This window comes from Klebsiella indica (genome assembly GCF_005860775.1).
GTDB lineage: Bacteria > Pseudomonadota > Gammaproteobacteria > Enterobacterales > Enterobacteriaceae > Klebsiella > Klebsiella indica.
Genome location: NZ_VCHQ01000011.1, coordinates 173,014 through 230,684 on the forward strand (window position 1 = coordinate 173,014; position 57,671 = coordinate 230,684).

51 protein-coding genes, 7 tRNA genes and 1 pseudogene (1 of these 59 running past the window's edge) are annotated in these 57,671 nt (G+C 52.7%); 47 read left to right on the top strand and 12 right to left on the bottom strand.

All coding sequences use genetic code 11. The annotated features are described in order from the left end of the window. The 3 genes in view from tcuA to tcuC are tightly spaced (at most 55 nt apart) and all read left to right on the top strand, a layout consistent with a single transcriptional unit that may run on beyond the window. Positions 1-1,307: the 3' portion of an FAD-dependent tricarballylate dehydrogenase TcuA gene (tcuA, locus tag FE839_RS10005; protein WP_138360680.1), read on the top strand. The gene continues 97 nt to the left of window position 1, outside the view; the window shows 1,307 of its 1,404 coding nt (coding positions 98-1,404); the start codon falls outside the window, past its left edge; it ends in the stop codon at positions 1,305-1,307. Beyond that, positions 1,294-2,433 (top strand): tricarballylate utilization 4Fe-4S protein TcuB, encoded by a 1,140-nt coding sequence (gene tcuB / locus FE839_RS10010; RefSeq protein WP_138360681.1) that lies wholly within the window; start codon positions 1,294-1,296, stop codon positions 2,431-2,433. Before tcuA ends, tcuB begins: the two co-directional genes overlap by 14 nt. Positions 2,434-2,488: 55 nt before the next feature. Continuing rightward, a complete protein-coding gene (gene tcuC, locus FE839_RS10015) occupies positions 2,489-3,784 on the top strand; it encodes an MFS transporter (protein WP_138360682.1) in 1,296 nt (431 codons plus the stop codon). Between the two features lie 167 nt (positions 3,785-3,951). Here the strand turns inward: tcuC and chiP are convergent, their stop codons facing one another. The 3 genes from chiP to nagE form a co-directional block, all read right to left on the bottom strand. Further along, positions 3,952-5,355, bottom strand: coding sequence for a chitoporin ChiP (gene chiP, locus FE839_RS10020; RefSeq protein WP_138360683.1), 1,404 nt, complete (start codon positions 5,353-5,355; stop codon positions 3,952-3,954). Between the two features lie 435 nt (positions 5,356-5,790). Continuing rightward, complete coding sequence (glnS, locus tag FE839_RS10025; RefSeq protein WP_138360684.1) at positions 5,791-7,458, bottom strand: glutamine--tRNA ligase; 1,668 nt, start codon at positions 7,456-7,458, stop codon at positions 5,791-5,793. 175 nt (positions 7,459-7,633) lie between these two features. Beyond that, positions 7,634-9,586, bottom strand: coding sequence for a PTS N-acetyl glucosamine transporter subunit IIABC (gene nagE, locus FE839_RS10030; protein ID WP_138360685.1), 1,953 nt, complete (start codon positions 9,584-9,586; stop codon positions 7,634-7,636). 313 nt (positions 9,587-9,899) lie between these two features. On the opposite strand from nagE, the gene nagB reads away from it, so the two are divergent. The 12 genes from nagB (at position 9,900) to FE839_RS10090 (ending at position 16,876) form a co-directional block, all read left to right on the top strand. Next, positions 9,900-10,700, top strand: coding sequence for a glucosamine-6-phosphate deaminase (nagB, locus tag FE839_RS10035; RefSeq protein WP_138360686.1), 801 nt, complete (start codon positions 9,900-9,902; stop codon positions 10,698-10,700). Between the two features lie 60 nt (positions 10,701-10,760). Continuing rightward, a complete protein-coding gene (gene nagA / locus FE839_RS10040) occupies positions 10,761-11,909 on the top strand; it encodes an N-acetylglucosamine-6-phosphate deacetylase (protein ID WP_138360687.1) in 1,149 nt (382 codons plus the stop codon). An 8-nt stretch (positions 11,910-11,917) separates the two neighbouring features. Continuing rightward, the gene (gene nagC / locus FE839_RS10045; protein ID WP_138360688.1) at positions 11,918-13,138 is read left to right on the top strand and encodes a DNA-binding transcriptional regulator NagC; all 1,221 of its coding nucleotides are present in this window, start codon (positions 11,918-11,920) and stop codon (positions 13,136-13,138) included. Between the two features lie 45 nt (positions 13,139-13,183). Then, positions 13,184-13,936 carry an HAD-IIA family hydrolase gene (locus FE839_RS10050; protein WP_138360689.1) on the top strand — a complete coding sequence of 251 codons (753 nt, stop codon included), beginning with the start codon at positions 13,184-13,186 and terminating at the stop codon, positions 13,934-13,936. 279 nt (positions 13,937-14,215) lie between these two features. Next, positions 14,216-15,877, top strand: coding sequence for an asparagine synthase B (asnB, locus tag FE839_RS10055; RefSeq protein ID WP_138360690.1), 1,662 nt, complete (start codon positions 14,216-14,218; stop codon positions 15,875-15,877). A gap of 231 nt (positions 15,878-16,108) precedes the next feature. Next, positions 16,109-16,185 (top strand) — tRNA-Met (locus tag FE839_RS10060). Positions 16,186-16,193: 8 nt separating this feature from the next. Then, positions 16,194-16,278 (top strand) — tRNA-Leu (locus tag FE839_RS10065). A 35-nt stretch (positions 16,279-16,313) separates the two neighbouring features. Beyond that, positions 16,314-16,388 (top strand) — tRNA-Gln (locus tag FE839_RS10070). A 36-nt stretch (positions 16,389-16,424) separates the two neighbouring features. Then, positions 16,425-16,499 (top strand) — tRNA-Gln (locus FE839_RS10075). Positions 16,500-16,521: 22 nt separating this feature from the next. Beyond that, a tRNA-Met gene (locus tag FE839_RS10080) sits at positions 16,522-16,598 on the top strand. Between the two features lie 45 nt (positions 16,599-16,643). Further along, positions 16,644-16,718: transfer RNA gene (locus FE839_RS10085), tRNA-Gln, on the top strand. Positions 16,719-16,801: 83 nt separating this feature from the next. After that, positions 16,802-16,876 (top strand) — tRNA-Gln (locus FE839_RS10090). Between the two features lie 210 nt (positions 16,877-17,086). Here the strand turns inward: FE839_RS10090 and ubiF are convergent. Next, positions 17,087-18,262, bottom strand: a complete 1,176-nt coding sequence (ubiF, locus tag FE839_RS10095) for a 3-demethoxyubiquinol 3-hydroxylase (RefSeq protein WP_138360691.1) — start codon at positions 18,260-18,262, stop codon at positions 17,087-17,089. A 208-nt stretch (positions 18,263-18,470) separates the two neighbouring features. On the opposite strand from ubiF, the gene miaB reads away from it, so the two are divergent. From miaB to FE839_RS10140, 9 genes are all read left to right on the top strand, one after another. Continuing rightward, positions 18,471-19,895, top strand: a complete 1,425-nt coding sequence (gene miaB, locus FE839_RS10100) for a tRNA (N6-isopentenyl adenosine(37)-C2)-methylthiotransferase MiaB (protein WP_138360692.1) — start codon at positions 18,471-18,473, stop codon at positions 19,893-19,895. Between the two features lie 152 nt (positions 19,896-20,047). Next, on the top strand, positions 20,048-21,094 hold the full coding sequence (locus FE839_RS10105; protein ID WP_138360693.1) for a PhoH family protein: 1,047 nt from the start codon (positions 20,048-20,050) through the stop codon (positions 21,092-21,094). Next, a complete protein-coding gene (ybeY, locus tag FE839_RS10110) occupies positions 21,091-21,558 on the top strand; it encodes an rRNA maturation RNase YbeY (RefSeq protein WP_138360694.1) in 468 nt (155 codons plus the stop codon). Before FE839_RS10105 ends, ybeY begins: the two co-directional genes overlap by 4 nt. A 98-nt stretch (positions 21,559-21,656) precedes the next feature. Next, positions 21,657-22,535 (top strand): CNNM family magnesium/cobalt transport protein CorC, encoded by an 879-nt coding sequence (gene corC / locus FE839_RS10115; protein ID WP_004130445.1) that lies wholly within the window; start codon positions 21,657-21,659, stop codon positions 22,533-22,535. A 22-nt stretch (positions 22,536-22,557) separates the two neighbouring features. Further along, a complete protein-coding gene (gene lnt / locus FE839_RS10120; RefSeq protein ID WP_138360695.1) occupies positions 22,558-24,096 on the top strand; it encodes an apolipoprotein N-acyltransferase in 1,539 nt (512 codons plus the stop codon). A 367-nt stretch (positions 24,097-24,463) separates the two neighbouring features. Then, on the top strand, positions 24,464-25,375 hold the full coding sequence (locus tag FE839_RS10125; protein WP_138360696.1) for an amino acid ABC transporter substrate-binding protein: 912 nt from the start codon (positions 24,464-24,466) through the stop codon (positions 25,373-25,375). Positions 25,376-25,538: 163 nt separating this feature from the next. Further along, entirely contained in the window at positions 25,539-26,279 is a 741-nt protein-coding gene (locus FE839_RS10130; RefSeq protein ID WP_138360697.1) for an amino acid ABC transporter permease, read from the top strand. Continuing rightward, positions 26,279-26,953 carry a glutamate/aspartate ABC transporter permease GltK gene (gene gltK, locus FE839_RS10135; RefSeq protein WP_138360698.1) on the top strand — a complete coding sequence of 225 codons (675 nt, stop codon included), beginning with the start codon at positions 26,279-26,281 and terminating at the stop codon, positions 26,951-26,953. Before FE839_RS10130 ends, gltK begins: the two co-directional genes overlap by 1 nt. Further along, a complete protein-coding gene (locus FE839_RS10140) occupies positions 26,953-27,678 on the top strand; it encodes an amino acid ABC transporter ATP-binding protein (protein ID WP_138360699.1) in 726 nt (241 codons plus the stop codon). The genes gltK and FE839_RS10140 overlap by 1 nt, the downstream gene beginning before the upstream one ends. 94 nt (positions 27,679-27,772) lie before the next feature. Here the strand turns inward: FE839_RS10140 and FE839_RS10145 are convergent, their stop codons facing one another. Beyond that, entirely contained in the window at positions 27,773-28,255 is a 483-nt protein-coding gene (locus FE839_RS10145; RefSeq protein ID WP_138360700.1) for a zinc ribbon-containing protein, read from the bottom strand. Positions 28,256-28,482: 227 nt separating this feature from the next. Here FE839_RS10145 and leuS point away from each other — a divergent pair, with 227 nt between their 5' ends. The 14 genes from leuS (at position 28,483) to lipA (ending at position 43,049) form a co-directional block, all read left to right on the top strand. Then, positions 28,483-31,065: a leucine--tRNA ligase gene (leuS, locus tag FE839_RS10150; RefSeq protein ID WP_138360701.1), complete on the top strand. Its 2,583-nt coding sequence runs from the start codon at positions 28,483-28,485 to the stop codon at positions 31,063-31,065. 14 nt (positions 31,066-31,079) lie between these two features. Then, entirely contained in the window at positions 31,080-31,670 is a 591-nt protein-coding gene (lptE, locus tag FE839_RS10155; RefSeq protein ID WP_138360702.1) for an LPS assembly lipoprotein LptE, read from the top strand. After that, a complete protein-coding gene (gene holA, locus FE839_RS10160; RefSeq protein ID WP_138360703.1) occupies positions 31,670-32,701 on the top strand; it encodes a DNA polymerase III subunit delta in 1,032 nt (343 codons plus the stop codon). The genes lptE and holA overlap by 1 nt, the downstream gene beginning before the upstream one ends. Continuing rightward, positions 32,694-33,344: a nicotinate-nucleotide adenylyltransferase gene (nadD, locus tag FE839_RS10165; RefSeq protein WP_171034860.1), complete on the top strand. Its 651-nt coding sequence runs from the start codon at positions 32,694-32,696 to the stop codon at positions 33,342-33,344. Before holA ends, nadD begins: the two co-directional genes overlap by 8 nt. Before the next feature lie 46 nt (positions 33,345-33,390). Then, positions 33,391-34,020: an adenosylcobalamin/alpha-ribazole phosphatase gene (locus FE839_RS10170; protein WP_138360705.1), complete on the top strand. Its 630-nt coding sequence runs from the start codon at positions 33,391-33,393 to the stop codon at positions 34,018-34,020. A 380-nt stretch (positions 34,021-34,400) separates the two neighbouring features. After that, the gene (gene rsfS / locus FE839_RS10175; protein ID WP_138360706.1) at positions 34,401-34,718 is read left to right on the top strand and encodes a ribosome silencing factor; all 318 of its coding nucleotides are present in this window, start codon (positions 34,401-34,403) and stop codon (positions 34,716-34,718) included. Between the two features lie 3 nt (positions 34,719-34,721). Beyond that, positions 34,722-35,189, top strand: coding sequence for a 23S rRNA (pseudouridine(1915)-N(3))-methyltransferase RlmH (gene rlmH, locus FE839_RS10180; protein ID WP_138360707.1), 468 nt, complete (start codon positions 34,722-34,724; stop codon positions 35,187-35,189). Between the two features lie 27 nt (positions 35,190-35,216). Then, positions 35,217-37,118 (top strand): peptidoglycan DD-transpeptidase MrdA, encoded by a 1,902-nt coding sequence (gene mrdA, locus FE839_RS10185; RefSeq protein ID WP_138360708.1) that lies wholly within the window; start codon positions 35,217-35,219, stop codon positions 37,116-37,118. After that, complete coding sequence (gene mrdB, locus FE839_RS10190) at positions 37,118-38,230, top strand: peptidoglycan glycosyltransferase MrdB (protein WP_138360709.1); 1,113 nt, start codon at positions 37,118-37,120, stop codon at positions 38,228-38,230. The genes mrdA and mrdB overlap by 1 nt, the downstream gene beginning before the upstream one ends. A gap of 10 nt (positions 38,231-38,240) precedes the next feature. Then, positions 38,241-39,338 (top strand): endolytic peptidoglycan transglycosylase RlpA, encoded by a 1,098-nt coding sequence (gene rlpA, locus FE839_RS10195; RefSeq protein WP_138360710.1) that lies wholly within the window; start codon positions 38,241-38,243, stop codon positions 39,336-39,338. Positions 39,339-39,480: 142 nt separating this feature from the next. Beyond that, a complete protein-coding gene (dacA, locus tag FE839_RS10200; protein WP_138360711.1) occupies positions 39,481-40,680 on the top strand; it encodes a D-alanyl-D-alanine carboxypeptidase DacA in 1,200 nt (399 codons plus the stop codon). A 109-nt stretch (positions 40,681-40,789) separates the two neighbouring features. Next, positions 40,790-41,053, top strand: coding sequence for a DUF493 family protein YbeD (ybeD, locus tag FE839_RS10205; RefSeq protein WP_000850547.1), 264 nt, complete (start codon positions 40,790-40,792; stop codon positions 41,051-41,053). Positions 41,054-41,152: 99 nt separating this feature from the next. Beyond that, a complete protein-coding gene (gene lipB, locus FE839_RS10210; RefSeq protein ID WP_138360712.1) occupies positions 41,153-41,797 on the top strand; it encodes a lipoyl(octanoyl) transferase LipB in 645 nt (214 codons plus the stop codon). Between the two features lie 286 nt (positions 41,798-42,083). Beyond that, positions 42,084-43,049, top strand: a complete 966-nt coding sequence (gene lipA / locus FE839_RS10215) for a lipoyl synthase (protein ID WP_138360713.1) — start codon at positions 42,084-42,086, stop codon at positions 43,047-43,049. Positions 43,050-43,202: 153 nt separating this feature from the next. On the opposite strand, the gene tatE is transcribed toward lipA, so the two are convergent. After that, positions 43,203-43,409: a twin-arginine translocase subunit TatE gene (tatE, locus tag FE839_RS10220; RefSeq protein WP_138360714.1), complete on the bottom strand. Its 207-nt coding sequence runs from the start codon at positions 43,407-43,409 to the stop codon at positions 43,203-43,205. A gap of 127 nt (positions 43,410-43,536) precedes the next feature. Further along, positions 43,537-44,325, bottom strand: coding sequence for a deaminated glutathione amidase (locus FE839_RS10225; RefSeq protein WP_138360742.1), 789 nt, complete (start codon positions 44,323-44,325; stop codon positions 43,537-43,539). Positions 44,326-44,416: 91 nt separating this feature from the next. Here FE839_RS10225 and crcB point away from each other — a divergent pair, with 91 nt between their 5' ends. Next, positions 44,417-44,800: a fluoride efflux transporter CrcB gene (crcB, locus tag FE839_RS10230; RefSeq protein WP_138360715.1), complete on the top strand. Its 384-nt coding sequence runs from the start codon at positions 44,417-44,419 to the stop codon at positions 44,798-44,800. Between the two features lie 241 nt (positions 44,801-45,041). Here crcB and cspE read toward each other — a convergent pair whose 3' ends face one another. Next, positions 45,042-45,251, bottom strand: coding sequence for a transcription antiterminator/RNA stability regulator CspE (gene cspE, locus FE839_RS10235; protein WP_004100146.1), 210 nt, complete (start codon positions 45,249-45,251; stop codon positions 45,042-45,044). 194 nt (positions 45,252-45,445) lie between these two features. Then, positions 45,446-46,021 (bottom strand): lipid IV(A) palmitoyltransferase PagP, encoded by a 576-nt coding sequence (gene pagP / locus FE839_RS10240; RefSeq protein WP_171034861.1) that lies wholly within the window; start codon positions 46,019-46,021, stop codon positions 45,446-45,448. A 285-nt stretch (positions 46,022-46,306) separates the two neighbouring features. Here pagP and dcuC point away from each other — a divergent pair. The 4 genes and pseudogenes from dcuC (at position 46,307) to uspG (ending at position 49,982) form a co-directional block, all read left to right on the top strand. Beyond that, a pseudogene (dcuC, locus tag FE839_RS10245) lies at positions 46,307-47,679 on the top strand (anaerobic C4-dicarboxylate transporter DcuC). Positions 47,680-47,771: 92 nt separating this feature from the next. After that, positions 47,772-48,569 (top strand): ribonuclease I, encoded by a 798-nt coding sequence (gene rna, locus FE839_RS10250; RefSeq protein ID WP_138360717.1) that lies wholly within the window; start codon positions 47,772-47,774, stop codon positions 48,567-48,569. 192 nt (positions 48,570-48,761) lie between these two features. Then, the gene (gene rnk / locus FE839_RS10255; RefSeq protein WP_138360718.1) at positions 48,762-49,172 is read left to right on the top strand and encodes a nucleoside diphosphate kinase regulator; all 411 of its coding nucleotides are present in this window, start codon (positions 48,762-48,764) and stop codon (positions 49,170-49,172) included. A 381-nt stretch (positions 49,173-49,553) separates the two neighbouring features. Beyond that, positions 49,554-49,982, top strand: a complete 429-nt coding sequence (gene uspG, locus FE839_RS10260) for a universal stress protein UspG (RefSeq protein WP_138360743.1) — start codon at positions 49,554-49,556, stop codon at positions 49,980-49,982. A 72-nt stretch (positions 49,983-50,054) separates the two neighbouring features. Here the strand turns inward: uspG and ahpF are convergent, their stop codons facing one another. Continuing rightward, positions 50,055-51,620, bottom strand: a complete 1,566-nt coding sequence (gene ahpF / locus FE839_RS10265; protein WP_138360719.1) for an alkyl hydroperoxide reductase subunit F — start codon at positions 51,618-51,620, stop codon at positions 50,055-50,057. 241 nt (positions 51,621-51,861) lie between these two features. Then, positions 51,862-52,425, bottom strand: a complete 564-nt coding sequence (gene ahpC, locus FE839_RS10270; protein WP_138360720.1) for an alkyl hydroperoxide reductase subunit C — start codon at positions 52,423-52,425, stop codon at positions 51,862-51,864. A gap of 405 nt (positions 52,426-52,830) precedes the next feature. On the opposite strand from ahpC, the gene dsbG reads away from it, so the two are divergent. Together dsbG and citR are read left to right on the top strand one after the other, a co-directional pair. Next, positions 52,831-53,577 (top strand): thiol:disulfide interchange protein DsbG, encoded by a 747-nt coding sequence (dsbG, locus tag FE839_RS10275; protein ID WP_138360721.1) that lies wholly within the window; start codon positions 52,831-52,833, stop codon positions 53,575-53,577. A gap of 362 nt (positions 53,578-53,939) precedes the next feature. Beyond that, positions 53,940-54,851 carry a DNA-binding transcriptional repressor CitR gene (gene citR, locus FE839_RS10280; RefSeq protein WP_138360722.1) on the top strand — a complete coding sequence of 304 codons (912 nt, stop codon included), beginning with the start codon at positions 53,940-53,942 and terminating at the stop codon, positions 54,849-54,851. 214 nt (positions 54,852-55,065) lie between these two features. On the opposite strand, the gene FE839_RS10285 is transcribed toward citR, so the two are convergent. Further along, the gene (locus FE839_RS10285) at positions 55,066-56,211 is read right to left on the bottom strand and encodes a pyridoxal phosphate-dependent aminotransferase (RefSeq protein ID WP_171034862.1); all 1,146 of its coding nucleotides are present in this window, start codon (positions 56,209-56,211) and stop codon (positions 55,066-55,068) included. A gap of 192 nt (positions 56,212-56,403) precedes the next feature. Here FE839_RS10285 and mtnC point away from each other — a divergent pair, with 192 nt between their 5' ends. Together mtnC and FE839_RS10295 are read left to right on the top strand one after the other, a co-directional pair. Next, complete coding sequence (mtnC, locus tag FE839_RS10290) at positions 56,404-57,093, top strand: acireductone synthase (RefSeq protein ID WP_138360724.1); 690 nt, start codon at positions 56,404-56,406, stop codon at positions 57,091-57,093. Then, positions 57,090-57,632 carry a 1,2-dihydroxy-3-keto-5-methylthiopentene dioxygenase gene (locus FE839_RS10295; RefSeq protein ID WP_138360725.1) on the top strand — a complete coding sequence of 181 codons (543 nt, stop codon included), beginning with the start codon at positions 57,090-57,092 and terminating at the stop codon, positions 57,630-57,632. The genes mtnC and FE839_RS10295 overlap by 4 nt, the downstream gene beginning before the upstream one ends. Positions 57,633-57,671: the final 39 nt, after the last annotated feature.

Here is a 57,671-nt window from a genome sequence, read left to right on the forward strand (position 1 = left end):
CCCCCCGGGAGTGGCGCGGCGGAAATTCGCAACACACCCGCAACTTACGCTGCATGCACGATGCGCCGCAGGATGTGCTGGTCGAGAGCTATCCCGAAGAGGAGTTCTGGCAGGATCTCCGCCGCGTTACCGAAGGGAATACCGACGAAGCGCTGGCGCGACTGGTGATCCGTACCTCTTCACAATGTCGCGACTGGATGCGCCAGCACGGCGTTAACTTTCAGCCCCCTCTTTCCGGCGCGCTACATGTAGCACGTACCAATGCCTTCTTTATGGGCGGCGGGAAAGCTCTCGTCAATGCCTATTATCGCAGTGCAGAAAAGCTGGGGGTGCAAATTCGCTACAACATGCCAGTGCAGGCGCTTGAACTGCATAACGGCGAGTTCGTGGCGGCACTGGCGGGAGAGGAACGCATTGAAGCTAAAGCCTGTGTCCTCGCCGCCGGAGGATTTGAATCTAACCGCGAATGGCTGCGGGAAGCGTGGGGTGAAAACGAACGCGGCGAGTGGCCAGCGGATAATTTTCTCATTCGCGGCACCCGCTTTAACCAGGGCGTCCTGCTCAAATTTATGATGGATGCCGGGGCGGACATTATCGGCGATCCCTCCCAATCACATTGCGTGGCGATCGATGCCAGAGCGCCGCTGTATGACGGCGGGATTTGTACCCGCGTGGACTGCGTATCGCTGGGCGTGGTGGTCAACCGTGACGCTGAGCGTTTTTATGATGAAGGGGAAGATTTCTGGCCAAAACGTTACGCCATCTGGGGGCGTCTGGTCGCCCACCAGCCGGGGCAAATTGGCTATTCCATTATCGACAGCAAAGCGATCGGCCACTTTATGCCGCCGGTCTTCCCCGGCGCGCAGGCCAATACGCTGGCGGAACTGGCGCGCCAGTTAGGGCTGGATGGCGAACGCTTAACCCACACCGTAACGCAATACAATAAAGCCTGCCAGCCCGGGCAATTCGACCATACCACGCTGGATAACTGCGCAACGAAGGCGCTGACGCCGCCAAAAACCCACTGGGCACGACCGCTCGACACGCCGCCTTACTATGGCTATGCCTTGCGACCAGGCATCACCTTCACCTATCTGGGACTGAAAGTGAACGCACGCGCCGCAGTGCACTTTGCCGGACAACCGAGCCGTAATCTGTTTGTCGCCGGCGAAATGATGGCGGGCAACGTGCTGGGCAAAGGCTATACCGCTGGCGTCGGCATGTCCATCGGCACCACCTTTGGTCGTATCGCCGGAAAAGAGGCCGCTCTGGCAGCACAGAAGGAGGCGCGTCATGAAGCAGCTTGAGAAGTTGATCATCGACGCACACATTCTCACTGAGCCGGAAGCTGAAGTCGGGCGAGTGATGCAGGTGTGTAACGCCTGCCGCTACTGCGAAGGTTTTTGCGCTGTGTTCCCGGCGATGACCCAGCGCCTGGAATTCGGTAAAGCCGATATTAACTATCTGGCGAACCTGTGCCATAACTGCGGCGCTTGTCTGCACGCGTGTCAGTATGCGCCGCCTCATGAATTTGCGATTAACGTGCCGAAAGCGATGGCGGAAGTACGGCTTGAAACCTGGCAGCATTACGCCCTGCCCGCCGCCTTCAGCGCCTTGTACCGTCGGGCGGGCATAACCGTGGCGCTGGCGTTAGTTTTTGGTCTGAGCCTCTTTCTGCTCCTCGCGATAGGGTTGAAAGGCTCGCTATTTCACCCGCCGCTGGCCGGTGATTTTTACCAGATTTTCCCGCATAACCTGCTGGCGTGGATGTTTGGTTCCGTTTTTATTCTGGCGATCGGTTTACTGATGGCGGGCGTAATTCGCTTCTGGCGCGAGATCTCTCCCGGCACGCCGCGTTCCGCTGAAATTGCTGAAGCCTCGCGTAATGCCCTGACGCTGAAATATCTCGACGGCGGTCACGGCAAGGGCTGCAACGAAGCGGATGACGCTTTTACTCTGATGCGCCGTCGTTTCCACCACTTCACTTTTTACGGCTTTATGCTCTGTTTCGCCGCAACGGTAGTGGCGACAGGCTACCACTACTTCGCTGGCCTGGAGGCCCCTTATCCGTTCTTTAGCGCGCCGGTGATCCTCGGCACACTCGGTGGAACTGGTCTGGTCATTGGCCCGGCGGGATTGTTGTGGCTGAATCTCAGGCGCTCACCGCTGCATGGCGACGCGCGGCAAAAGCCGCTGGATCGCGGTTTTATTTTATTGCTACTGCTGACCAACCTGACGGGCTTAGCACTTCTGGCGGGCAGAGATAGCGCGTGGATGGGCATTTTGCTGGCCATCCATCTTGGGGTGGTCATGGCGTTGTTTTTGACTATTCCTTACGGAAAATTTGCCCATGGATTTTACCGCTGCGCTTCCTTACTCAAGTGGGCGATTGAGAAACGGCGCGGAAAACCGGCGGGGGTCGCAGGCGACTAACCCACACACTCTTACCTCTATAAGAACAAAAGAAAGACAATGGAGAGCAAACCCAATGACTCAACAACTATCGCGCGCCAGCACGTTTGGCGCAATACTCCGGGTGACCAGCGGTAACTTCCTCGAACAGTTCGACTTTTTTCTGTTCGGGTTTTACGCCACCTATATCGCGAAGACATTCTTCCCGGCGGAAAGTGAGTTCGCTTCATTAATGCTGACCTTTGCCGTTTTCGGCTCTGGCTTTTTAATGCGCCCTGTCGGGGCGATTGTGCTGGGTGCCTACATTGACAGAATCGGTCGCCGTAAAGGGCTGATGGTTACCCTGGCGATTATGGGCTGCGGTACGCTGCTGATTGCCCTGGTTCCTGGTTATCACAGTATCGGTCTGCTGGCGCCTGTACTGGTATTACTGGGGCGATTATTGCAGGGATTCTCTGCTGGCGTAGAGTTAGGCGGCGTTTCCGTCTATCTTTCTGAAATCGCCACGCCGGGAAATAAAGGCTTCTATACCAGCTGGCAATCCGCCAGCCAGCAGGTCGCGATTGTTGTCGCGGCACTGATGGGTTACGGCCTGAACGCCATGCTCGACCACGAGCAGATTTCCGCATGGGGCTGGCGTATCCCGTTCTTTATCGGTTGCATGATTATTCCACTGATTTTTGTTCTGCGCCGTTCTCTTCAGGAGACCGAAGAATTTTTACAACGTAAGCACCGCCCCGACACCAGGGAAATTTTTACCACTATCGTCAAAAACTGGCGTCTCATCACCGCCGGCACGCTACTGGTGGCGATGACTACCACCACCTTTTACTTTATCACTGTCTATACCCCGACCTATGGCAGAGCGGTACTAAACCTGAGCGCGCGGGACAGCCTGATTGTCACCATGCTGGTGGGCATTTCTAACTTTATCTGGTTACCGATTGGCGGCGCGATTTCCGACAGGATTGGCCGTCGACCGGTGCTGATGGGGATTACTCTGCTCGCGTTGATCACCACCTGGCCGGTGATGCACTGGCTGACCGCCGCGCCGGATTTCACCCGGATGACGCTGGTGCTGCTCTGGTTTTCGTTCTTCTTTGGAATGTACAACGGCGCAATGGTGGCGGCGCTCACCGAAGTGATGCCGGTGTATGTGCGAACCGTCGGTTTTTCCCTGGCCTTCAGTCTCGCAACCGCAATTTTTGGCGGCCTGACGCCCGCGATATCCACTGCGCTGGTCCAGTGGACCGGAGATAAAAGCGCCCCCGGATGGTGGCTGATGTGTGCGGCGCTCTGTGGACTCGCCGCCACCGCAATGCTGTTTGTCCGTTTAAGCCGTGGTTATCAACCGGTGGAAAATAAGCTCTGAAATGCAAGCGGGCGGAGAATGCTCTCCGCCCGCTTGTTTCCGGTCCGTGTCATCTGAATCCAGCATGCGTACACTTTTCTGGTCTACAGACTACTCGCGCTGTTTTTCTTTTTTCCGCTCGTTTTTCTCAACGAGTACGACAGGTGGTCAACCTGTCGTTATCGGCATCAGAAGATAGTGAATGGAGCGATAACCATGAACTTCACGTCGCGCTCATCCTGGAAGATATTGCCATAACCACCGCTCCAGCTTGGGATATCGGAGTGGTTGTCGTATTGCGTAAAGTGGAGTTTAAACAGCGTGCCCTTCGCGCGCCCTTCCTGCACAGTGTACATTGCATCCAGACTATACGCCGACTCTTTCAGACGTTTATCCGGGTTGTAATACGCGTCAGGCGAGGACATTTTCCCAGGTTTAGCATCCCATGCGTAAACGTAGGATGCGCCGAAGGCCCAGCCCGGCATGTTCCAGTTCTTCATGTCATACATCGCCCCGAAGAACAACGCTTTTTCCCCGTTGGCGTTAAAGTCGGAACGGTTATCCCACCAGATATCCAGACGCCCGTTAGAAGAGGCGTAGGTTGGCGTCATACGCTGCAGGAAATAGCCCTGCTGACCGTCAGCTTTTACCCAGGTTCCTTCCAGCCGCAGGTCCAGAACATCAGCAACCTTATAACCAAAGGTTAATGCCTGCAGCCAGGCAGTACCATCATAGATATCATTTGCCCCACTGTTGCTGACCTTATCGCGAGCGCCGTAGAACTGGTAGCTGGTGGTTAACGGTGTCCCTGCGACGTCAAATTTATAACTGGCTTTAGCAAAGTACTGATCAATATATCCCTGTGCCTGACCAAACGCCGCTTCCAGTACGAGGTCATTTTTAAAATCGTATTTAGCGCCGAGGGAGTGGAGATAATCCACTTTGGTTTTCTTGTCATTCTGGTAAAACTTATCCATTTCGATGTGCCAGGGCGCTTTATATTCGTTAGTCCACATCCAGGAGAAGCTCAGCGCCCCCTCATCGCCGTAATCAAAGTTAGCGCCCGCTTCTGCCCCCTGATAAGTGCCAGGCATAAAGCTCCAGTGCGGAGCCAGCAGGGTTTGCCCGGTTGGCTGAATATAGCCAGCGCGCGCCCACGCCGGACCGAACTTAAATTTTGCAGCTGCTTTATACAAGCTTATCCCGCTCTTATCGCCGGAATAGTCTTCATCGTAGGTTTTATTACGCGAAGAGAAAGCGATTTCGTTCGGGTGACCGCTGCCGTTACTTTCGTTCATTTCAATGGCGGTAAATGCGGCGACATCAATACCAAACATGTCGGCGGCATAACCGGACTGGAAATCCAGATTAGCGTTCCAGGTTGCATGGGAAAGGTTGGTTTTATACTTATCGCCGTCGGTCACATCTTTACGGTCACGCTCGCGCTGCCAGTAATAGATACCGCCGGTTAAGGTGGAGTCGTCAATAAATCCTTCAGCTTTTGCATCCGGCGCCATTGCAAAACCTGACAGCGCTGTTACACCGGCAATAGCCAGCGCCAGCGTACTACGTTTGCCACTAAACGTACGCATATACATGTCCTCTTTGACGTTTTAAATGCGCGATGGCCCAGGGCAACGCGCGAAAAATAAATAAGATCACAAAAATGCGGTGTGCGAAAAATTGCACAATCACTATGCATAGACTATTTTTCGCGACGCGAATTATCAATCTCTTTTAGAGACCAAAGATAAAGATTATGACAAAGCGCACATATTTTGTGTCTTTATGTTTCAATCGAAGATGTCGTGTCGACAGGGTATAAGCGCTTACAAAAACAGAGAAAATCAATAAAAACGACGTATGGGTACTTTTTTATGCGGGCAAACAGGACACCTTAAAAAGGTATCTTATTACAGTATGCAATCAGGTTAATTTTCATCACGAAAATATTAGAAAGGCATCTCGGATCACGAAATAAAAAAAACGCCGCAATGCGCGGCGCTCTCAATCATGGCAGGGATCGCTTATACGCCGACTTTCGCCCACGTATCGCGTAGCCCGACGGTACGGTTAAACACCAGATGGGTCGGGGTTGCAAGGTGGCTATCAAGGCAGAAGTATCCTTCGCGTTCAAACTGGAAGGCCTTACCCGCAACCGCGTCCTTCAGCGAGGGTTCCGCAAAGCCCTGCGTGATCACCAACGACTCAGGATTCATCGCCGACAGGAAGTCTTCCGCCGCTCCCGGATTCGGCACGCTGAACAGACGATCGTACAGGCGGATTTCCACCGGCAGCGCGTGCGCCGCGCTTACCCAGTGAATAACGCCTTTAACTTTACGCCCATCGGCCGGATCTTTGCTCAGGGTATCCGCATCGTAGGTGCAGAAGATTGTGGTGATATTGCCTTCGGCATCTTTCTCTACACGCTCTGCTTTGATCACGTAAGCGTTGCGCAGACGAACTTCTTTCCCCAGTACCAGACGCTTGTACTGTTTGTTCGCTTCTTCACGGAAGTCGGCGCGGTCGATCCAGATTTCGCCGCTGAACGGTACTTCGCGGCTGCCCATCTCCGGTTTGTTCGGATGATTCGGCATGGTCACGCTTTCGCTGCCGCCCTGCGGATAGTTTTCGATAACCAGCTTAACCGGGTCAATAACGGCCATCGCGCGCGGGGCGTTCTCGTTCAAATCCTCACGAATACAGGATTCCAGCGCAGCAATTTCGATAATGTTATCCTGCTTGGTCACACCGATACGTTTACAAAATTCACGGATAGATTCCGCCGTATAGCCACGGCGACGCAGGCCGGAGATGGTCGGCATACGTGGATCATCCCAGCCCTCAACGTGTTTCTCGGTTACCAGTTGGTTCAGCTTACGCTTGGACATCACGGTATATTCGAGATTAAGACGCGAGAATTCGTACTGACGCGGGTGTACGGGGATACTGATGTTATCCAGCACCCAATCATACAGGCGGCGGTTATCCTGGAATTCCAGAGTACACAGAGAGTGGGTAATCCCTTCCAGCGCATCGCTGATGCAGTGGGTAAAGTCGTACATCGGGTAGATGCACCACTTGTTCCCGGTCTGATGGTGTTCAGCAAACTTAATACGATACAGCACCGGGTCACGCATGACGATAAACGGCGAGGCCATATCGATTTTTGCTCGCAGACAGGCTTTACCTTCGGCAAAACCGCCACTACGCATTTTTTCAAACAGGGCCAGGTTTTCATCCACGCTGCGATCGCGGTACGGACTATTTTTACCCGGTTCTTTCAGGGTGCCGCGATATTCCCGGATCTCTTCCGCCGACAGCTCATCCACGTAAGCAAGACCCTTATTAATCAGCTCAACCGCATATTGATGCAGTTGATCGAAATAATCAGATGAGTAGCAAATGTCCCCGGACCAGTGAAAACCTAACCACTGCACGTCGTTTTTAATCGACTCAACGTATTCGATATCTTCCTTCACCGGGTTGGTGTCGTCGAAACGCAGATTACATTGGCCGTGGTAATCCTGAGCGATGCCAAAGTTCAGGCAAATAGACTTCGCATGGCCAATGTGCAGATAACCGTTCGGTTCCGGTGGAAAACGGGTATGAACGGTGGTGTGCTTACCAGTAGCCAGATCTTCATCAATGATCTGGCGAATAAAGTTAGTCGGGCGGGCTTCTGCCTCACTCATCGTGGGTTCCTCAAAGCGTAAACAACGTATAACGGCACATGATCTTACAAGCAGGGCGTGGAGACAACTATTAGTTACGTAAAATACGTATCTGAAGGCGATTATGGGGTGTTGGCGGTAAAAAAAGCGGCGGAGTTTTCCTCCGCCGTTGAGGTATAAACGCTAATCTGGAGACTTACTTGCTTTTAATTTCAAACAGCGGCGTCTGGCCCGCCACAACCTTATCGGTTGCCTGAATAACCAGTGCGCTGTAGTCGTCACTATTGCTGCACACCACCGGGCTGATCATTGAACGCGCGTTGGCATTCAGAAACGCCAGATCCAGTTCCAGAATCGGCTGACCCGCTTTCACTTCTGCGCCCTCTTCCACCAGCCGTTTAAAGCCCTGGCCGTTGAGCGCTACGGTATCAATCCCCATGTGGACAACAATTTCCGCGCCATTTTCCGTTTCCAGGCAGAAAGCATGGTTGGTATTGAAGATCTTCACTACCGTACCCGCCGCTGGCGCAACAACCAGCTTATCCGTCGGCTTTACTGCCACGCCGTCGCCAACGGCTTTGCTGGCAAAGGCTTCATCCGGGACTTGTTCCAGCGCCACAACGTCACCGGTAATCGGCGAAACCAGCGCGGCAACGGTTTTCGCGTTGGCGACGGCCTGTGGTTTGGCAGCCGGAACTGCGCCGGATGCGCCGTGGGTAGAAGCAGCCGTTGCGGCAACCGGGCCACGAGCAACCACTTTCTTCATTTCATCGCCGACGGATTCAGCTTTTGCCCCCACAATAACCTGAATGGTCTGTTTGTTCAGCTTGACCACGCCAGAAGCGCCGAGACGCTTACAGGCGGCATCGTTAACCAGTGCGGAATCCGCAACGGTCAAACGCAGGCGGGTAATGCAAGCATCAATCGCTTTCAGGTTATCGGTACCGCCGATCGCGGCGATATAGCCAGTCGCCAGTTGGGTTAAACCCTCTTCGGTATTACTGTTCGCCTCTTCCGTCACCACGTCATCAACGTTATCTTCACGGCCAGGCGTTTTCAGGTTGAACATGCGGATGATCACGCTGAACAGCAGGAAGTAGATAAAGAAGAACACGACGCCCATCACCAGCAACATCCAGACGTTTTTGCTGGCTGCCGGCAGGCTGTACATCAGAGCATAGTCGATCGCACCGGCTGAGAACGAGAAACCCGCGTGGATACCCAACGCCGTCGCGACAAACAGGCTGATACCGGTCAGGATAGCATGCAGCAAGTACAGCAGCGGAGCCAGGAACATGAACAGGAATTCCAGCGGCTCAGTAACCCCCGTCAGGAACGCGGTAATAGCGACCGACAACAGCATACCGCCGACCATCGGACGACGTTCTTTCGGCGCGGCAAAATACATTGCCAGCGCGGCGCCCGGCAAACCGAACATCATGATCGGGAAGAAGCCGGACATAAACATCCCTGCAGTGCCGTCACCCGCATAGAAGCGGTTGATGTCACCGTGGAATACCGCACCGGCAGCATTAGTAAATTCACCGATCTGGAACCAGGCGATAGTATTCAGTACCTGATGCAAACCGGTTGGGATCAGCAGACGGTTGATGAACCCGAAGATACCGGAGCCCAGCGCGCCAGCTGATACAATCCATTCACCACCGGAATGGATAGCGTTCTGCACAGGTGGCCAGACGTAGCCAAAGATGGCGGCCAGCACCAGGCAGAAGAAGCCAGTTGCGATCGGAACAAAACGTTTACCACCGAAGAAGCTCAAGAAGTCAGGCAACTTGATTCCCGCCCAGCGGTTATACACGGCCCCACCGACTAAACCGGTGATGATCCCCGCCAGGACACCCATATTGATGGCCGGGTTGATAGTGACCATGGCTTTAGTCATAACAAAATACCCAACAGCTCCCGCCAACGCGGCGGCCCCTGCACTGTCTTTCGACCAACTGGATGCCACACCGATAGCGAAAATCAGCGCCAGGTTGTCAAAGATCGCGCCACCCGCTTGTGCGATAAACGATATATTAAGCAGATCTGGTTGCCCGAATCGTAGCAGCAGCGCCGCGACCGGCAGCACGGCGATAGGGAGCTGTAACGCCCTACCAAGCCGCTGAAAAAAACCCAAAATATTCATCTTATTCCCCCTATAAAACCCCGATATAGCTCGCTCAAAGCCACCTTTATTATTGTGAAACCAGTTAGCTTTTACCTTTACCTGTAAAGTGTGTGAGAAATTAATTTGTATCGCAAATTAAACGCGTATTTTTTGTGATATCAATCACCATATATCGTATTATCTTTCGCCTCATACTGGCTAATAACGAAAACTTATTTTATGATTAAAAAAATCAACACCAATTCCTCCTGATCGACGGCGTTGCTGCAATACTCATACTGGTGCGCTGACGCCAACTCGCCAGGTTCTAATTTAACTATAGAGGTGAACAATGAGACTGATCCCCCTGGTAACAGCTGAACAAGTAGGTAAATGGGCTGCCCGCCACATCGTTAACCGTATCAATGCGTTCAAACCCACGGCGGACCGCCCCTTTGTTCTGGGTCTGCCTACCGGCGGCACGCCTCTGACCGCCTACAAAGCATTGGTTGAAATGCACAAAGCAGGCCTGGTCAGCTTTAAGCATGTTGTCACATTCAACATGGATGAATACGTTGGCCTGCCGAAAGAGCATCCGGAAAGCTATCATAGTTTTATGCACCGCAACTTTTTTGACCACGTTGATATTCCGGCGGAAAACATTAACCTGTTGAATGGTAACGCACCAGATATTGATGCAGAATGTCGCCTCTATGAAGAAAAAATCCGCGCCTATGGCAAAATTAATCTGTTTATGGGCGGCGTGGGTAACGATGGTCACATCGCCTTTAATGAACCGGCGTCTTCTCTGGCTTCACGCACCCGTATAAAAACCCTGACCCATGAAACCCGCGTAGCGAACTCTCGCTTCTTCGACGGTGATGTAAACCAGGTGCCTAAATACGCGCTCACCGTTGGCGTAGGGACATTACTTGATGCGGAAGAAGTGATGATTCTGGTACTTGGGCAGCAGAAATCACTGGCGCTGCAGGCGGCGGTCGAAGGCAACGTTAACCACATGTGGACCATTACCTGTCTACAGTTGCATCCGAAAGCGGTAATGGTCTGCGATGAACCGTCTACTATGGAGTTAAAAGTTAAAACGCTGAAATATTTCAAAGAGCTGGAAGCTGAAAACATCAAAGGTTTGTAAGGCAGTTTCGTTCCGCGGTTGCCCCCGCGGGACAACCATTTTTGACAACCGGGGGTCGTAATGTATGCATTAACCCAGGGCCGGATTTACACCGGTCATGAAATTCTGGATGACCATGCGATTGTTATCGCTAATGGCCTTATCGAACGTCTCTGTCCGCAGGCTGAACTGCCGGCAGGCGTTGAACCGCGCCCGGTTGATGGCGCCATTCTTGCCCCCGGCTTTATTGATGTTCAGCTTAACGGCTGTGGCGGTGTACAGTTCAATGACACGCCAGATGCAGTCACCGTTGATACGCTGGAAATTATGCAGAAGGCGAATCAACGTTCTGGCTGCACCAGCTATTTACCGACGCTGATTACCACCAGCGATGATCTCATGAAACAGGGCGTGCGCGTTATGCGCGAGTACCGGCAAAAGCATCCCAACCAGGCGCTCGGTCTGCATCTCGAAGGTCCATGGCTGAATATAGTCAAAAAAGGCACGCATAATCCGAAGTTCGTGCGCAAACCGGATGCCGCGCTGGTCGATTTCCTTTGTGACAACGCAGATGTGATTACCAAAATTACGCTCGCACCAGAGTGCGTCGAGCCGGAAGTGATCCGCAAACTGGTGGCTGCCGGTATCATTGTCTCCGCAGGTCATTCCAACGCAACGCTGAAAGAAGCGAAAGTCGGTTTCCGCGCCGGCATCACTTTCGCTACTCATCTGTTTAACGCAATGCCCTATATTACCGGACGCGAACCGGGTCTGACGGGGGCGATTTTCGACGAACCGGATGTCTACTGCGGTATCATTGCCGACGGTTTACATGTTGATTACGCTAACATCCGCCTCGCTAAACGCCTGAAAGGCGACAAACTGTGTCTCGTTACCGACGCAACGGCCCCTGCAGGTGCCAATATTGAGCAGTTCATTTTTGCCGGTAAAACAATATACTACCGGAACGGATTGTGTGTTGATGAGAACGGTACCCTTAGCGGATCTTCGTTGACCATGATTGAAGGGGTTCATAACCTCGTAAAACATTGCGGCATCGCGCTGGACGAAGCGTTGCGTATGGCAACCCTCTACCCTGCCCGCGCAATTGGCGTAGGTAAACAGTTGGGCTGTATTGCGCCGGGGATGGTCGCAAACCTGACTGCATTCACCCGCGATTATAAAATCACTAAGACCATCGTTAATGGTAACGAGGTCGTCACTGAGTAAATAAAAGTATGACAGCTGGCGGACAAGCTCAAATTGGTAATGTCGATCTGGTAAAACAGCTAAACAGCGCAGCCGTCTATCGGCTCATCGATCAACATGGCCCGATTTCGCGTATACAGGTCGCGGAACAAAGCCAGCTTGCCCCTGCCAGCGTAACCAAAATTACGCGTCAACTTATTGAACGCGGCCTGATCAAAGAAGTCGATCAGCAGGCCTCCACCGGGGGCCGACGCGCCATTTCCATTGTTGCCGAAACCCGTAACTTCCACGCCATCGGCGTACGTCTTGGCCGCTATGACGCAACCCTGACGCTGTACGATTTAAGCAGTAAAACCCTCGAAGAAGAACATTATCCCCTGCCGGAAAGAACCCAGGAAACGCTGGAGCATGCGCTGCTCAATATCATTGCCGACTTTATGGAACGCTGCCAGCGCAAAATCCGTGAGCTGATCGCCATCTCGGTTATCCTTCCTGGCCTTGTCGATCCAGAAAGCGGCGTGATTCGCTATATGCCGCACATTCAGGTTGAAAACTGGGGGCTGGTGGACGCGCTGGAAAAACGGTTTAAAGTGACCTGCTTTGTGGGTCACGATATCCGTAGCCTCGCGCTGGCGGAACACTATTTTGGCGCGAGCCACGACTGTGCAGACTCGATTCTGGTACGTGTACACCGCGGGACCGGTGCCGGTATCATCTCCAACGGGCGAATTTTTATTGGCCGCAATGGCAATGTCGGCGAAATTGGCCATATCCAGGTAGACCCTTTAGGCGAACGCTGCCACTGCGGCAACTTTGGCTGTCTGGAAACCATCGCCGCTAATGCCGCCATAGAACACCGCGTTCGCCACCTGCTGGAGCAGGGGTATCAAAGCAAGCTCACCCTCAATGACTGCACGATAAAAGCTATCTGCAAAGCGGCAAACAAGGGCGATGCGCTGGCCTGCGAGGTCATCGGGCATGTCGGCCGCCATCTTGGCAAAACCATCGCCATTGCTATTAACCTGTTTAATCCGCAAAAAGTGGTGATTGCCGGGGAAATTGTTGAAGCGGAAAAAGTGCTGCTGCCAGCGATTGAAGCCTGCATTAATACCCAGGTGCTGAAGGCATTCCGTAAAAATCTGCCTGTGGTACGGTCCACCCTCGATCATCGTTCGGCAATCGGTGCTTTTGCGCTGGTGAAGCGTGCCATGCTCAATGGGATCCTGCTTCAGCATTTGCTGGAAAGCTAAAGCCGCTTTATAGTTTCGCCTTTCTTTAAAGATGTCGGACTGCCCATGACCATTCAAAATATAATTTGTGATATCGACGGCGTGCTGATGCATGACAATGTGGCTGTGCCGGGCGCCGCTGAGTTCATCAAGCGTATTCTCGAAAAAGAGATGCCGCTGGTGATGCTGACCAACTACCCTTCACAAACCGGCCAGGATCTGGCGAACCGCTTTGCGACTGCGGGAATAGATGTACCCGATACCGCCTTTTATACCTCCGCAATGGCCACCGCGGATTTCCTGCGCCGCCAGGAAGGTAAGAAAGCCTACGTCGTTGGCGAAGGCGCACTGATTCACGAACTGTACAAAGCCGGGTTTACTATCACTGACGTCAACCCTGATTTTGTTATCGTCGGTGAAACCCGCTCTTTTAACTGGGAGATGATGCATAAGGCGGCTTTTTTTGTCGCCAACGGCGCGCGTTTTATCGCTACTAACCCGGATACTCACGGTCGCGGCTATTATCCGGCCTGCGGTGCCTTATGCGCTGGTATTGAAAAAATCTCTGGCCGTAAGCCATTCTACGTCGGTAAACCAAGTCCGTGGATCATCCGTTCCGCACTCAATAAAATGCAGGCGCATTCTGAGCAAACCGTCATCGTCGGCGATAATCTGCGCACGGATATTCTGGCAGGCTTCCAGGCCGGGCTGGAAACCATTCTGGTTCTTTCCGGCGTCGCCACGCTCGATGATATCGACGGCATGCCGTTCCGACCGTCGTGGATTTATCCCTCCGTTGCAGAAATTGATATTTTCTGAGCAAAACCACGTCCCCGGACGTGGTTTCTTATTTTTCTGGTCTTCCTGACAGCATTTCATCTAAAAAAAATGCACCAGCATTGAATATTCCTCAATGAAAGCGCTCAAAATATACTCTTTTTTTACTATTCAATAATCACCATTGCATTATTTTCTTTTTCGGCCGTAAAACCCTTGCGCCCTCAGTCCCTTTGCGGCATTTTCTTAAGCATGCATTGAGGCTTCGCGGCAAAATGAAGCCAGCACAACATCAAACAAGACAGGGTAACGGAGAAGGCTATGTGTTCGATTTTTGGCGTACTGGATATTAAAACTGATGCGGGCGAGCTGCGTAAAAAGGCGCTGGAACTTTCCCGTCTGATGCGCCACCGTGGTCCGGACTGGTCCGGCATCTATGCTTGTGATAAAGCGATTCTGGCGCATGAACGCCTCTCTATCGTCGACGTGAACGCCGGCGCGCAGCCGCTGTATAACGCGCAAAAAACTCACGCCCTCGCCGTCAACGGTGAAATCTACAACCACCAGGCACTGCGCGCGGAATATGGTGACCGCTACGCTTTCCAGACCGGTTCCGACTGCGAAGTGATCCTGGCGCTGTACCAGGAGAAAGGCCCGGAGTTTCTGGACGATCTGCAAGGAATGTTTGCCTTCGCTCTCTACGATAGCGAAAAAGATGCTTATCTGATTGGCCGTGACCACATCGGAATTATCCCACTGTATATGGGGCATGACGAACACGGCAACTTCTACGTTGCTTCAGAAATGAAGGCGCTGGTTCCGGTATGCCGCACCATTAAAGAGTTCCCGGCGGGCAGCTACCTGTGGAGCAAAGACGGCGAGATCCGCCAGTATTATCAGCGCGACTGGTTCGAGTATGATGCGGTTAAAGACAACGTCACCGACAAAAACGAACTGCGTCAGGCGCTGGAAGAGTCGGTGAAAAGCCACCTGATGTCCGATGTTCCATACGGGGTTCTGTTGTCCGGCGGCCTGGATTCATCGATTATTTCCGCCATCACCAAAAAATTTGCCGCGCGCCGCGTCGAAGATCAGGAAAAATCAGAAGCCTGGTGGCCTCAGCTACACTCCTTCGCCGTGGGCCTGGAAGGTGCGCCCGATCTGAAAGCGGCGCAAGAAGTCGCTAACCATTTAGGTACCGTGCATCACGAAATCCACTTTACGGTACAGGAAGGCCTGGACGCGATTCGCGATGTTATTTATCACATCGAAACCTACGATGTCACCACCATTCGCGCGTCTACGCCGATGTATTTGATGTCGAGGAAAATCAAAGCGATGGGCATCAAAATGGTGCTGTCCGGAGAAGGTTCTGACGAAGTGTTTGGCGGTTACCTCTATTTCCATAAAGCGCCAAACGCCAAAGAGCTGCACGAAGAGACCGTGCGCAAGCTGCAGGCGCTGCACATGTTTGACTGCGCGCGTGCCAACAAAGCGATGTCCGCATGGGGCGTGGAAGCACGCGTGCCGTTCCTGGATAAGAAATTCCTTGATGTGGCAATGCGTATCAACCCGCAGGATAAAATGTGCGGCAACGGTAAAATGGAAAAACATATCCTGCGTGAATGTTTCGAATCTTACCTGCCAGCAAGCGTCGCCTGGCGCCAGAAAGAGCAGTTCTCTGATGGGGTAGGTTACAGCTGGATCGATACGTTAAAAGACGTTGCCGCACAACAGATCTCCGATCAACAGCTGGAAACGGCGAGCTTCCGCTTCCCGTACAACACGCCATCGTCTAAAGAAGCGTATCTGTACCGCGAGATCTTCGAAGAACTGTTCCCGGTTCCCAGCGCTGCGGAATGCGTACCTGGCGGTCCGTCAGTTGCCTGTTCTTCCGCGAAAGCCATCGAATGGGATGAATCATTCAAAAAAATGAACGATCCATCGGGACGCGCTGTAGGCGTACACCAGTCTGCCTACTGATTAAGGCGTTTTTTCAAACGGGCTCTTCGGGGTCCGTTTTTATTTTTGTGCCTTATTCAAGCCATTAAAAACGATAAATAACCAATAATTGCTGATTATTGCGCCACGCTGTTCGCAACCTAACCAAACAGTTACATTCAATCCATTTTCGATGAAAAAGGGGTTGACGCTTCAGGGCTCAATACGCATAATGCGCCCCGCAACGCCGATAAGGTAGCGCAAAAAAAAGATGGCTACGTAGCTCAGCTGGTTAGAGCACATCACTCATAATGATGGGGTCACAGGTTCAAATCCCGTCGTAGCCACCATCTTTTTTGCGGGAGTGGCGAAATTGGTAGACGCACCAGATTTAGGTTCTGGCGCCGCAAGGTGTGCGAGTTCAAGTCTCGCCTCCCGCACCATTTACTCGTTGGCGTTGTAAGTAAAAGATGGTTATTGGGGTATCGCCAAGCGGTAAGGCACCGGTTTTTGATACCGGCATTCCCTGGTTCGAATCCAGGTACCCCAGCCACATTCCTTCGATGTTTGCGGTTAACCGCGACGATATTGGGGTATCGCCAAGCGGTAAGGCACCGGTTTTTGATACCGGCATTCCCTGGTTCGAATCCAGGTACCCCAGCCATCGAAGTAAAGCAGTAAAATCTGGCTACGTAGCTCAGCTGGTTAGAGCACATCACTCATAATGATGGGGTCACAGGTTCAAATCCCGTCGTAGCCACCATATAAAGGAATTATTGATTAGCTTCGATAAATCCAGAAAAATTGTTGGGGTATCGCCAAGCGGTAAGGCACCGGATTCTGATTCCGGCATTCCGAGGTTCGAATCCTCGTACCCCAGCCAATTTTAAAAGTCGCTTTATACATAAGCGCGTCGTTGGCTGAATCGCCGAAGTAAATGCGGGGAAATATTCACCAACAGACAATTGGGGTATCGCCAAGCGGTAAGGCACCGGATTCTGATTCCGGCATTCCGAGGTTCGAATCCTCGTACCCCAGCCAACAGAAAGCAAAAAGCTCGCTCAGGCGAGCTTTTTGCTTTCTGTCATTTAACACGTCAGAGAGGTTTAAACCGGGTCTGCTCTGGCCCGCAAAGCCCCGCCCCAGGAATACACCAGAAAACAGTCGCGAATCCGTCCGCGATCTGAAAGATAACCGGTATCCCCTCTTCTGTAACCCGACCTGATATTTCATCAACCGGGAAAGTCACGGTTACAATCCCAATGCGTATTTCAGGGCCTGCCGTTTCAGTTCGCCAGCGCGCTCAGCCGCCATCAGGCCAATATTGCGCAACATGCGCACCGGCGGCAGATCGTTGCTAAATCCAGCGTAAAACAGATCCATTCCTGACTGCATAATAAAATTATCCGCTCTGCGTCGCGTCTGGTAACGCTTAAGCACCGGCAGGCTGGCCCACTCTTCACCGTGCGCTCGCGCGCTGCTCAAAATATCCAGCAAGGCGTCAGCATCCCGATAGCCCAGATTCACCCCCTGCCCAGCCAGCGGGTGAATGGTATGCGCCGCATCACCGACCAGCGCCAGCCCCGGCTTCACATATTGCAACGCATGGCGGCGGATCAACGGGAATGCGCCCGCGCTTAGCGGCGTCACCTCTCCCAGCCGTGACGGAAAGTGGCGGGTAATCTCTTGCTGTAACTGGACCATGCTCATTCCCTGTAACTGGCGAACTCTGGCAGGCGTGTCGTACCATACCAGTGAAGCCCAATGGTCAAACAGCGGTAAAAACGCGCGCGGTCCTTCAGGGGTAAACTGCTGCCAGGTGCTATCGCCGGGGGCGTCCGCGCACTGTACGCTAATCAACATGCAGGCCTGTTGATACTGCCATGCATGAACGCCGATACCCGCCAGTTGCCGTACCTGTGAATTAGCGCCATCAGCCCCAATCACCAGCCGTGCTTGATGCTGGCTGCCGTCGGTTAGCATTAACGATGCCTGCGTCTCCCCACGCTGCATCTCCTGCAGTGACACCCCCACCAGCAGAGAGACTTGATTATGCGCCGCCAGCGCCTGCCACAAAGCGCCCTGCAGGACATTATTTTCCACCATATAGCCCAGTTCAGGCAGCTTCAGTTCGCTGGCATTAAAAACGACATGCGCGCTTTCCCACTCCCAGGTCTCCAGTTGACGATACGCATGCGCGCGCATCCCCTGTACCGCATCCCAGACGCCCAGGCTTTTCAGCAATCCCACCGATGCCGCGCTGATTGCTGAAATACGTATGTCAGGCGTCGAAGACGCGTCAAAAACAGGCGGCGCATTTTTTTCAATCACCGTTACCGTAAAACCGTGCTGCGCCAGCCCAAGCGCCAGGGCGCCGCCAACCATTCCACCGCCGACGATAACGACATCTGTTGCATGAATTGTCATGGCTATTATCCTTAAATTCGAATCACCTGAGTTTACCGGATTTTTATTCGCCTTGTGGTGATTACGGTCGTACTGGTCAGGGCGCGGTCAAAGCATTACAATACGCGCCCTGCAATCCTGGCTTTATACCCGTCACGCTTCACATTGCAGCGTAACGTCCGGTGAAGAAAATGACATTGGGTATACCTAATTAAGCATGAGCAAGTCGATGACCAAAAAACTCCATATTAAAACCTGGGGCTGTCAGATGAACGAATACGATTCATCAAAGATGGCCGATCTGCTGGATGCCACGCACGGGTATCAACTCACTGAAGTGGCGGAAGAGGCAGATGTGCTGCTGCTCAACACCTGCTCAATCCGTGAGAAGGCTCAGGAAAAAGTGTTCCATCAGCTAGGACGCTGGAAGCTGCTGAAAGAGAAAAATCCCGATCTGATCATCGGCGTCGGTGGCTGCGTGGCCTCGCAGGAAGGCGACCACATTCGCCAGCGCGCCCATTACGTCGATATCATTTTTGGCCCGCAAACCCTGCATCGCCTTCCGGAAATGATCAACTCCGTTCGCGGTAACCGCAGCCCGGTCGTCGATATCAGTTTCCCGGAAATCGAGAAATTCGATCGCCTGCCGGAACCACGCGCTGAAGGTCCTTCTGCGTTTGTGTCTATCATGGAAGGCTGCAACAAGTACTGCACCTACTGTGTCGTGCCTTACACCCGCGGTGAGGAAGTCAGCCGCCCGAGCGACGATATCCTGTTTGAAATCGCCCAACTGGCGGCCCAGGGCGTACGTGAAGTCAACCTGCTCGGGCAGAACGTCAACGCATGGCGCGGGGAAAACTACGATGGCACCACCGGTAGCTTCGCCGATCTGCTGCGCCTGGTCGCCGCCATTGACGGTATCGACCGCATTCGCTTTACCACCAGCCATCCGATCGAGTTCACCGATGATATCATTGAGGTTTATCGCGATACGCCCGAACTGGTCAGCTTCCTGCATCTGCCAGTACAGAGCGGTTCTGACCGGGTGTTGAATCTGATGGGCCGCACCCATACCGCTCTGGAATATAAAGCGATTATCCGCAAACTGCGCGCGGCGCGCCCGGATATTCAGATTAGCTCTGATTTCATTGTCGGCTTCCCTGGCGAAACCACCGATGATTTTGAAAAAACCATGAAGCTGATTGCCGATGTCAATTTCGATATGAGCTACAGCTTTATCTTTTCCGCGCGTCCGGGCACCCCGGCGGCGGATATGGTTGATGACGTGCCGGAAGAAGATAAAAAGCAGCGCCTGTATATCCTGCAGGAGCGTATCAACCAGCAGGCGACGGCCTGGAGCCGCCGTATGCTCGGCACCGTGCAGCGTATTCTGGTGGAAGGAACCTCCCGCAAAAGCATTATGGAGCTTTCCGGCCGTACCGAAAATAATCGCGTGGTGAACTTTGAAGGCTCGCCGCAAATGATCGGCAAGTTTGTCGATGTGGAAATTACCGACGTCTGGACCAACTCCCTGCGCGGCAAAGTGGTGCGTACCGAAGACGAAATGGGGTTACGCATCGCGGAAACACCGGAATCAGTGATTGCCCGTACCCGTAAAGAAAACGAGACTGGCGTCGGTTTCTATCAGCCTTAACCCGTTCAGGTCCACCGCGCCGGTGGGCCTTGTATTTCCTCTCCGGGCCCCAATATCTACAGCGATGCTTGCACCCTATTCCGATGACGTGAATAATTTCCTTACTGCCCGGTGAATTTTGCCGCCCGGCAAACGCGTATAAGAGGAACAGTTTGAACATAGAAACCCGTGAAATTACCCTGGAACCCGCGGATAACGCACGCCTGTTGGGGCTGTGCGGCCCGTTTGACGACAACATCAAACAGCTCGAACGGCGGCTGGGTATCGAGATCAATCGCCGCGATAATCGCTTTAAACTGACCGGGCGTGCAATATGCGTTAATGCCGCCGCCGATATTCTGCGTAGTCTGTACGTCGATACCGCCCCGATGCGCGGCGAGATTCAGGATATTGAACCGGAACAGATCCATCTGGCGATCAAAGAAGCCCGCGTGCTGGAACAGAGCGCCGAAAGCGTACCGGACTACGGTAAGGCCATCAATATCAAAACCCGGCGCGGCGTCATCAAGCCACGTACGCCGAATCAGGCACAGTACATCGCCAATATTCTTGATCACGATATTACCTTCGGCGTCGGCCCTGCCGGAACCGGGAAAACCTATCTGGCGGTCGCCGCGGCGGTGGATGCTCTGGAGCGTCAGGAAATTCGCCGTATTCTGCTGACCCGCCCGGCGGTGGAAGCGGGAGAGAAGCTGGGCTTCCTGCCAGGCGATCTGAGCCAAAAAGTCGACCCGTACCTGCGGCCGCTGTACGATGCGCTGTTCGAGATGCTCGGTTTTGAGAAGGTCGAAAAGCTTATTGAGCGCAATGTTATTGAGGTTGCGCCGCTGGCCTATATGCGCGGTCGTACGCTGAACGATGCGTTTATCATCCTTGATGAGAGCCAGAACACCACCATCGAACAGATGAAAATGTTCCTGACCCGTATCGGCTTTAACTCTAAAGCGGTCATTACCGGCGATATCACCCAGATTGACCTGCCGCGTAGCACCAAATCCGGCCTGCGCCACGCGATTGAAGTGCTGGCGGAGGTCGATGAAATTAGCTTCAACTTCTTCCATAGCGAAGATGTGGTGCGCCACCCGGTTGTCGCCCGTATCGTTAACGCCTATGAAGCATGGGAAGAAGCAGACCAAAAACGCAAAGCAGAACTGGCCGCCGAGCGCAAACGCGAAGCCCAGCAACAGGAGCAAAAATGAGTCAGGTCATTCTCGATTTACAGCTGGCTTGCGAAGATAACAGCGGAATGCCGGATGAAGCTCAGTTTCAACGCTGGGTTGATGCCGTCATCCCGCAGTTCCAGGAAGAATCAGAAGTCACGATTCGCCTGGTTGACGAAGCGGAAAGCCATGAGCTGAACCTGACTTATCGTGGGAAGGATAAACCGACGAATGTGCTCTCTTTCCCGTTTGAAGCGCCCCCCGGCATTGAAATGCCGCTGCTTGGCGATCTGGTTATCTGCCGTCAGGTCGTCGAACAGGAAGCAAAAGAGCAAGGCAAGCCGCTGGAGGCCCACTGGGCGCATATGGTTGTCCACGGTAGCCTGCACCTTTTGGGCTATGACCACATTGTTGACGAAGAAGCAGAAGAGATGGAATCCCTCGAAACAGAGATAATGCTTGCTCTGGGCTATGAGGATCCGTACATTGCCGAGAAGGAATAACCTGCCGCCGGCTTTGCCGGCGACTGGCCGCTATGCCGGGCGCTGAGTATACGCGTGACGAGCGACGATTTAACTAACATGAGAACCCATACGACGCCATGAGCGACGACAATTCACACAGTAGCGACACAGTAAACAGCAAAAAGGGATTTTTCTCCCTCTTACTCAGCCAGCTTTTTCACGGTGAACCCAAGAATCGTGATGAACTGCTGGCGCTGATCCGTGATTCCGGGCAAAACGATCTTATCGACGAAGATACGCGCGATATGCTCGAAGGGGTAATGGACATCGCCGACCAGCGCGTCCGCGATATTATGATCCCCCGCTCACAGATGATCACCCTGAAACGCAATCAGACGCTTGACGAATGCCTCGATGTGATCATCGAATCCGCGCACTCGCGTTTCCCGGTGATCAGCGAAGATAAAGATCACATTGAAGGGATTTTGATGGCCAAAGATCTGCTGCCGTTTATGCGCAGCGATGCCGAAGCCTTCAGCATGGAAAAAGTGTTGCGTCCGGCGGTTGTCGTGCCTGAAAGCAAGCGGGTTGACCGCATGCTGAAAGAGTTCCGCTCCCAGCGTTATCATATGGCTATCGTTATCGATGAGTTCGGCGGCGTCTCAGGCCTGGTAACCATTGAAGACATCCTTGAGCTGATCGTCGGCGAAATAGAAGACGAATACGACGAAGAAGAAGATATCGATTTTCGTCAGTTGAGCCGCCATACCTGGACGGTGCGGGCGCTGGCCTCCATCGAAGACTTCAACGAAGCCTACGGCACCCACTTTAGCGATGAAGAAGTTGATACCATCGGCGGCCTCGTGATGCAGGCGTTTGGTCATCTGCCCGCCCGCGGCGAATCTATCGACATTGATGGTTACCAATTCAAGGTCGCAATGGCTGACAGTCGACGTATTATTCAGGTACATGTAAAGCTTCCTGATGATGCGCCACAGCCGAAACTGGAAGACTAAACCACCGGGACGATTAACCTAAATGGTATTTGCCTCTCTTCTTGAACGCCAGCGCATACGTCTGTTGCTGGCGCTGTTATTCGGAGCCAGCGGAACGCTGGCTTTTTCACCTTATGACGTCTGGCCCGCGGCGATTATTTCGCTAATGGGCCTACAAGGTTTAACCCTTAATCGTCGTCCGCTGCAAAGCGCCTGGATCGGTTATTTCTGGGGACTGGGGCTGTTTGGTTCCGGTATTCACTGGGTCTACGTCAGTATTGCGCAGTTCGGCGGGATGCCGGGGCCGGTCAACGTTTTCCTGGTGGTTCTGCTGGCCGCGTATCTTTCACTTTATACCGGGTTATTCGCCGGGATCCTTTCGCGCCTGTGGCCGAAAACCAGCTGGATACGCGTCGCTGTCGCCGCGCCGGTGGTATGGCAAATTAGCGAATTCCTGCGTGGCTGGGTATTAACCGGTTTTCCGTGGCTGCAGTTTGGCTATAGCCAGATTGACGGCCCGCTAAAAGGTCTCGCCCCGGTGATGGGCGTCGAGGCAATTAGCTTCCTGCTGATGGTGGTCAGCGGCCTGCTGACGCTGGCTATCGTGCAGCGTAACGTGAAAGCGCTGATTACCGCCGCGGTGCTGTTCGCGCTGCCCTTCCCGCTGCGCTACATTCAGTGGTATCAGTTGCTGCCGGCACGGGCAACCGAAGTTTCGCTGGTACAGGGCGATATTCCACAGGCGATGAAATGGGATCCGGATCAGTTAATCAATACGCTGAAAACCTATCTGGATCTCACCCAGCCGCATATGGGTAAATCACAGTTAATCATCTGGCCGGAATCCGCTATTCCCGATCTGGAAATCAATCAGCAGCGTTTTCTGAGCATGATGGACGACCTGATGCGCGCGAAAAACAGTTCGCTGATCACCGGTATCGTCGATTCGCGCCTGAATCAGCACAATCGCTACGATACCTACAACTCCATCATCACGCTGGGTAAAGATAACCCCTACAGCTACGACTCAAAGGATCGCTACAATAAGAACCATCTGGTGCCGTTTGGCGAATTTGTGCCGCTGGAATCTATTCTGCGTCCGCTGGCCCCGTTCTTTGACCTGCCAATGTCCTCCTTCAGCCGCGGGCCTTACCTGCAGCCTCAGTTGGTGGCGCACAATTTGCGTCTGACGGCGGCGATCTGCTATGAAATTATTCTTGGCGAGCAGGTACGGGATAACTTCCGCCCGGATACTGATTTTCTGTTGACCATCTCCAACGATGCCTGGTTCGGGAAATCTATCGGCCCGTGGCAGCACTTCCAGATGGCGCGGATGCGCGCGCTGGAGCTGGCCCGCCCGCTGTTGCGCAGCACAAATAACGGCATTACCGCGGTCATCGGCCCGCGCGGCGAAATTCAGGATATGCTCCCCCAGTTTACCCGCGCCGTCTTGACGACCAAAGTGACGCCCACTTCCGGCCTGACGCCATACGCCCGAACCGGAAACTGGCCGCTGTGGGCGCTCACTGTCCTGTTTGGATTCGGCGCGCTGCTAATGAGCCTGCGCCAGCGCCGTCAATAATTCCCCCTTGTTCTCTGCCACCGCAGCGGCCTGTGTCGCTGCGGTTCCTCCCGTCTTCCCTGCTTTATTGGCATGGACATTGCTTAATAAATCTATGTAGCAACGTGATCCCCGGTGGTACAACCCGGTTGCACCATCAAGAGGCAATGACATGCTCAAGTTTGGTGCAGTGAAGCTTTTTTGCCTTTAAATGGTGCGGCGCACTTCGCAAAAATCAACAATATAAGAGCAAAATCTTTACATTAAGCCAAACTAAATGCTAACAAACACATACAAATGCTGCACGCAAAGACGGCAGCGATAACAGCACACACATTCACAATGGGTATCAATAGCGTCCGGTGACGCTAAGGATAAGGAGTCCGATATGCAATTACGTAAACTGGCCGCAGCAATGCTGGTCATGGGTCTGACCGCCAGTGCGGCACATGCAGAAGATACTGCGCCAGCAGCAGGTCAGAGTACTCTGGATAAAATTGCCAAAAACGGCGTTGTCGTCGTCGGTCATCGTGAATCATCCGTTCCGTTCTCTTACTATGACAACAAGCAGCAGGTCGTAGGCTACTCGCAGGACTACTCCAATGCGATTGTTGATGCCATCAAGAAGAAGCTGAACAAGCCTGACCTTGATGTGAAACTGATCCCCATCACCTCGCAAAACCGCATCCCGCTGCTGCAAAACGGCACCTACGATTTCGAATGCGGCTCCACCACCAATAACCTGGAACGGCAAAAACAAGTCGCCTTCTCCGACACGATTTTCGTCGTCGGCACGCGCCTGTTGGTGAAAAAAGGCGGGCCGATTAAAGACTTCGCCGACCTGAAAGGTAAAGCTGTCGTCGTAACGTCGGGCACCACATCTGAAATTCTGCTGCACAAGCTGAATGACGAGAAAAAAATGAACATGCGCATTATCAGTGCAAAAGATCACGGTGACTCCTTCCGAACCCTCGAAAGCGGTCGCGCGGTGGCTTTTATGATGGATGATGCTCTGCTGGCCGGCGAACGCGCGAAGGCGAAAAAGCCGGATAACTGGGAGATTGTCGGCACACCACAGTCTCAGGAAGCTTACGGCTGTATGCTGCGTAAAGACGATCCGCAGTTCAAAGCGCTGGTTGACGAGACCGTTGCCCACGCCCAGACCTCTGGCGAAGCCGAGAAATGGTTCGATAAGTGGTTCAAAAACCCCATTCCGCCGAAGAACCTGAACATGAACTTCGAACTCTCTTCAGATATGAAAGCGCTGTTCAAATCACCTAACGATAAAGCTCTTAACTAATTACAAAAACAAGGGGCGGGAAAATCCTGCCCTCCCGATCGTTGTTACAGTACGGACAGACTATACGGCGGCTGGTCGTTCCCCAGCCGCCGCGAATACCGAAACAAGCTGAGCAATGATCTTCGAGGGTAGCGCTGCTACCCTTTTTTTCCAGGAGTTATTTATGTCAATAGACTGGAACTGGGGAATATTCCTGCAACAGGCCCCATTCGGCAACACAACCTATTTAGGCTGGCTCTGGAGTGGCTTTCAGGTTACCGTCGCACTGTCGATAACGGCCTGGATTATCGCCTTCTTCGTCGGTTCGTTATTCGGTATTTTACGCACCGTCCCTAATCGCCTGCTATCGATGATCGGTACCTGTTACGTTGAGTTCTTTCGTAATGTCCCGCTTATCGTACAGTTCTTTACCTGGTATCTGGTCGTCCCGGAACTGCTGCCGGAAAACATTGGTATGTGGTTTAAGGCCGAGCTGGACCCGAATATTCAATTCTTCGTCTCTTCCATGCTGTGCCTGGGGTTATTTACCGCGGCACGCGTCTGCGAACAGGTCCGCTCTGGTATCCAATCGCTGCCGCGCGGACAAAAAAATGCCGGTCTGGCAATGGGACTGACGCTGCCGCAAACCTATCGCTACGTCCTGCTGCCCAACGCCTACCGGGTTATCGTCCCGCCGATGACTTCTGAAATGATGAACCTGGTGAAAAACTCGGCCATCGCATCCACGATAGGGCTTGCTGATATGGCCGCGCAGGCCGGTAAACTGCTGGATTACTCGGCCCACGCCTGGGAGTCGTTTACCGCGATCACCCTGGCCTACGTTTTTATCAACGCCGTAATTATGCTGGCTATGTATGTGGTCGAACGTAAGGTCCGCCTGCCGGGCAATATGGGGGGCAAATAATGTACGATTTTGACTGGAGTTCCATTATTCCCTCAATGCCATACCTGCTGGCAGGGCTGGTTATCACCCTAAAAATCACCGTGACGGCGATTATTATCGGCATTGTCTGGGGGACGATTCTGGCGGTTATGCGCCTGTCGAGCTTCCTGCCGCTGGCGTGGTTTGCCAAAACCTATGTCAACGTCTTCCGTTCCATCCCTCTGGTCATGGTATTGCTGTGGTTTTATCTGATTGTGCCCGGCTTTTTGCAAAACGTACTGGGCCTGTCGCCGAAGACCGACATTCGCCTGATTTCGGCGATGGTCGCCTTCTCCATGTTTGAAGCCGCATACTATTCAGAGATTATTCGCGCCGGCATTCAGAGTATCTCTCGCGGTCAGTCCAGCGCGGCGCTGGCACTGGGCATGACCCACTGGCAGTCCATGAAACTGGTGATTCTGCCGCAAGCGTTTCGCGCCATGGTGCCGCTGCTGCTGACGCAGGGCATCGTACTGTTCCAGGATACGTCGCTGGTTTACGTTTTAAGCCTGGCTGACTTCTTCCGCACCGCCACCACCATTGGCGAACGTGACGGAACCCAGGTAGAAATGATCCTGTTCGCAGGTGCCGTTTATTTTGTTATTAGTCTCAGCGCATCGCTGTTGGTCAGCTGGTTGAAGAAAAGGACTGTGTAATGATTACCCTGAAAAACGTTTCAAAATGGTATGGTCACTTTCAGGTGCTGACCGACTGCTCCACGGAAGTGAAAAAAGGCGAAGTGGTGGTGGTCTGCGGGCCTTCAGGCTCCGGTAAATCCACGCTGATTAAAACCGTTAACGGTCTGGAACCAATACAGCAAGGTGACATCATCGTTGACGGCACCACCGTTAACGACAAAAAGACCAACCTTGCTAAACTTCGCTCCCACGTTGGTATGGTGTTCCAGCACTTCGAGCTGTTCCCGCATCTGTCTATTATCGACAACCTGACGCTGGCCCAGGTCAAAGTGCTCAATCGCGATAAAGCCTCTTCGCGCGCAAAAGGGTTAAAACTGCTGGAGCGGGTAGGACTGTCTGCCCATGCCAGTAAATATCCCGCACAGCTATCCGGCGGCCAGCAGCAGCGCGTCGCGATTGCTCGTGCGCTCTGTATGGACCCGATCGCCATGCTGTTCGATGAACCGACCTCAGCACTGGATCCTGAGATGATCAACGAAGTGCTGGACGTGATGGTCGAGCTGGCTAATGAAGGGATGACCATGATGGTGGTCACTCATGAAATGGGCTTCGCGCGCAAAGTGGCCAACCGGGTGATCTTTATGGATGAAGGGAAAATTGTCGAAGACGCCGATAAAGAAGCGTTTTTCGCTAACCCTCAATCTGAACGCGCGAAAGACTTCCTCGCCAAAATTCTGCATTAAGATCGCGACGCGCGTCTAAGCAATAAACAGGCGATACCACGAATTTGTCGTATCGCCTGCCCGGATCAATGCTGGCGCTTCAATGCCCGCCTGTTTAAGGCTCAAATGGCCGACGCTGAAACTGATCGTGGCCGCATTTTGGGCAGCGGGGCAGCACATCCGGCGTATAAATCGGCAGATGATAGTGGCACTTCTCACACACCAGGTTCCCCAGCCCCACCACTTCGCCGCTGTGATAAACGCCGTGGTGACTGAGATCCTGAAATACCTCACGCCACTCAAGCTGCGTTTTATCCGTAATATCCGCCAGCTCCTGCCACAGGCTCTCTTTAATCACGCGCATAAAAACGCTGTCGCTGAGCGCTTCCTGGCCCTCCTCATAACTGAGCGCGAACTCCTCCAGATCCCGCCTGACGGCGCGAATAACATTCTCGATTTCACTCTGCGTTAACTCGCCGGACTGACTGATTTTTGCCCTGGCCTGTTCCACCAGCGCGTCGATATCCCGTTCTCCATTGCGTAACCGCTCACTGAGCGTTGACACCAGCTCTCGGTAAAATTGAGCAACCTTGTTCATCTTTTCGCCTCCGGTGTGGTTAACTTCTTCTAAGAATAGACGTTATCCACATGCGGCTCTGCAAGTCACGCCACAGACTCGTGAAATATTCTCCGCCGCTTTCCTCCATGTAAGTGTGTGAAAGGCTGTTTTGACGTTGGCGTTTGGGCTATGCTATGCCGATCTGAAATAACACATCCATTGGCTACATTTTGTAGCTGTTATTGAAAACAGGACCACTGGCTGCCATGCAAGAGCAATACCGCCCGGAAGAGATAGAATCGAAAGTCCAGCTTCACTGGGACGAAAATCGTACATTTGAAGTCACCGAAGACGAGAGCAAAGAGAAGTATTACTGCCTGTCGATGCTTCCATATCCTTCTGGCCGACTACACATGGGCCACGTGCGCAACTACACCATCGGCGACGTTATTTCCCGTTACCAGCGTATGCTGGGTAAAAACGTGCTGCAGCCTATCGGCTGGGATGCGTTTGGTCTGCCTGCGGAAGGCGCGGCGGTGAAGAACAACACCGCCCCTGCTCCGTGGACCTATGACAACATCGCCTACATGAAAAATCAGCTGAAAAAGCTGGGTTTCGGCTATGACTGGAGCCGGGAAGTGGCGACCTGCACCCCGGAATACTATCGCTGGGAGCAGAAGTTCTTCACTGAGCTGTATAAAAAAGGTCTGGTGTATAAAAAGACCTCCGCGGTGAACTGGTGTCCGAACGATCAGACCGTTCTGGCGAATGAGCAGGTTATCGACGGCTGCTGCTGGCGCTGCGATACCAAAGTTGAGCGCAAAGAGATCCCGCAGTGGTTTATCAAAATCACCGCCTATGCAGACGAACTGCTGAACGATCTGGATAATCTGGATCACTGGCCTGATACCGTTAAAACCATGCAGCGCAACTGGATCGGTCGTTCCGAAGGGGTAGAGATCTCCTTCGATGTCAACGAATATGCCGACAAGCTGACCGTATACACCACCCGCCCGGACACCTTCATGGGTTGCACCTACCTGGCCGTGGCGGCGGGCCACCCGCTGGCGCAGCAGGCGGCTGCCGGGAACCCCGCGCTGGCGGCGTTTATCGACGAATGCAAAAATACCAAAGTAGCCGAAGCGGATATGGCGACGATGGAGAAAAAAGGCATTGATACCGGCTACAAAGCGATTCATCCGCTGACGGGCGAAACCATCCCGGTGTGGGCGGCGAACTTCGTCCTGATGGAGTACGGTACCGGTGCGGTAATGGCTGTTCCGGGCCACGATCAGCGCGACTATGAGTTTGCCAGCAAGTACGGACTGAACATCAAGCCGGTTATCCTTGCCGCTGACGGTAGCGAACCGGATCTCTCCGCTCAGGCGATGACCGATAAAGGCGTACTGTTTAACTCTGGCGAGTTCAGCGGTCTGGATCATGAAGCAGGTTTCAACGCCATCGCGGATAAGCTGGCTTCCCTCGGGGTGGGTAAACGTAAAGTCAATTACCGCCTGCGCGACTGGGGCGTTTCCCGTCAGCGCTACTGGGGCGCACCGATCCCGATGGTCACGCTGGAAGACGGTACCGTGCTGCCGACGCCAGAAGATCAACTGCCGGTGATTTTGCCGGAAGATGTCGTGATGGACGGTATCACCAGCCCAATTAAAGCCGATCCTGAGTGGGCGAAAACCACCGTTAACGGCCAGCCTGCGCTGCGCGAAACCGACACCTTCGATACCTTTATGGAATCGTCCTGGTACTACGCGCGCTACACCTGCCCGCAGTATGATCAGGGAATGCTGGACCCGAAAGCGGCGAACTACTGGCTGCCGGTCGACATTTACATTGGCGGTATTGAGCACGCCATTATGCACCTGCTCTACTTCCGCTTCTTCCACAAACTGATGCGCGATGCCGGTATGGTTAACTCCGACGAACCGGCTAAACAGCTGCTGTGCCAGGGGATGGTACTGGCGGATTCCTTCTACTACGTCGGAGAAAACGGCGAGCGTAACTGGGTTTCACCGAAAGACGCGCTCGTTGAGCGCGACGAGAAAGGCCGGATCGTGAAAGCCAAAGACGCCGCAGGCCATGAGCTGGTGTATACCGGCATGAGCAAGATGTCCAAGTCGAAAAATAACGGTATCGATCCGCAGGAGATGGTTGAACGTTACGGCGCGGACACCGTTCGTCTGTTTATGATGTTCGCCTCGCCGGCGGATATGACGCTGGAGTGGCAGGAGTCCGGCGTGGAAGGGGCCAACCGCTTCCTGAAACGCGTATGGAAACTGATCTATGAACACCTTGCCACAGGCGATGTCGTTGCGCTTGATGCAAACGCATTGAGCGAAGATCAAAAAGCGCTGCGTCGCGACGTACACAAAACCATCGCCAAAGTGACCGATGATATTGGTCGCCGTCAGACCTTCAATACCGCGATTGCGGCAATTATGGAGCTGATGAACAAACTGGCGAAAGCGCCGCAGGAAAACGAACAGGATCGTGCGCTGATGCGGGAAGCCCTGCTTGCCGTGGTGCGAATGCTCAACCCGTTCACGCCGCATGCCAGCTTTACCCTGTGGCAGGAGCTGGGCGGTGAAGGCGATATCGACAACGCGCCGTGGCCGGTCGCGGATGAAAGCGCGATGGTTGAGGACACCACGCTGGTCGTGGTCCAGGTCAATGGTAAAGTACGTGGTAAAATTACCGTTGCGGTGGATGCAAGCGAAGAGCAGGTGCGTGAGCGTGCAGCCCAGGAACATCTGGTGGCGAAATATCTCGACGGTGTGACCGTGCGTAAAGTGATTTACGTTCCGGGTAAACTGCTCAATCTGGTCGTTGGCTAAGCGCGGGAGGAAGCGTGCGATATCTGACAACATTGTTGTTATCTCTGGCGGTGTTTATCACTGCGGGTTGCGGCTGGCATCTGCGTAGCACTACGCAGGTGCCGAGTGCCATGCAAACCATGATCTTCCAGTCTAGCGATCCAAATGGTCCACTCAGTCGCGCGGTCCGGAATCAGTTGCGTTTGAATGGCGTCGAGCTGCTCGATGCCAGCACGCTACGCCAGGATGTTCCCTCCCTGCGTCTGGAGTCATCGTCTATTCAGAAAGATACGGCGTCTATTTTCCAGGATGGTCGTACCGCGGAATATCAGATGGTGATGACGGTAAAAGCCAGCGTGCTGATCCCGGGCCATGATATCTATCCGATTACCACTACCGTCTACCGTTCGTTTTTCGATAACCCGCAGGCGGCGTTAGCGAAAGATGCTGAGCAGAGCATGATTATTAAGGAAATGTACGACAAAGCGGCAGAGCAGTTGATCCGTAAGCTGCCGAGCGTACAGGTTGCGGATAGCGAAGCCACAAAAGCGGATGCGAAACCGGTCAAGGCGACCTCAACATCCTCTGCCTCCGGCAACCGTCTCTCCACCCCGTCGGGTAACTGATGATTCGGTTGTACCCGGAACAGCTCCGCGCGCAGCTCACTGAAGGGCTGCGCGCGGCCTATTTGCTGCTTGGCAACGACCCGCTGCTGTTGCAGGAAAGCCAGGACGCTATACGCGAAGCCGCTACCGCTCAGGGCTTTATCGAACACCATACCGCCACGCTTGATGCCAGTACCGACTGGTCTGCCCTTTTCTCGCTCAGTCAGGCAATGAGCCTGTTTTCAAGCCGTCAAACGCTGCTGCTGATATTACCGGAAAACGGTCCCAATGCGGCCATGAACGAACAGCTGGCTACGCTTGTGGGTATGCTGCATGAGGATTTATTGCTGATCGTTCGCGGCAATAAACTGACAAAAGCGCAGGAAAATGCCGCATGGGCGACAGCACTTACCAGCCGGGCGGTGCAGGTCAGCTGTCAGACGCCGGAGTATGCCCAACTGCCGCGCTGGCTCGCCGCGCGCGCGCAGCGTCATGATCTGCAGCTTGATGACGCCGCCAGCCAGCTTCTGTGCTACTGCTATGAAGGTAATCTGCTGGCCCTGGCACAGGCGCTGGAGCGTCTGTCGCTACTGTGGCCGGACGGGAAACTCACCTTACCCCGCGTTGAGCAGGCAGTGAACGATGCGGCGCATTTCACGCCTTACCACTGGGTCGATGCGCTGCTGGCGGGCAAAAGTAAGCGCGTCCTGCACATACTGCAACAGTTGCGTTTAGAAGGCTGCGAACCGGCCATTCTGCTACGGACCCTGCAGCGTGAACTACTGCTGCTGGTACAGTTGAAACGACAATCGGCCCATACGCCACTGCGCGCGCTGTTTGATAAGCATCGGGTATGGCAAAACCGGCGACCGCTGGTCAGCGACGCGCTCAGCCGCCTCAGCGCCGACCAGCTACGCCAGGCCGTCACTTTATTGACCCGTGCGGAACTCACCTTCAAGCAGGATTACGGGCACGCCGTCTGGCCCGAACTGGAAAGTCTCTCTTTGTTGCTCTGCCACAAGGCGCTGGCAGACGTTTTTATTGATGGTTGATATGAATCAATTACAGGCGATGTACGGTGGCACCTTCGATCCGGTGCATTACGGTCACCTTAAACCGGTAGAAATTCTGGCCAACCAAATCGGCCTCAATAAAGTCATCATTGTGCCGAATAATGTGCCGCCACACCGTCCGCAGCCCGAAGCCACCAGCGAACAACGTCTACGTATGCTGGCGCTGGCTATTGCCGACAAACCGCTGTTTATTCTGGACGAGCGCGAACTTGAGCGCGATACGCCGTCATACTCCGCGCAAACTCTGCGCGAATGGCGTCAGGAACAGGGGCCGAAGCGGCCGCTGGCTTTTATTATTGGTCAGGATTCGCTGCTTACCTTTACCACCTGGCATGACTACAGCAGCATTCTTGATCATGTTCATTTGATCGTTTGTCGTCGCCCTGGTTACCCGTTAACCATGGCGAACGCGCAGGATCAGCGCTGGCTGGATAAGCATCTCACCTATGACGTCGAAAGGCTGCATAACCGCCCGGCGGGCGTTATCTACCTGGCTGAAACGCCGTGGTTTGATATTTCGGCGACCATTATTCGCCAGCGCCTTGAGAACGGTGAATCCTGCTCAGATATGCTGCCGGAAGCCGTACTTGACTATATCCGTGAGCAAAAACTCTATTGCTAACCCGGAAACAGGAGACGTCGTTCAGACTCCTGTCAGGGAGGTCATCATGAAATTGTGGTTGGTTCGTCATGGAGAAACCGAGGCTAACGTCGCGGGCCTCTATAGCGGGCATGCGCCCACATCGTTAACCAAACGTGGTATCAGTCAGGCCAGAACGCTGGGGCAGCGGCTACAGGACGTTCCTTTTCAGCACGTGTTCTACAGTGAACTTGAGCGTACTCAGCATACGGCCAGCCTGCTACTTGGCGAGCGAGATATCCCCTGTCAGGCTTTTCCTGAACTCAATGAGATGTTCTTTGGCGACTGGGAAATGCGTCATCATCGCGATTTACAACGTGAAGATGCGGAAAATTACGCTGCATGGTGTGCAGACTGGCAGCATGCGGCACCAACCAATGGCGAAAGTTTTCAGGCATTTGCCCGGCGAGTTTCCGGTTTTACCGCTACCCTTGCACAATATCGGCAACTTGAGCATCTGCTGATAGTCGGTCATCAGGGGGTTCTTAGCCTGTTAATTGCCCTGTTGCTCGACATGCCGTCGGCGGCTATGTGGCACTTCCCTGTTGAACAAGGCGCATGGAGCCTTGTCGATCTGCAGCCTGATTTCGCTACGCTGCGCGTACTAAATAGCCAGGCCGTCTGGCTGGCGGAAGAAGAATTGCGCGCAGACCATTGACAGAGCAAAGCAGGCTGTTATTCTCCGCAGCCAGGCTGCATCAGCCATTTGAACGTTGCAGAAATTGTTTTACAAAAATGGCGATGCAATCATCGGTGATGGATGGGATGATAGCCGCCTTCACCGCCTGTTTACCGCCATTTAGCCCCGGAAACATTCGTGTTGCATAAAGGCGGCGACAGAACGAAAAATGCGCCTGGAACGGATTTGAACGCAGCCTGCAGCAGCCGATTAAGACGAGGTTCGGGAATGTCCCGGGTCACCGCAACCAGCGCCCATGCTGCATGAAATATGATGGTTATATCCCGACGTTGCCACCCGTTCGGGTATACTAGCGAATTGTTTATTGTTATCACTCTTCACACACCCAGGGGGAACTCTTGCAGGGTAAAGCACTCCAGGATTTTGTTATCGACAAAATTGATGACCTGAAAGGTCAGGACATCGTTGCCATTGACGTACATGGCAAATCCAGCATTACAGATTGCATGGTTATCTGCACCGGCACATCCACGCGCCACGTGATGTCCATCGCCGATCACGTTGTCCAGGAGTCGCGCGCCGCCGGTATGCTGCCGCTGGGCGTTGAAGGCGAAGCCTCTGCGGACTGGATTGTTGTGGATCTTGGCGACGTTATGGTTCACGTCATGCAGGAAGAGAGCCGTCGTCTGTACGAGCTGGAAAAACTCTGGAGTTAATGCGTGAAGCTGCAGCTGGTGGCCGTTGGCACCAAAATGCCGGATTGGGTTCAGACCGGCTTTAGCGAATATCTGCGCCGTTTTCCAAAAGATATTCCGCTCGAACTGGTGGAAATCCCCGCCGGCAAACGCGGCAAAAATGCCGATATCAAGCGCATTCTTGAAAAAGAAGGCGAAATGATGCTGGCGGCCGCAGGCAAAAATCGCATCGTCACCCTGGATATCCCCGGGAAACCGTGGGATACGCCGCAACTGGCGCGTGAACTGGAACGCTGGAAACAGGATGGCCGCGATGTCAGCCTGCTTATCGGCGGCCCGGAAGGTCTTTCACCCGCCTGCAAAGCAGCGGCGGAACAAAGTTGGTCGCTCTCAACGCTCACGTTGCCTCATCCGCTGGTTCGCGTACTGGTGGCTGAGAGTCTCTATCGGGCGTGGAGCATTACCACCAACCACCCATACCACCGTGAGTAATGATGACCATGGCAGACTAAGCAGCGAATGAAATTACAGAATTCTTTCCGCGATTATACGGCTGAATCCTCGCTGTTCATGCGCCGGGCGCTGGTCGCTTTTTTGGGGATTTTACTGCTTACCGGCGTGCTGATCGCCAACCTCTATAACGTGCAAATTGTGCGTTATACCGACTATCAGACACGCTCAAACGAAAACCGCATCAAGCTGGTGCCTATTCCACCGACCCGCGGCATTATCTACGATCGCAACGGCACGCCGCTGGCAATTAATCGTACCATTTACCAACTGGAGATGATGCCGGAAAAGGTCGACAACGTTCAGCAAACGCTGGATGAGCTGCGCGACGTTATCGATTTGACCGATGACGATGTGGCGAACTTTAAAAAAGAGCGCGCGCGCGCCCATCGCTTCACCTCCATTCCGGTGAAAGTCAACCTTAACGAGGTTCAGGTCGCCCGTTTCGCGGTTAACCAGTACCGGTTTCCCGGCGTTGAAGTCAAAGGCTATAAACGTCGCTACTATCCCTATAACTCCGCCCTGACCCACGTTATCGGCTACGTCTCGAAAATTAACGATAAAGACGTCGATCGTCTGGACAAAGAGGGAAAGCTGGCTAACTACGCCTCAACGCACGACATTGGAAAGCTGGGGATTGAGCGCTATTACGAAGATATCCTGCATGGTCAGACGGGTTATGAAGAGGTCGAGGTTAACAACCGCGGTCGCGTGATTCGCCAGCTCAAAGAGGTTCCTCCGCAGGCGGGGCGCGATATCTATTTAACGCTCGACCTGAAACTACAGCAATATATCGAAACGCTGCTCGCCGGTAGCCGCGCGGCCGTGGTCGTGACGGACCCGCGTACCGGCGCCATCCTCGCGCTGGTCTCGACGCCCAGTTACGATCCCAATCTGTTCGTTGATGGCATCTCCAGTAAGGACTATTCCGGGTTACTTAACGATCCAAACACGCCGCTGGTCAACCGCGCCACACAAGGGGTTTACCCGCCTGCATCGACGGTTAAGCCATACGTCGCCGTGTCGGCGCTCAGCGCCGGCGTCATTACCCGCAATACCAGCCTGTTCGACCCCGGCTGGTGGCAGCTCCCCGGCTCGGAAAAACGCTATCGCGACTGGAAAAAATGGGGCCACGGTCACCTGAACGTCACTAAAGCGCTGGAAGAGTCCGCCGATACCTACTTCTATCAGGTCGCCTATGATATGGGTATCGATCGTCTGTCGGAATGGATGAGCAAATTCGGCTATGGTCACTATACCGGCGTTGATCTGGCAGAAGAGCGTTCCGGCAATATGCCAACCCGGGAATGGAAGCTCAAGCGCTTTAAAAAGCCCTGGTATCAGGGCGATACCATCCCTGTCGGCATCGGTCAGGGCTACTGGACCGCCACCCCCATTCAGATGAACAAAGCGCTGATGATTCTGATTAACGATGGCGTTGTTAAAGTACCGCACCTGCTGCAAAGCACGATAGAAAACGGCAACCCCGTTCCCTGGGTGCAGCCACATGAACCGCCGGTGGGCGATATTCATTCTGGTTTTTGGGAAATCGCTAAAGACGGAATGTTTGGCGTAGCCAACCGTAACAACGGGACCGCGCATAAATATTTCGCCAGCGCGCCATATAAAATTGCCGCCAAATCGGGCACCGCTCAGGTCTTTGGCCTGAAAGCCAATGAAACCTATAACGCGCACAGAATCGCCGAACGCCTGCGCGACCATAAACTGATGACCGCGTTCGCGCCTTATAACAATCCCCAGGTTGCCGTTGCCATTATTCTTGAGAACGGCGGCGCGGGCCCGGCAGTGGGGACCATAATGCGCCAGATTCTCGATCATATTATGCTGGGCGATAACAACACCAATCTGCCGAATGAAAATCCGGCAGTGACGGCTGGAGAGGATCAATAATGACCGATAGTCCGAACAAAAAATCGCTCTGGGATAAAATTCATATCGATCCCACTATGCTGCTTATTCTGCTGGCGCTGCTGACCTACAGCGCACTGGTCATCTGGAGCGCCAGCGGTCAGGATATCGGTATGATGGAGCGTAAAATCGGCCAGATTGCCATGGGTATCGTTATCCTGATCGTCATGGCGCAAATTCCGCCGCGAGTCTATGAAGGTTGGGCCCCCTACCTTTATATTTTATGCATTATCCTTCTGGTGGCGGTTGATGCCTTCGGCGCTATCTCCAAAGGGGCGCAACGATGGCTCGATCTGGGGATTGTCCGTTTCCAGCCCTCGGAAATCGCTAAAATTGCAGTCCCCCTGATGGTTGCACGCTTTATTAACCGCGATATTTGTCCGCCGTCGTTAAAGAATACCGCCATCGCACTGGTGCTGATTTTCCTGCCGACGCTGCTGGTGGCTGCCCAGCCCGATCTCGGGACCTCCATTCTGATTGCGCTGTCCGGCCTCTTCGTGCTGTTCCTGGCCGGTCTGAGCTGGCGTCTGATCGGAATTGCCGTCGTGCTGGTGGCTGCCTTTATTCCGATCCTGTGGTTCTTCCTGATGCATGATTATCAGCGACAGCGGGTGATGATGTTACTCGATCCGGAAACCGATCCACTCGGCGCCGGCTACCACATTATTCAGTCGAAAATCGCCATTGGTTCCGGTGGACTGCGCGGTAAAGGCTGGTTACATGGCACTCAGTCGCAGCTGGAGTTCTTGCCAGAACGTCATACGGATTTTATCTTTGCCGTCCTGGCGGAAGAACTGGGGTTGATCGGCGTGCTGGTTCTGCTGGCATTGTATATTTTGCTTATTATGCGCGGTTTATGGATTGCCGCCCAAGCGCAAACCACCTTTGGCCGGGTCATGGCCGGTGGTTTAATGTTGATTTTATTCGTTTATGTCTTCGTAAATATTGGTATGGTGAGTGGTATTTTACCCGTGGTGGGGGTACCTTTGCCGCTGGTGAGCTACGGGGGCTCTGCCCTAATCGTATTGATGGCCGGGTTTGGTATCGTCATGTCGATCCATACTCACAGAAAAATGTTGTCGAAAAGCGTTTAAGGGGTTCGCGATGCGTAAGCAATGGCTGGGGATCTGCATAGCAGCAGGGCTGCTGGCGGCATGTTCGGGTGAAGACGTTCAACAGAAAACGGTCAGCACTCCGCAGCCGGCCGTTTGCAATGGCCCAACGGTGGAAATCGGCGGTGTCGAGCCGCAGTATGAAACGCCCAATGCAACGGCGAATCAGGATTATGAACGCGATGGTAAACGCTATACCATCGTCCGGGATCCGTCTAACTTTACCCAGGCCGGTTTCGCAGCGATCTATGACGCCGAGCCCAACAGCAATCTGACCTCATCCGGCGAGGTTTTTGATCCTACCCAGCTCACTGCCGCCCATCCCACGCTGCCGATCCCAAGCTACGCGCGGATCACCAACCTGGCGAACGGGCGGATGCTTGTGGTTCGTATCAACGATCGCGGGCCTTACGGTACCGATCGCGTCATTTCGCTTTCACGTGCAGCCGCCGATCGGCTGAATACCTCGAATAACACCAAAGTGCGTATCGACCCGATCGTCGTCGCGCCAGACGGCACGCTTTCCGGTCCGGGTACGGCTTGTACCACCGTCGCCAAACAGACTTACGCCCTGCCCGCCCGTCCTAATCTTGATGGCGACGGCAGCGCGGTGAGTAACCCGCCTGCGCAAACGGATGTTCACGCCATCAGCAATGCGACGCTGAAGCCAGTCGACACGACTGGCGCCCCCGTCAACAGCGGCGGATTTCTTGGCGCGCCAACGCCGCTAAATAGTGGCGTGCTGGAAAGCAGTGAACCGGCCATACAAACTGCGCCGATTACCGCACCGGGTTCAGTACAAGGCAGCGTAGCGCCTGCAGCGGCGGCCACCGCCGCAGTGACGCCGACGGCGACAAGCACCAGCGGCGATGTCGTCGTACAGGTTGGCGCCGTCAGCGATCAGACCCGGGCGCTGCAATATCAGCAGCGCTTGAGTCAGCAGTTCTCCGTTCCAGGACGCGTTACGCAAAACGGCGCGATATGGCGTATTCAGCTAGGCCCATTCAGCAGCAAAGCACAGGCCAGCGCCATTCAACAGCGCCTGCAAAGCGAGGCGCAACTGCAATCATTTATTACTCGCGCCAACTAAATGCGCCGGCGATAGCTATCCTCTTCATTGCGCATGAAAAAGTCATTAACAAAGTCATGCGTAATGTCGGGTGTTGCCCCGCAATGCATTTGCTATAGTAAGGCACTTTTTTAACTTCATCACGGATACCGTTGTACAAACCATGAAGACCTCTTTTACCGCTCGTTTACTTGTTACCGCGCTCTCCGTGGCAGCGCTGTCCTCAGTCGCCCGCGCCGATGATCTGAATATTAAAACCATGATCCCAGGCGCCCCGCAGATTGATGCCGCATCCTGGATCCTTATCGATTACAACTCAGGCAAGGTACTGGCGGAAAACAACGCCGATGCCCGTCGCGATCCCGCAAGTCTGACCAAAATGATGACCAGCTACGTTATTGGTCAGGCCATGAAGGCGGGTAAGTTTAAAGAGTCCGATCTGGTCACCATCGGAAACGATGCGTGGGCGACCGGAAACCCGGTCTTTAAAGGTTCCTCGCTGATGTTTCTTAAGCCTGGCATGCAGGTACCGGTTTCCCAGTTGATTCGCGGTATCAACCTGCAGTCAGGCAACGACGCCTGTGTCGCAATGGCCGATTATGTCGCCGGTAGCCAGGATGCCTTCGTTAACCTGATGAACAACTACGTTAACGCTCTGGGCCTGAAAAATACCCACTTCCAGACCGTTCATGGCCTTGATGCGGATGGCCAGTACAGCTCGGCACGCGATATGGCGCTTATCGGCCAGGCCTTGATCCGTGATGTGCCAAACGAATACGCCATCTACAAAGAAAAAGAGTTTACTTTCAATGGCATTCGCCAGCTCAACCGTAACGGCCTGCTGTGGGATAACAGCCTCAATGTTGACGGTATCAAGACCGGTCATACGGACAGAGCGGGCTATAACCTCGTTGCTTCCGCAACCGAAGGCCAGATGCGCCTGATCTCTGCGGTCATGGGTGGGCGTACCTACAAGGGGCGCGAATCCGAAAGCAAAAAACTGCTGACCTGGGGTTTCCGCTTCTTCGAAACCGTTAATCCACTTAAGGCCGGTAAAGAATTCGCCTCCGAACCCGCCTGGTTTGGCGATAGCGATCGTGCCTCTCTCGGCGTGGATAAAGATGTTTACCTGACAATCCCGCGTGGTCGAATGAAGGACCTGAAAGCGAGCTACGTCCTGAATAATGCCGAACTACACGCCCCACTACAGAAAAATCAGGTGGTCGGCACCATTAATTTCCAGTTAGATGGCAAAACTATCGATCAGCGTCCGCTGGTGGTACTGCAGGAAATTCCGGAAGGGAATTTCTTCAGTAAAATCATTGATTACATTAAATTAATGTTCCATCACTGGTTTGGTTAAAAATCGAACACTTGAAAGTGTGATTTTCGTCGCCATATACTAAGAATCCTGATAACTCCCACATGACATCGTGGGAGTTATTATTTTTTGTCGTAACACCGGAGCTGACATGAAAACCAAACTTAACGAACTGCTTGAATTCCCTACGCCTTTTACTTACAAAGTCATGGGGCAGGCGTTGCCGGAGCTGGTTGACCAGGTGGTTGAAGTGGTACAGCGCCATGCACCAGGTGATTACTCTCCGACGGTAAAACCCAGCAGTAAAGGCAACTACCACTCAGTGTCGATTACTATTAACGCCACGCATATTGAACAGGTAGAAACCCTGTACGAAGAACTGGGTAATATCGACATCGTACGAATGGTGCTGTAAATCTTTTCCCCGACCCGGCCTCCGTGCCGGGTCAATCTCTTTATTTCGCTGTGATATACTCCCCCCTACTCAAGTCATTTTCTCCGCGGAGATGTTGTTTTGCAGCACAATAAAATTCTCATCCGCCAGCTTGGCCTGCAGCCTTACGAACCTGTCTCGCAGGCAATGCATGAGTTTACCGACACCCGCGATAGCGCGACATTGGATGAAATCTGGCTGGTAGAGCATCACCCGGTGTTTACTCAGGGTCAGGCGGGAAAAGCTGAACATGTCCTTGTTCCCGGCGATATTCCGGTCATTCAAAGCGATCGCGGCGGCCAGGTGACCTATCACGGCCCCGGACAACAGGTGATGTACGTTCTGCTGAACCTTAAACGCCGTAAACTCGGCGTACGTGAGTTGGTTACGCTTCTGGAACAAACCGTGGTGAATACGCTGGCGGAATACGCTATTGAATCACACCCGCGCGCCGATGCGCCCGGTGTTTACGTCGGCGATCAAAAAATCTGTTCTCTGGGTCTGCGTATCCGCAAAGGCTGTTCATTCCACGGTCTGGCGCTGAATATTGATATGGATCTGTCACCCTTTCTGAGAATTAATCCATGCGGTTATGCCGGTATGGAAATGACGCAAATGCGTAAGTGGCTGCCGGATGTCCGCCCGGACAACGTTGCCCCGCGGCTGGTGGCCAATCTGCTGGCATTGCTGAATAATCCGCCTTCTGAGTATATTTCTGCTCGCTAGCGATCGCGTCCCGTTGCTGCGGGGCGTCGTATCTTGCTCGCCATCAGTAAACGGCCGCATTGTTGTCTGCACGGTAGATCCTGAACGGTTTTGTTCACGGGAGATAAATCAGGCGCAAAAAAGCATAAAACAACAACTATTTTACAATTTGCCCGGCAAGCAGGCTGATTTATGCCCCGTATCAATGATATACTGCCTGCGCTTAATTCAAAAATAGTTGATAAATACAACATTTACTTGAATTAACGCGCACGTCTTCGTCACTCGCAACTGGAACACGCACGCTATGAGTAAACCCATTGTGATGGAACGCGGTGTTAAATACCGCGATGCCGATAAAATGGCCCTTATCCCGGTGAAAAACGTGGTAACTGAGCGGGAAGCTCTGCTCAGAAAACCGGAATGGATGAAAATCAAACTTCCGGCTGACTCATCCCGTATTCAGGGGATCAAGGCAGCGATGCGTAAGAATGGCCTGCACTCCGTGTGCGAAGAAGCCTCTTGCCCTAACCTCGCGGAATGCTTTAACCACGGAACGGCAACCTTTATGATCCTGGGCGCTATCTGTACCCGTCGTTGCCCGTTTTGCGATGTGGCGCACGGTCGTCCGGTCACACCCGATGCCAGCGAGCCGCAAAAACTGGCGCAAACCATTGCCGATATGGCGTTGCGCTATGTCGTCGTAACCTCCGTCGATCGCGACGACCTGCGTGATGGCGGCGCGCAACATTTCGCTGACTGCATCAAAGCGATTCGTGAGAAGAGCCCGGCCATTAAAATTGAAACGCTGGTGCCAGATTTCCGTGGTCGTATGGATCGGGCGCTGGAAATTCTTCAGGCGACGCCGCCGGATGTCTTTAACCATAACCTGGAAAACGTACCGCGTCTGTATCGTCAGGTGCGTCCGGGAGCTGACTACAACTGGTCGCTCAAGCTGCTGGAACGTTTTAAAGAAGCGCATCCCGAGATCCCAACGAAATCAGGTTTGATGGTCGGTTTAGGCGAAACAAATGCCGAAATCATTGAAGTCATGCGCGATCTTCGCCGTCACGGCGTCACCATGTTGACGCTAGGCCAGTACTTGCAGCCAAGCCGTCACCACCTGCCGGTAAAACGCTACGTCAGCCCGGATGAGTTCGAAGAGATGAAAGCCGAAGCGATGGCGATGGGCTTTACCCATGCAGCTTGCGGGCCCTTTGTCCGCTCCTCTTATCACGCTGACCTGCAGGCCAAAGGCATGGAAGTGAAATAATTCTGCCCTGCGCGGTAACAGTTGGTTGCATCTTTTCTGGTATCGCGCACATTAATGACAAAAAGAGGCCGCAACGTTCAACGTAGCGGCCTCTTTGTCGACCGGTTGTACCGCCCGACAATGCGCCCCCCGTAACGGGGAACGCACCATTAATTACTCTTTATGAGAAAGCTTCTGTGCAGGTGCTTCTTCATCTGCGCTGGTCTTCTTCACACTATCATCGTCATCGTTCATGGCTTTTTTAAAGCCCTTGATAGCCGAGCCCAGGTCTCCACCCAGCGTGCGTAATTTTTTGGTACCAAACACTAAGATAATCAGTGCTGCGACTACCAGTAGTTTGGTAATACTAATCTCACCCATAGCTAACCTTCTTCTATAATACAAGCTGCGAATACGCCATCATACACGGATACAATTAACGGCTATTTGACGCGCGGACACAATAGCAATCTGTAACAAGGTGAATCAAGCTTTGTTTAAAAAAACATCATAATAGTTGCGGTGGCGCAAAACGACGGTTCTGTAACACCGGCAAGCTTTTTCGTACCTGCTGAAGATAATCAACCGAAAGCTCGGCAAAAATCAACTGCGGCTGCACGGCAGCTCCGGCAAGAGTCGTTCCCATGGGATCAACAATACGGCTCTGACCAATATTACGCGTTCCGCACTCTCCTGCAGCAATAATATAACAGGTTGTATCCAGTGCGCGCGCTGATAACAACGTTGCCCAATGCTGTTCCTTCATTGCCCCTCTTACCCATGCAACAGGGAGCGCCAGTATTTCAGCCCCGCTGAGCGCCAGCGACAACGCCAGTTCAGGAAAGCGTAAATCGTAACAGGTCATCAGCCCGACGCGCATACCATCGACCTCAATGAGCGGCGGGATCTGTCTTCCGGCATCAACCAGCCGGGACTCCTGAATATTGAACGCATCATACAAATGTAGCTTTTGATATTGCGCAATAATCTTCCCTTGTCGTAAAGCCACCAGCGTATTCGTTGCCCGGCCCTCGCCAGAGGGCACATGGAGGGTCAACAACGTGGTCAACGCGTTATTTTCGCTCTCCGTCAGCAGCAACTGTAAAAAGCCGCCATCCAGAGGCTGGGCCGATTTAACCGATAAATCCGCATCATTATCATCCCGCGCCAGTAACGCTTCCGGGAGAACCAGCAGCGCAGCCCCTCGTCCGGCAGCCTGACGCATCATGCCGACGCAGGTCCGCGCATTGACCATCCAGTCCGGCGTAACGGCAAATTGTCCGGCAGCAACAAGCATCTTATCTCTCCCATCCAGTAATCCATAGCCAATATGGTATTTCACGCGCTACACTTGAAAATCAGTATTAATCAATAAACAGAGAACGATCGTGTTGCAACTTCTTTTGGCTGTATTTATTGGCGGCGGCACTGGCAGCGTTCTGCGCTGGTTGTTGAGTATGAAGCTTAACCCCATGCACCATGCTATTCCCCTTGGCACGCTCACCGCTAACCTGCTAGGCGCTTTTATCATCGGTGCCGGACTGGCCTGGTTTAACCGCCTGACGGCGATTGACCCGATGTGGAAACTGCTCATCACCACCGGCTTTTGCGGCGGACTGACGACCTTCTCCACATTTTCCTCTGAAGTTGTCTTTCTGCTACAACAGGGGCGTTTTAGCTGGGCATTGCTGAACGTTCTCGTCAACTTACTGGGCTCATTCGCCATGACGGCTGCCGCGTTCTGGCTGTTTTCTCATGCCGCCAGTCGCTAAAAACCGGTTGTTAAGGTTGCTGACACCGTGGGTTCTTCCGAGCCTTTCCGGCTGCGCTTCACTTACGCAGGATAAGGTAAAATGCAGAGCATACTGATATTTTGGTTTTCCACGACAAGAAAGGCAGGCATAGCCGTCATATGGCAGAAATACGGACATAATCGCTGATACCGATTTGTCATCCGTTCTGAAACAAAAAAACCCGCTAAGCGCGGGTTTTTATATTCTGCTGACGCGTGGCTTAGATAGGCATTACGTTTGCAGCAGAAGGGCCTTTGGCACCGTTAGTGATTTCGAACTCTACACGCTGTCCTTCAGCCAGAGTTTTGAAACCGTTGGACTGGATTGCAGAGAAGTGTACGAATACATCTTTGCTGCCATCTTCCGGAGTAATGAAACCGAATCCTTTGGATTCATTAAACCACTTAACGTTACCTTTAATCTTAGACATCAAAATTACCTTTATATGAAAAAATGGACACTAATACTGTGTCGCTTACCAGTACACCAATTGTGGTACCTTTTGTCCAGCGCAACTTTTCTAAAAAGTGATAAAAGTCTCTATATTTTTCTACAGAGTCCGTTTAGTTGTTGTTTTTCCACAGGACAGACTGCTTATCTCTTTTATTGCTATACCATCGCGAATTAAAACTGGATACGCGCCCAGGCAAAGTAAACGTTACCGTTGTTATACGTACCTGGTATATAGGTCATCTGGAACGTTGCGGGACCGTAGCCAATAGAAGCCAGAGGCAGCACTACCGGAATCGGGATATAGTTCCAGTTATCACGCGCGGTCACGCCAAGAGTATACCCCAGGCCAAGATGGAAATTATCATCAGCCAAAGGACGCCAGGTTTTCTCCCAGCCATAACCGCCAATAGGTTCCCACTTGTTAAAAGAGTCTTTAAAGGCCATCAGATAAATACCGTGCCAGTTCCCCTGCGCGTCCCAGCGGGAAACGCCGAAACCAGCCCCCCACGGGCGCTCGTTATACTTATCTGTTTTTTCTTTGTCATAGGCGAAGCGGGCATGCCAGGTTATCGCCGGAATGTACAGATCGTAGTGCTCAGGCGCATTCCATGTCTGAGCGACATTATCACTTAGCGTGTTATAACCATCACGAAGCGTGGAACTAAACGATGCGTTAGCAGAAGTGGATGCCACTAACAGGCTGAGACATCCAAGAAAAAAACATGTAAATCGACGTAGCATTAACACTTCTCTATTACCAGTACCATGATTAAAGCGAAACAAGATAGCAAAGATAATCTTAATATTACCTTAACGAAGCACGGCAAGCTCTTGATTTCTCCGGTACAAAACTCTGAAAGTCGCCACCTGGCGCATTTTTGCTGCCTATCTCTTCCGCATCTCTTATCGATATTATCAATCTATTCATTGATTTAAATCAGAAATCTTCATCCGTTTTTTAGGCACATTCGCTCACTAAATTTTTCCTCATCTGCATTCATTAGCAGATTATTTTGGTCATGAGTAAAAAGAATGCTTACGTTAGTTGAGATCCTGATTGGTATAGTGGTCATTGTGGGCGTCGCTCGCTATATCATTAAAGGCTATTCCGCCACCGGGGTACTGTTCCTCGGCGGTTTAGTATTGCTTATCGCCAGCGCGCTATGGGGCATAAGATCCTTCCGGACAGTGCAAAGAGTACGGGTTACTCCGCGACGGATATCGTCGAATACGTGAAAATTCTGCTGATGAGCCGCGGCGGCGACCTCGGCATGATGATTATGATGCTGTGCGGTTTCGCAACTTACATGACCCATATCGGCGCCAACGATATGGTGGTGAAACTGGCCTCAAAACCGTTACGCTACATTAATTCCCCGTACCTGCTGATGATCGCTGCTTATTTCGTTGCCTGCCTGATGTCGCTGGCGGTTTCTTCTGCAACCGGTCTCGGGGTACTGCTCATGGCAACCCTGTTCCCGATAATGGTTAACGTGGGTATCAGCCGTGGCGCAGCCGCGGCGATTTGCGCCTCTCCCGCGGCGATCATTCTTTCCCCTACCTCTGGTGATGTGGTGCTGGCCGCCGAAGCAGCCGAAATGCCGCTGATTGACTTTGCCTTTAAAACCACGTTACCTATCTCCATCGTGGCTATTATCAGCATGGCCGTCGCCCACTTTTTCTGGCAACGCTATCTGGACAAAAAAGAAAATGTCGCCCACGAGATGCTCGATGTGAACGAAATCACCACTACCGCCCCTGCTTTTTATGCCATCCTGCCGTTTACGCCAATCATTGGCGTACTCATTTTTGACGGCAAATGGGGGCCGGAACTGCATATTATCGCGATTCTCGTTCTCTGCATGCTGATTACGGCAATACTGGAATTCTGTCGCGGTTTCAATACCCAAAATGTGTTCACCGGGCTGGAGACGGCATATCGCGGCATGGCTGACGCATTTGCCGGCGTCGTCATGCTGTTGGTCGCCGCTGGCGTCTTTGCGCAAGGACTGAGCACAATTGGCTTTATCAGCAGCCTGATCTCTATCGCCACCTCGTTCGGCTCCGCCAGTATTATTCTGATGCTGGTACTGGTTATTCTGACGATGCTGGCGGCGATGACCACCGGTTCCGGTAATGCGCCATTCTACGCCTTTGTGGAGATGATCCCGAAGCTGGCGCACTCTTCCGGCATCAACCCCGCGTACCTCTCTATCCCGATGTTACAGGCCTCTAACCTTGGTCGCACCATTTCTCCGGTTTCGGGCGTTGTGGTCGCTGTCGCAGGGATGGCAAAAATCTCACCGTTCGAGGTCGTTAAACGGACTTCCGTTCCTGTGTTAGTCGGTCTGTTAGTCGTTATCATTGCCACTGAAGTGCTGGTCCCGGTTAGCGTAATCCACTAACGCCGTTCCCCCCGTGAAAAGGTGCCTGCTGGCGCCTTTTTATGCTTTAATTACGCAATATTATTAAAGATCATTTGTCATCAGGAATAAAAATGTTCAGGAAGGATTTCATCGCCATTGCGCTCTTGCTGAGCGCAAGCCAGGTCAGCGCGGAACCGCTGGTCGCAACACAATATGGCGATTTCGACCGCTACGTGCTCGCGCTCTCCTGGCAAACAGGATTCTGCCAAAGCATGCATGACAGAAAACGTAACGAACCGGAAGAGTGTCGTTTACAACAAGAGCGCGACAATAAAGCGGATTTTTTGACCGTACACGGCCTGTGGCCAGGGCTGCCTAAATCTATCGCCGCCCGCGGCGTGGATCAACGCCGATGGATGCGCTTTGGTTGCGCGACACGCCCCATTCCCAACATGCCTGAAGCGCAGGCCGGGAGAAAATGCCAGGCCGCAGAAACCGGGCTGTCGCTGGAAATGGCGAATAAGCTCAACGATGTGATGCCAGGCGCCGGGGGAAGTTCCTGTCTCGAACGCTATGAATATGCCAAGCACGGCGTTTGCTTTGGTTTTAACCCCGACGACTATTTCGCTGCCATGGTTCGCCTGAATGGCGAGGTCAAACACAGCCCTGTGGGGACGTTCCTCGCAAAGCACTATGGGCAAACCGTTAGCCGTGATGATTTTGATGCGGCGGTGGCGCAGGCCTATGGTAAACAGAATGTGAAGGCATTCAAATTAACCTGCCATGGTAACCCCGCCTATCTGACCGAGATGCAAATTTCCATCAAGGCCGCGTCAATCAATACCCCGCTGGCGGTTGATTCATTCTTACCTCAACCACATCCAGGCAACTGCGGTAAGCAATTTGTACTGGATAAAGCGGGGAGCTAACGATATCTCCACTGCGTTATTCCCGTAAAGGCAGCAAATGAGGTGTCATTTGACGCGTCATCATCGATGAATGTGCGTTTAATCACTTCAAACGGCTAACAAGTCTCAGTATGATGGCAGAAGATTAACCCTTGCCCTTTCCGGCGAGGGTTTTCTTTTACGGACAGGTTCCTGGATAACACGGAGTATGCGATGACCAGACCCGCAATCATCATTAATGAACTTGATGCAGAACGCATCGACAGGTTGCTTGAACAACCTGCTTTCGCCAATTCACCGGTGGCGGATACGCTGAACGACGAGCTCGACCGCGCGCAAATGCTGTCTCCGGAAGCCATGCCGCATGATGTTGTCAGTATGAACAGCCGGGTGCGATTTCGTGATTTAACAACCGGTGAAGAACGTATTCGGACACTGGTTTTCCCGGCTCAGGTCACGGACAGCAGCACTCAACTTTCGGTCATGGCGCCGGTCGGCGCAGCCCTGCTGGGTCTCAAAGTCGGGAGCGTCATTCACTGGGAATTACCGGGCGGCACCTCAACGCACCTTGAAGTCCTTGAGCTGCTATACCAACCGGAAGCCGCGGGCGATCTCCATCGTTAATCACTCTGCAGCCTGAGGCGTTTTACGCTTTATCAGAGGATGTATTCACATCCTCTTTCTGCCTGTATCAGGCTATCTGCTTCTTTTGACAACGTTTTAGCTCATCCTTAACCCGTTCTGACAGTTTTGCGACCTGAATGGCACAATATTTTCTTATAATATGCTGATATATATAAATCATTCGGAATACATTGATGCGGCAACGGAGAGGGGTTCCGCGTTTACGCAGGCCATACGACTACCGGGTCAGCAACAGAGGTAAACGCCGCCTGACGCTCCGTAACAGTAAGGCTCAGGAATGGAGCCAGTCAATTCGTGGCCAGCGAAGAAGCCGTGACAAAAATGAAGTCTATCGAAGCAGATGTACAAGGAGGAATACATATGTATAAAACAATCATTATGCCCGTTGATGTTTTTGAGATGGAGCTAAGCGATAAAGCGGTCCGCCATGCGGAGTTTTTAGCCCAGCAGGACGGAATTATCCATCTTCTTCACGTACTCCCCGGTTCCTCAAGCTTCACAATGAGCCGTTTCACCGCTGATCTGCGCCGTTTTGAAGAGCATTTACAGCATGAAGCGGAGAGCCGTCTTCAGACAATGGTCGGGCATTTCAGTATTGATCCCTCGCGTATCAAAATACATGTTCGTTTTGGCAACGTACGCGATATGGTGAATGAACTGGCAAACGAAATTGAAGCAGATGTTGTGGTAATTGGCTCACGCAATCCGTCAATCAGCACTCACCTGCTCGGTTCCAATGCCTCCAGCGTGATCCGTCATGCTCATATTCCAGTCATGGTGGTGAGATAATCTCCTGAGTAAAAAGAGGCTACTCGCGGGTAGCCTCTTTATGACGCAGATGAGCTCTGACTTGCTTCTGAATTATGCCGTTTTCGTGCGAATCAGATAATCGAACGCGCTCAGGGAGGCTTTTGCACCTTCGCCCGTGGCGATAATAATCTGTTTGTACGGTACGGTAGTACAGTCTCCCGCCGCGAACACCCCCCTCACGCTGGTTTCACACTTGGCGTCGACGATGATTTCACCCATACGATTACGCTCAATCGTGCCTTCCAGCCAGTTAGTGTTTGGCAGCAGCCCTATCTGAACAAAGATCCCAGCCAGAGCGACATGGTGTTCATCGCCGCTCACACGATCGCGGTACTGCAGTCCTGTGACTTTACTGCCATCGCCGACCACTTCCGTGGTTTGCGCGTTAACAATGATGTCGACGTTCTTCAGGCTACGCACTTTATCCTGCAGTACCTGGTCGGCCTTCAGTTCCGGGGCAAACTCAAGCAAAGTAACGTGTTCAACCACGCCGGCAAGATCGATCGCCGCTTCCACGCCGGAGTTACCGCCGCCGATAACCGCCACACGCTTGCCTTTAAACAGCGGGCCGTCACAATGCGGGCAGTAGGTTACGCCTTTTGTGCGATACTGATCTTCGCCCGGCACGTTCATGTTGCGCCATTTTGCGCCAGTCGCAATGATCACGCTACGCGCTTTCAGTACCGCCCCGGAAGCCGTTTCAATGTGATGCAGGCCGCCTTCCACCGATGCCGGGATCAGTTTTGACGCGCTCTGGGCGTCAATCACATCCACATCATATTCACTGACGTGGGCTTTCAACGCCCCGGCCAGCTTCTGACCTTCGGTTTTCGGTACTGAGATATAGTTTTCAATATCGACCGTATCCAGCACCTGGCCGCCAAAGCGCTCCCCCATCAGGCCGGTACGAATACCTTTACGCGCGGAGTAAACTGCCGCAGCGGCGCCAGAAGGGCCAGAACCGACAATCAGCACATCGTAAGCGTCACGTTTATTCAGCTCTTCCGCCACACGTTTTTCCGCACCGGTATCCACTTTGGCGACAATCTCAGACAGCGTCATACGACCCTGACCAAATTCCTGACCGTTCAAAAATACCGCCGGTACGCCCATGATGTTACGGTCGGTGATTTCATTCTGGAAAGTCCCGCCGTCAATCGCCGTATGCTTAATACGCGGATTAAGGATCGCCATCAGGTTCAGCGCCTGAACAACATCCGGACAATTATGGCAGGAGAGCGAATAATAGGTTTCAAACGTGAAATCGCCATCAATTTCGCGGATCTGTTCCAGCAGCGTCTGTGCTTCTTTTGATGGATGACCACCGGTCCACAACAGTGCCAGAACTAAAGAGGTGAATTCATGGCCCAGCGGAGAACCGGCAAAGCGTGGCCCCTGTTGTGAACCAGGATTGGTAATCAGAAACGAAGGCTTGCGTACTGGCAGGCTATTCTCTTCTTTGAACGTGACCTTATCTGACAGTTCAGCAATTTCAGCCAGCAGTTCCCTGATTTCTGCCGATTTAGCGCTGTCATCCAGCGTGGCAATCAGCTCAACGGGTTTGGTCAGTTTCTCAAGATAAGCCTTGAGCTGAGTTTTCATCGTAGTGTCGAGCATTTTTAATCTCCTGGGCTTAAAACCTCATCATGCAAGCGGCCTCGTTCAGGCTGCCTGGATGCGCTTGCATCATGATGCTGGAATAAAACGGGTGCGGTGCACCCGCCTTGAGGATTAATTCGCCGGTATTTCTCGTTACAGGAAGGCGAAATCTTATGAATCCCCGGAAGCTTACATCCGTAAGCAACCGGGGTGAGTAAGCGTCGCCAACACACCTGTCGCGCGAACAGCGTCGCGAATTTTAGATTTTGCCGACCAGGTCCAGAGACGGCGCCAGAGTTGCGTCACCTTCTTTCCATTTTGCCGGGCATACTTCGCCTGGGTGAGAAGCGACATACTGCGCGGCCTTGATTTTACGCAGCAGGTCAGAGGCATCACGGCCGATACCTTCAGCGGTAACTTCGATTGCCTGGATAATACCCTGCGGGTCGACAACGAAAGTTGCGCGGTCAGCCAGGCCTTCACCTTCACGCATATTGTCAAAGTTACGGGTCAGGGCGCCAGTCGGGTCGCCGATCATCGCATATTTGATTTTAGCGATGGTTTCGGAGCTGCTGTGCCATGCTTTGTGGGTAAAGTGAGTATCGGTAGAGACGGAGTAAACGTCTACGCCCAGCTTCTGCAGCTCTTCGTAATGGTCTGCCACATCACCCAGTTCAGTCGGGCAAACGAAGGTGAAGTCAGCCGGGTAGAAGAAGAAGACGCTCCAGCGGCCTTCAGTATCTTTCTCGGTAACTTCAATAAATTCACCGTTTTTGAACGCCTGGTTTTTAAAAGGTTTGATTTTGGTATTAATTAAGGACATCTATACTTCCTCCGTGTTTTCGTTGAGGTCTACGTTAACGAATTTTTACTGACCCGACCAATGCGTTTGCATTATCAAATCAATAAGCGTTATCTAACAACCGGAACAAGACAACCTTGTGAACCCGTTAACGCCGCAGCGGCCTTCCGCGCATTTTCGCGTTATAAGTCGCTGAAACGTAAAAAGGCCACCCTTTCAGGTGGCCCCGTTACCTGAAACACCCGCGGGTAGGTTCAGCGCCAGCTAACTGGCTACGTGTTGCGCTCTACACCTTAATGTAACAGCTTAAGGATTACATCACCCACAGAATCAAAGGACAATCCACTCCGTCGCAGGTCTTGCCTATGATTGTAATAGGTTTCACCGCTATACTGACTTTTTCATCAATCCATATAAGGAATAGCAATGCTAAAACGTCTGATTTTGCTGAGTTTTATACCGTTTTTCGGCTATGCCGAGGATCTTCCCGCACCGGTAAAAGCCATAGAACAGCAGGGCATAACCATCATCAAACCTTTCGAAGCGCCGGGCGGAATGAAAGCCTGGTTAGGCAAATATCAGGACATGGGGGTCGCTATCTACCTGACGCCCGACGGCAAGCATGCGATTTCTGGCTATATGTATGATGAGAAGGGAAACAATCTTAGCGAACAGTTATTTCAAAAAGAGCTGTACACGCCAGCAGGCCAGCAAATGTGGAAAAAACTGGGCACAGCAGACTGGCTACTTGATGGTAAAAAAGAGGCGCCCATCGTCCTGTATGTCTTTGCCGATCCCTTTTGCCCCTACTGCAAACAGTTCTGGCAACAGGCGCGCCCGTGGGTAGAATCAGGCAAAGTTCAGTTACGTACCTTATTGGTCGGCGTGATCAAACCAGAAAGCCTGACAATGGCCGCGGCCATACTCGCCAGTCAGGATCCGGCAAAAAACTGGAATGACTACGAACTCGCCAACGGAAAAACACAAATATCCGTCCCGACCGCCATCCAGCCAGAACAGATGAAAATACTTAAATCCAATCAGCAATTAATGGATGAACTCGGCGCTGACGTCACTCCCGCTATTTACTACATGAATAATGAAAATGCGCTTCAGCAAGCTATCGGACTACCTGATAAACAAAAGCTGCAAATAATGATGGGTGAAAAGTAAAAATGGCTACCCTCGCGTCATCTGCCGGATGTTACCGTTTGTTCACTCAAGGTTCTTCGCCGGACAGGTTCCTGTTTCAGCCCTTGAATTCCACTTAATTTCCTGCCCCGGCCATGCATGTCATACATGATTATGATATATAACTGTCTAAGATGAATGGCAATCCGGAATCAGACAGTGTATCGTTTTCTTGTGGTGTAGCGGCTCACGTCTTACCCGACCGGAAAAATCAGCCATATCATCAAATCAGGTATTCCGCGCAAGCGAAACGCCAACAGGCAATTCCAAAAGAACGCACTTTATCAGCAATCTGCGATATTATATTTCTCTTTTATTTTCGCCAGCTTAACAGGATGTTGACAATGGCTAATCTCTACGCACTTAAAAAATTCGATCTTAATCTTCTGGTGATTTTTGAATGCATTTATCAGCATTTAAGTATCAGTAAAGCAGCTGAAATGCTATTTATTACGCCATCGGCAGTCAGCCAGTCGCTTCAGCGCTTACGCACTCAGCTCAACGATCCGCTGTTTGTTCGCTCTGGCAAAGGCATTATTCCTACAGCGGTCGGTATTAATCTGCACCATCATCTGGAAAAAAATCTTAACCAGATTGAACACACCATCAATATCACCCATCAGCTGCAGTTAAAAAAACGGCTGGTTGTTTATACACCGCAACTTTTTATTACGCAAAAAATAACAAATCTGATTCAGATGTTATTACGTGAATCAAAACTGTGTCTGGAGCATCACGATCTGTTGACATCCGAAGAATCCGTGGAAAATCTGTTAGCCCATCGAAAAGCCGACCTGATATTTAGCCCCGTGCCAGTCTCTTCTCGCGCAATAGTATGCAAGCCCATTCAGACGCTGGAAACGGCTCTCGTGTGTAGCAAAAATCATCCCCGACTGGCATCATTAACCACAACAACAGCCATATGTCGGGAAGGCTTCACGCATCACCTGGCAAATGGTAATGAAAGTAAATTTTTTCAGCGTCTGGCGACGGGGATACATTCTGATATAACAGTATCTTTTAGCAGCGATTCATACATCGCCATCCTTAATGTTATTCAACAAACCGAACTCATTGGTTTTGTACCAACCTGTATTTTACAACAAATAAACTTTAAGAATAAATTTAACATCATCAAGAGCACGTTCAGTATCCCTGACCTCACTATTTATATGATCTACAACCGAATTAAGCTTAATGAACCTATTTTTTCAACGTTTATCAATGACTGCGAAACAAAGCATATTTACTTATAACAAACATAATGTCATTCATCGAACACGTAATAACTTCTCTTCTGGCAGGGAAAAGAATATGACTGATACACAGATCATTCGCAATGCCAGCAAACACAGACAAGCGGCAACGCATTAAGTCTGAACGCCTGGAAGCATTACGCCCGAGCAAATCAGCGGTCCTCGGAGAAAATCCGACGACCGCTAATGCGCTCAGGCACGATGTGCAGACCCACTACAGGCGGCACAGGCGTTCCGCCGCAGCCAGCAGCGTGGCTGGCTGCTTCGCGAAGCACAGACGTATTAACTTATGTGGGAATGGTCCAGCGCAGAACACCGACAGCGGGATCGCCGCAACGCCGATTTCGGTAGTCAACCAGCGGCAAAAACTCACATCATCCAGATCCGAAATAGCACTATAATCCGCCAGCAAAAAATAAGTCCCTTCACAGGCCAGAACGTTCAGACGACTGTCGCGCAGCGCATCAACAAACAGATCCCGGCGCTCGCGGTAAAACGCCGGCAACTGGCGATAGTGATCCGGTTCGCGACGCAGCATATCGGCAATCGCCAGTTGAGCTGGCGTATTCACCGAAAAAGTCAGGTACTGGTGGACTTTACGCAGTTCGGCGCTAATGGCGGCAGGCGCCACGCAATAACCCACCTTCCAGCCGGTCATATGAAAAGTTTTACCGAACGAAGACACCGCGACCGCGCGCTCACGTAGCTGCGGATGAGCCAGCACGCTGGCATGCCCGTCAGCGGCAAAACAGATATGTTCGTAGACTTCATCGCTAATCACATAAATTTCCCGGTCGGCAATTGCCTGCCACAGGGCGGCGAAATCTTCACGCCGCCACACGGTCGCGGACGGGTTATGCGGAGTATTGAGGATCACCAGCCGGGTTTTGTCGCTAAGCGTCGCGGCGAACTGCTGCCAGTCCACGCGAAAATGGGGTGGCTGAAGAGCAATGCGCTTCAGCACGCCGCCAGACAGTTCAACCGCCGGGGCATAGCTATCATAACTAGGGTCGAAGCAGACAACTTCGTCGCCGGTACGCACCAGCGCGGTGATCGCCGCATACAGCGCTTCTGTCGCTCCTGCGGTCACAGTTACATCGCTGTTGGCATCGGGACGATAGCCGTATAGCTCTTCGGTTTTATCGACAATCGCTTCACGTAATGCGACAACACCGGTCATCGGCGCATACTGGTTCGCGCCCTGTGCGACATGGTAAGCCAGTCGCTCCTGCAAATAGCGTGGACCGTCAAAATCGGGGAACCCCTGCGACAGGTTAATCGCCTGGTGCTGCTGCGCCAAGGCACTCATTTGGGTAAAAATAGTCGTGCCGAGCGAAGGGAGTTTACTCTCAGGAATCAGTGGTTTATTGCTCATTCTTTGTGTACCGTCTGTGATGCTGTTGTTGAAGCCACTATAACACGGTGTTAATATTTGGCAATCAAGACGCTTAGACGTCTAAATGATAATGTTATTTCACTAATGAATGATTGAAAAACAACTATCATCACAACACCATCGTCAGCACGACACACCGCTCACTCTGGAGAACTCATGATCCGCGCTATCGTGACCGATATTGAAGGCACCACCAGCGACATTCGCTTCGTCCACAACATCCTGTTTCCGTACGCCCGCGAACGCCTGGCCCCTTTCGTCACCGCTCAGCAGTTTGTCGAGCCGGTAAAGACCATTCTCGATAACCTGCGCGAAGAGATCGCCGAACCTGCCGCCACGACAGAACGGCTTATTGCTACCCTGTTTGCTTTTATGGATGAAGATCGCAAATCCACTGCCCTGAAGGCGCTGCAGGGCATTATCTGGCGCGAAGGCTATGTCAATGGCGACTTCACCGGACACATTTATCCTGACGTTCTCCCGGCACTGGAAAAGTGGAAATCACAGGGCATTGATTTATATATATATTCATCAGGCTCCGTTGCTGCGCAGAAATTGTTATTTGGCTACAGCGCTGAAGGTGATATGACTCATTTATTCAACGGCTATTTCGATACCCGGGTAGGCGCCAAACGTGACGTGCAGTCCTACCGTAATATTGCTGAACAGCTGGGACATCCTCCTGGCGCCATTCTGTTCCTGTCCGATATCCATCAGGAACTGGATGCCGCAGAAGAGGCTGGTTTCCATACCCTGCAACTGGTACGGGGCGACCGCGATCCAGCCAGCCACCACCCACAGGTTCAGCATTTTGACGACATTCATCCGGAGCAGATCCCAGCATGAGCGCATTAACTATTTTTTCTGTTACAGACCCGCAAAACCACCGCTGGCACAGCAGCGACGCCGCCGAGATCCAGCAGCAGCTCAACGCCAAAGGCGTACGTTTCGAGCGCTGGCAGGCTGACCGCGATTTAGGCCCGGCGCCAACCCCGGAAACGGTGATTGCTGCCTACCAACACGCCATTGATAAACTCGTTGCCGAGAAAGGCTATCAAAGCTGGGACGTGATCAGCCTGCGGGCGGATAACCCGCAGAAAGCGGCGCTACGGGAAAAATTCCTGAATGAACATACCCATGGAGAAGACGAAGTGCGTTTCTTCGTTGAGGGAGCCGGTCTCTTCTGCCTGCATATTGGCGATGAAGTTTTCCAGGTACTGTGCGAAAAGAACGATTTAATTTCCGTTCCCGCCCACACGCCGCACTGGTTTGATATGGGTTCAGAGCCTAACTTCACCGCCATTCGCATCTTCGATAACCCGGAAGGCTGGATCGCCCGGTTTACCGGCGACGACATCGCTAACGCCTACCCGCGTCTGGCGTAACGCCGGGATTCCACCGACGGAATCACTCCGCCGGTGGAG

Excerpts from the sequence above, each read along its gene's own strand:
- tcuB (WP_138360681.1), top strand. The coding sequence starts at position 1,294 with ATGAAGCAGCTTGAGAAGTTGATCATCGACGCACACATTCTCACTGAG.
- tcuC (WP_138360682.1), top strand. The coding sequence starts at position 2,489 with ATGACTCAACAACTATCGCGCGCCAGCACGTTTGGCGCAATACTCCGG.
- chiP (WP_138360683.1), bottom strand. The coding sequence starts at position 5,355 with ATGCGTACGTTTAGTGGCAAACGTAGTACGCTGGCGCTGGCTATTGCC.
- glnS (WP_138360684.1), bottom strand. The coding sequence starts at position 7,458 with ATGAGTGAGGCAGAAGCCCGCCCGACTAACTTTATTCGCCAGATCATT.
- nagE (WP_138360685.1), bottom strand. The coding sequence starts at position 9,586 with ATGAATATTTTGGGTTTTTTTCAGCGGCTTGGTAGGGCGTTACAGCTC.
- nagB (WP_138360686.1), top strand. The coding sequence starts at position 9,900 with ATGAGACTGATCCCCCTGGTAACAGCTGAACAAGTAGGTAAATGGGCT.
- nagA (WP_138360687.1), top strand. The coding sequence starts at position 10,761 with ATGTATGCATTAACCCAGGGCCGGATTTACACCGGTCATGAAATTCTG.
- nagC (WP_138360688.1), top strand. The coding sequence starts at position 11,918 with ATGACAGCTGGCGGACAAGCTCAAATTGGTAATGTCGATCTGGTAAAA.
- FE839_RS10050 (WP_138360689.1), top strand. The coding sequence starts at position 13,184 with ATGACCATTCAAAATATAATTTGTGATATCGACGGCGTGCTGATGCAT.
- asnB (WP_138360690.1), top strand. The coding sequence starts at position 14,216 with ATGTGTTCGATTTTTGGCGTACTGGATATTAAAACTGATGCGGGCGAG.
- ubiF (WP_138360691.1), bottom strand. The coding sequence starts at position 18,262 with ATGACAATTCATGCAACAGATGTCGTTATCGTCGGCGGTGGAATGGTT.
- miaB (WP_138360692.1), top strand. The coding sequence starts at position 18,471 with ATGACCAAAAAACTCCATATTAAAACCTGGGGCTGTCAGATGAACGAA.
- ybeY (WP_138360694.1), top strand. The coding sequence starts at position 21,091 with ATGAGTCAGGTCATTCTCGATTTACAGCTGGCTTGCGAAGATAACAGC.
- corC (WP_004130445.1), top strand. The coding sequence starts at position 21,657 with ATGAGCGACGACAATTCACACAGTAGCGACACAGTAAACAGCAAAAAG.
- lnt (WP_138360695.1), top strand. The coding sequence starts at position 22,558 with ATGGTATTTGCCTCTCTTCTTGAACGCCAGCGCATACGTCTGTTGCTG.
- FE839_RS10125 (WP_138360696.1), top strand. The coding sequence starts at position 24,464 with ATGCAATTACGTAAACTGGCCGCAGCAATGCTGGTCATGGGTCTGACC.
- FE839_RS10130 (WP_138360697.1), top strand. The coding sequence starts at position 25,539 with ATGTCAATAGACTGGAACTGGGGAATATTCCTGCAACAGGCCCCATTC.
- gltK (WP_138360698.1), top strand. The coding sequence starts at position 26,279 with ATGTACGATTTTGACTGGAGTTCCATTATTCCCTCAATGCCATACCTG.
- FE839_RS10140 (WP_138360699.1), top strand. The coding sequence starts at position 26,953 with ATGATTACCCTGAAAAACGTTTCAAAATGGTATGGTCACTTTCAGGTG.
- FE839_RS10145 (WP_138360700.1), bottom strand. The coding sequence starts at position 28,255 with ATGAACAAGGTTGCTCAATTTTACCGAGAGCTGGTGTCAACGCTCAGT.
- leuS (WP_138360701.1), top strand. The coding sequence starts at position 28,483 with ATGCAAGAGCAATACCGCCCGGAAGAGATAGAATCGAAAGTCCAGCTT.
- holA (WP_138360703.1), top strand. The coding sequence starts at position 31,670 with ATGATTCGGTTGTACCCGGAACAGCTCCGCGCGCAGCTCACTGAAGGG.
- nadD (WP_171034860.1), top strand. The coding sequence starts at position 32,694 with ATGGTTGATATGAATCAATTACAGGCGATGTACGGTGGCACCTTCGAT.
- FE839_RS10170 (WP_138360705.1), top strand. The coding sequence starts at position 33,391 with ATGAAATTGTGGTTGGTTCGTCATGGAGAAACCGAGGCTAACGTCGCG.
- mrdA (WP_138360708.1), top strand. The coding sequence starts at position 35,217 with ATGAAATTACAGAATTCTTTCCGCGATTATACGGCTGAATCCTCGCTG.
- mrdB (WP_138360709.1), top strand. The coding sequence starts at position 37,118 with ATGACCGATAGTCCGAACAAAAAATCGCTCTGGGATAAAATTCATATC.
- rlpA (WP_138360710.1), top strand. The coding sequence starts at position 38,241 with ATGCGTAAGCAATGGCTGGGGATCTGCATAGCAGCAGGGCTGCTGGCG.
- dacA (WP_138360711.1), top strand. The coding sequence starts at position 39,481 with ATGAAGACCTCTTTTACCGCTCGTTTACTTGTTACCGCGCTCTCCGTG.
- ybeD (WP_000850547.1), top strand. The coding sequence starts at position 40,790 with ATGAAAACCAAACTTAACGAACTGCTTGAATTCCCTACGCCTTTTACT.
- lipA (WP_138360713.1), top strand. The coding sequence starts at position 42,084 with ATGAGTAAACCCATTGTGATGGAACGCGGTGTTAAATACCGCGATGCC.
- tatE (WP_138360714.1), bottom strand. The coding sequence starts at position 43,409 with ATGGGTGAGATTAGTATTACCAAACTACTGGTAGTCGCAGCACTGATT.
- FE839_RS10225 (WP_138360742.1), bottom strand. The coding sequence starts at position 44,325 with ATGCTTGTTGCTGCCGGACAATTTGCCGTTACGCCGGACTGGATGGTC.
- cspE (WP_004100146.1), bottom strand. The coding sequence starts at position 45,251 with ATGTCTAAGATTAAAGGTAACGTTAAGTGGTTTAATGAATCCAAAGGA.
- rna (WP_138360717.1), top strand. The coding sequence starts at position 47,772 with ATGTTCAGGAAGGATTTCATCGCCATTGCGCTCTTGCTGAGCGCAAGC.
- rnk (WP_138360718.1), top strand. The coding sequence starts at position 48,762 with ATGACCAGACCCGCAATCATCATTAATGAACTTGATGCAGAACGCATC.
- uspG (WP_138360743.1), top strand. The coding sequence starts at position 49,554 with ATGTATAAAACAATCATTATGCCCGTTGATGTTTTTGAGATGGAGCTA.
- ahpF (WP_138360719.1), bottom strand. The coding sequence starts at position 51,620 with ATGCTCGACACTACGATGAAAACTCAGCTCAAGGCTTATCTTGAGAAA.
- ahpC (WP_138360720.1), bottom strand. The coding sequence starts at position 52,425 with ATGTCCTTAATTAATACCAAAATCAAACCTTTTAAAAACCAGGCGTTC.
- dsbG (WP_138360721.1), top strand. The coding sequence starts at position 52,831 with ATGCTAAAACGTCTGATTTTGCTGAGTTTTATACCGTTTTTCGGCTAT.
- citR (WP_138360722.1), top strand. The coding sequence starts at position 53,940 with ATGGCTAATCTCTACGCACTTAAAAAATTCGATCTTAATCTTCTGGTG.
- mtnC (WP_138360724.1), top strand. The coding sequence starts at position 56,404 with ATGATCCGCGCTATCGTGACCGATATTGAAGGCACCACCAGCGACATT.
- FE839_RS10295 (WP_138360725.1), top strand. The coding sequence starts at position 57,090 with ATGAGCGCATTAACTATTTTTTCTGTTACAGACCCGCAAAACCACCGC.